At 66.8% G+C, this 57,671-nt stretch carries 52 protein-coding genes (2 of these 52 running past the window's edge); 20 read left to right on the forward strand and 32 right to left on the reverse strand.

Annotation, left to right across the window (positions count from 1 at the left end; all coding sequences use genetic code 11):
* Positions 1-1,012, forward strand: the 3' portion of a protein-coding gene (locus tag LMA02_RS34090; protein WP_228910275.1) for a DNA topoisomerase IB. It extends 65 nt beyond the left edge of the window; the window shows 1,012 of its 1,077 coding nt (coding positions 66-1,077); its start codon lies beyond the left edge, outside the window; its stop codon occupies positions 1,010-1,012.
* 21 nt (positions 1,013-1,033) lie between these two features.
* Here LMA02_RS34090 and LMA02_RS34095 read toward each other — a convergent pair whose 3' ends face one another.
* On the reverse strand, positions 1,034-1,342 hold the full coding sequence (locus tag LMA02_RS34095; protein WP_011661066.1) for an H-NS histone family protein: 309 nt from the start codon (positions 1,340-1,342) through the stop codon (positions 1,034-1,036).
* A gap of 118 nt (positions 1,343-1,460) precedes the next feature.
* Positions 1,461-1,694 carry a flagellar transcriptional regulator FlhD gene (locus LMA02_RS34100; RefSeq protein WP_228910276.1) on the reverse strand — a complete coding sequence of 78 codons (234 nt, stop codon included), beginning with the start codon at positions 1,692-1,694 and terminating at the stop codon, positions 1,461-1,463.
* Positions 1,695-2,053: 359 nt separating this feature from the next.
* Here LMA02_RS34100 and galU point away from each other — a divergent pair, with 359 nt between their 5' ends.
* The 4 genes from galU to LMA02_RS34120 all read left to right on the forward strand — a co-directional run bounded on the left by galU (position 2,054) and on the right by LMA02_RS34120 (position 6,198).
* Positions 2,054-2,938: a UTP--glucose-1-phosphate uridylyltransferase GalU gene (gene galU, locus LMA02_RS34105; protein WP_228910277.1), complete on the forward strand. Its 885-nt coding sequence runs from the start codon at positions 2,054-2,056 to the stop codon at positions 2,936-2,938.
* 25 nt (positions 2,939-2,963) lie between these two features.
* Positions 2,964-3,551, forward strand: a complete 588-nt coding sequence (locus LMA02_RS34110; RefSeq protein ID WP_228910278.1) for a phosphatase PAP2 family protein — start codon at positions 2,964-2,966, stop codon at positions 3,549-3,551.
* Between the two features lie 254 nt (positions 3,552-3,805).
* Entirely contained in the window at positions 3,806-4,999 is a 1,194-nt protein-coding gene (locus LMA02_RS34115; RefSeq protein ID WP_228910279.1) for a hypothetical protein, read from the forward strand.
* Between the two features lie 62 nt (positions 5,000-5,061).
* Positions 5,062-6,198, forward strand: coding sequence for a sialidase family protein (locus tag LMA02_RS34120; RefSeq protein ID WP_416378705.1), 1,137 nt, complete (start codon positions 5,062-5,064; stop codon positions 6,196-6,198).
* A gap of 71 nt (positions 6,199-6,269) precedes the next feature.
* Here LMA02_RS34120 and LMA02_RS34125 read toward each other — a convergent pair whose 3' ends face one another.
* Genes LMA02_RS34125 through kdsA form a run of 4 tightly spaced genes read right to left on the reverse strand, consistent with a single transcriptional unit; the run spans position 6,270 to position 9,372 of the window.
* Positions 6,270-7,202, reverse strand: a complete 933-nt coding sequence (locus tag LMA02_RS34125) for a KpsF/GutQ family sugar-phosphate isomerase (RefSeq protein ID WP_228910281.1) — start codon at positions 7,200-7,202, stop codon at positions 6,270-6,272.
* Entirely contained in the window at positions 7,183-7,986 is an 804-nt protein-coding gene (gene kdsB, locus LMA02_RS34130; protein WP_228910282.1) for a 3-deoxy-manno-octulosonate cytidylyltransferase, read from the reverse strand. The genes LMA02_RS34125 and kdsB overlap by 20 nt, the downstream gene beginning before the upstream one ends.
* Positions 7,970-8,521: a KdsC family phosphatase gene (locus LMA02_RS34135; protein WP_416378704.1), complete on the reverse strand. Its 552-nt coding sequence runs from the start codon at positions 8,519-8,521 to the stop codon at positions 7,970-7,972. The genes kdsB and LMA02_RS34135 overlap by 17 nt, the downstream gene beginning before the upstream one ends.
* Before the next feature lie 5 nt (positions 8,522-8,526).
* Positions 8,527-9,372: a 3-deoxy-8-phosphooctulonate synthase gene (gene kdsA / locus LMA02_RS34140; protein WP_228910283.1), complete on the reverse strand. Its 846-nt coding sequence runs from the start codon at positions 9,370-9,372 to the stop codon at positions 8,527-8,529.
* Between the two features lie 119 nt (positions 9,373-9,491).
* Here kdsA and LMA02_RS34145 point away from each other — a divergent pair, with 119 nt between their 5' ends.
* On the forward strand, positions 9,492-10,544 hold the full coding sequence (locus LMA02_RS34145) for an RNA-guided endonuclease InsQ/TnpB family protein (protein WP_228910284.1): 1,053 nt from the start codon (positions 9,492-9,494) through the stop codon (positions 10,542-10,544).
* A gap of 110 nt (positions 10,545-10,654) precedes the next feature.
* Here the strand turns inward: LMA02_RS34145 and LMA02_RS34150 are convergent, their stop codons facing one another.
* The 12 genes from LMA02_RS34150 to pqqD all read right to left on the reverse strand — a co-directional run bounded on the left by LMA02_RS34150 (position 10,655) and on the right by pqqD (position 25,393).
* Positions 10,655-11,737, reverse strand: coding sequence for a glycosyltransferase family 4 protein (locus LMA02_RS34150; protein ID WP_228910285.1), 1,083 nt, complete (start codon positions 11,735-11,737; stop codon positions 10,655-10,657).
* 54 nt (positions 11,738-11,791) lie between these two features.
* Complete coding sequence (locus tag LMA02_RS34155; protein ID WP_228910286.1) at positions 11,792-12,784, reverse strand: glycosyltransferase; 993 nt, start codon at positions 12,782-12,784, stop codon at positions 11,792-11,794.
* Positions 12,781-13,311 carry a serine O-acetyltransferase gene (locus tag LMA02_RS34160; RefSeq protein ID WP_175700300.1) on the reverse strand — a complete coding sequence of 177 codons (531 nt, stop codon included), beginning with the start codon at positions 13,309-13,311 and terminating at the stop codon, positions 12,781-12,783. The genes LMA02_RS34155 and LMA02_RS34160 overlap by 4 nt, the downstream gene beginning before the upstream one ends.
* Position 13,312: 1 nt before the next feature.
* Entirely contained in the window at positions 13,313-14,512 is a 1,200-nt protein-coding gene (locus tag LMA02_RS34165; protein WP_228910287.1) for a capsular biosynthesis protein, read from the reverse strand.
* A 28-nt stretch (positions 14,513-14,540) separates the two neighbouring features.
* Positions 14,541-15,773, reverse strand: a complete 1,233-nt coding sequence (locus tag LMA02_RS34170; protein WP_228910288.1) for an oligosaccharide flippase family protein — start codon at positions 15,771-15,773, stop codon at positions 14,541-14,543.
* Between the two features lie 66 nt (positions 15,774-15,839).
* Positions 15,840-18,077 carry a polysaccharide biosynthesis tyrosine autokinase gene (locus tag LMA02_RS34175; RefSeq protein ID WP_228910289.1) on the reverse strand — a complete coding sequence of 746 codons (2,238 nt, stop codon included), beginning with the start codon at positions 18,075-18,077 and terminating at the stop codon, positions 15,840-15,842.
* Between the two features lie 53 nt (positions 18,078-18,130).
* Positions 18,131-18,565 carry a low molecular weight protein-tyrosine-phosphatase gene (locus LMA02_RS34180; protein ID WP_228910290.1) on the reverse strand — a complete coding sequence of 145 codons (435 nt, stop codon included), beginning with the start codon at positions 18,563-18,565 and terminating at the stop codon, positions 18,131-18,133.
* Positions 18,562-19,737 carry a polysaccharide biosynthesis/export family protein gene (locus LMA02_RS34185; protein WP_228910291.1) on the reverse strand — a complete coding sequence of 392 codons (1,176 nt, stop codon included), beginning with the start codon at positions 19,735-19,737 and terminating at the stop codon, positions 18,562-18,564. Before LMA02_RS34185 ends, LMA02_RS34180 begins: the two co-directional genes overlap by 4 nt.
* 187 nt (positions 19,738-19,924) lie before the next feature.
* The gene (locus tag LMA02_RS34190) at positions 19,925-21,001 is read right to left on the reverse strand and encodes a sugar transferase (RefSeq protein WP_228910292.1); all 1,077 of its coding nucleotides are present in this window, start codon (positions 20,999-21,001) and stop codon (positions 19,925-19,927) included.
* Between the two features lie 842 nt (positions 21,002-21,843).
* Complete coding sequence (locus LMA02_RS34195) at positions 21,844-22,794, reverse strand: helix-turn-helix domain-containing protein (protein WP_228910293.1); 951 nt, start codon at positions 22,792-22,794, stop codon at positions 21,844-21,846.
* Positions 22,795-23,985: 1,191 nt separating this feature from the next.
* Complete coding sequence (gene pqqE / locus LMA02_RS34200) at positions 23,986-25,110, reverse strand: pyrroloquinoline quinone biosynthesis protein PqqE (RefSeq protein ID WP_228910294.1); 1,125 nt, start codon at positions 25,108-25,110, stop codon at positions 23,986-23,988.
* Between the two features lies 1 nt (position 25,111).
* Positions 25,112-25,393 (reverse strand): pyrroloquinoline quinone biosynthesis peptide chaperone PqqD, encoded by a 282-nt coding sequence (gene pqqD / locus LMA02_RS34205; RefSeq protein WP_006751646.1) that lies wholly within the window; start codon positions 25,391-25,393, stop codon positions 25,112-25,114.
* 119 nt (positions 25,394-25,512) lie between these two features.
* On the opposite strand from pqqD, the gene LMA02_RS34210 reads away from it, so the two are divergent.
* Complete coding sequence (locus LMA02_RS34210; protein ID WP_228910295.1) at positions 25,513-26,565, forward strand: RNA-guided endonuclease InsQ/TnpB family protein; 1,053 nt, start codon at positions 25,513-25,515, stop codon at positions 26,563-26,565.
* 13 nt (positions 26,566-26,578) lie between these two features.
* On the opposite strand, the gene pqqC is transcribed toward LMA02_RS34210, so the two are convergent.
* Positions 26,579-27,298 carry a pyrroloquinoline-quinone synthase PqqC gene (gene pqqC / locus LMA02_RS34215; protein ID WP_228910296.1) on the reverse strand — a complete coding sequence of 240 codons (720 nt, stop codon included), beginning with the start codon at positions 27,296-27,298 and terminating at the stop codon, positions 26,579-26,581.
* A 119-nt stretch (positions 27,299-27,417) separates the two neighbouring features.
* Between pqqC and LMA02_RS34220 the strand changes: the two genes are divergently transcribed.
* Positions 27,418-28,470 carry an RNA-guided endonuclease InsQ/TnpB family protein gene (locus LMA02_RS34220; RefSeq protein ID WP_228910297.1) on the forward strand — a complete coding sequence of 351 codons (1,053 nt, stop codon included), beginning with the start codon at positions 27,418-27,420 and terminating at the stop codon, positions 28,468-28,470.
* Between the two features lie 19 nt (positions 28,471-28,489).
* On the opposite strand, the gene pqqB is transcribed toward LMA02_RS34220, so the two are convergent.
* The 3 genes from pqqB to LMA02_RS34235 all read right to left on the reverse strand — a co-directional run bounded on the left by pqqB (position 28,490) and on the right by LMA02_RS34235 (position 31,845).
* On the reverse strand, positions 28,490-29,413 hold the full coding sequence (gene pqqB / locus LMA02_RS34225; RefSeq protein WP_228910298.1) for a pyrroloquinoline quinone biosynthesis protein PqqB: 924 nt from the start codon (positions 29,411-29,413) through the stop codon (positions 28,490-28,492).
* A gap of 64 nt (positions 29,414-29,477) precedes the next feature.
* Positions 29,478-29,552 (reverse strand): pyrroloquinoline quinone precursor peptide PqqA, encoded by a 75-nt coding sequence (gene pqqA, locus LMA02_RS34230; RefSeq protein ID WP_006410019.1) that lies wholly within the window; start codon positions 29,550-29,552, stop codon positions 29,478-29,480.
* Between the two features lie 292 nt (positions 29,553-29,844).
* Entirely contained in the window at positions 29,845-31,845 is a 2,001-nt protein-coding gene (locus tag LMA02_RS34235) for a sigma-54-dependent Fis family transcriptional regulator (protein WP_228910299.1), read from the reverse strand.
* Positions 31,846-31,976: 131 nt separating this feature from the next.
* On the opposite strand from LMA02_RS34235, the gene LMA02_RS34240 reads away from it, so the two are divergent.
* Together LMA02_RS34240 and LMA02_RS34245 are read left to right on the forward strand one after the other, a co-directional pair.
* The gene (locus tag LMA02_RS34240) at positions 31,977-32,162 is read left to right on the forward strand and encodes a hypothetical protein (RefSeq protein WP_228910300.1); all 186 of its coding nucleotides are present in this window, start codon (positions 31,977-31,979) and stop codon (positions 32,160-32,162) included.
* A 26-nt stretch (positions 32,163-32,188) separates the two neighbouring features.
* Positions 32,189-33,193: an alpha/beta fold hydrolase gene (locus LMA02_RS34245; RefSeq protein ID WP_228910301.1), complete on the forward strand. Its 1,005-nt coding sequence runs from the start codon at positions 32,189-32,191 to the stop codon at positions 33,191-33,193.
* Here the strand turns inward: LMA02_RS34245 and LMA02_RS34250 are convergent.
* A complete protein-coding gene (locus LMA02_RS34250) occupies positions 33,178-35,478 on the reverse strand; it encodes a TonB-dependent receptor (RefSeq protein ID WP_228910302.1) in 2,301 nt (766 codons plus the stop codon). The two genes, LMA02_RS34245 and LMA02_RS34250, sit on opposite strands and share 16 nt — an antisense overlap.
* Positions 35,479-35,814: 336 nt before the next feature.
* Between LMA02_RS34250 and LMA02_RS34255 the strand changes: the two genes are divergently transcribed.
* From LMA02_RS34255 to proP, 8 genes are all read left to right on the forward strand, one after another.
* Complete coding sequence (locus tag LMA02_RS34255) at positions 35,815-36,183, forward strand: hypothetical protein (RefSeq protein WP_228910303.1); 369 nt, start codon at positions 35,815-35,817, stop codon at positions 36,181-36,183.
* Positions 36,184-36,197: 14 nt separating this feature from the next.
* Complete coding sequence (locus LMA02_RS34260; protein WP_228910304.1) at positions 36,198-37,925, forward strand: methanol/ethanol family PQQ-dependent dehydrogenase; 1,728 nt, start codon at positions 36,198-36,200, stop codon at positions 37,923-37,925.
* 75 nt (positions 37,926-38,000) lie between these two features.
* Positions 38,001-39,266, forward strand: a complete 1,266-nt coding sequence (locus tag LMA02_RS34265; RefSeq protein ID WP_228910305.1) for a c-type cytochrome — start codon at positions 38,001-38,003, stop codon at positions 39,264-39,266.
* A 75-nt stretch (positions 39,267-39,341) separates the two neighbouring features.
* Positions 39,342-39,659 (forward strand): high-potential iron-sulfur protein, encoded by a 318-nt coding sequence (locus LMA02_RS34270; RefSeq protein ID WP_228910306.1) that lies wholly within the window; start codon positions 39,342-39,344, stop codon positions 39,657-39,659.
* 16 nt (positions 39,660-39,675) lie between these two features.
* A complete protein-coding gene (locus LMA02_RS34275; RefSeq protein ID WP_228910939.1) occupies positions 39,676-41,541 on the forward strand; it encodes a sigma-70 family RNA polymerase sigma factor in 1,866 nt (621 codons plus the stop codon).
* 244 nt (positions 41,542-41,785) lie between these two features.
* Entirely contained in the window at positions 41,786-43,780 is a 1,995-nt protein-coding gene (gene acs / locus LMA02_RS34280) for an acetate--CoA ligase (protein WP_228910307.1), read from the forward strand.
* A gap of 227 nt (positions 43,781-44,007) precedes the next feature.
* Positions 44,008-45,075: a porin gene (locus LMA02_RS34285; protein ID WP_228910308.1), complete on the forward strand. Its 1,068-nt coding sequence runs from the start codon at positions 44,008-44,010 to the stop codon at positions 45,073-45,075.
* A 515-nt stretch (positions 45,076-45,590) separates the two neighbouring features.
* Positions 45,591-47,060, forward strand: a complete 1,470-nt coding sequence (proP, locus tag LMA02_RS34290; RefSeq protein ID WP_228910309.1) for a glycine betaine/L-proline transporter ProP — start codon at positions 45,591-45,593, stop codon at positions 47,058-47,060.
* 82 nt (positions 47,061-47,142) lie between these two features.
* Here proP and LMA02_RS34295 read toward each other — a convergent pair whose 3' ends face one another.
* The 8 genes from LMA02_RS34295 to LMA02_RS34330 form a co-directional block, all read right to left on the reverse strand.
* Positions 47,143-47,967 (reverse strand): alpha/beta fold hydrolase, encoded by an 825-nt coding sequence (locus tag LMA02_RS34295; RefSeq protein WP_228910310.1) that lies wholly within the window; start codon positions 47,965-47,967, stop codon positions 47,143-47,145.
* Complete coding sequence (locus LMA02_RS34300) at positions 47,955-48,155, reverse strand: hypothetical protein (protein WP_228910311.1); 201 nt, start codon at positions 48,153-48,155, stop codon at positions 47,955-47,957. The genes LMA02_RS34295 and LMA02_RS34300 overlap by 13 nt, the downstream gene beginning before the upstream one ends.
* A 14-nt stretch (positions 48,156-48,169) precedes the next feature.
* On the reverse strand, positions 48,170-48,322 hold the full coding sequence (locus LMA02_RS34305) for a hypothetical protein (RefSeq protein WP_228910312.1): 153 nt from the start codon (positions 48,320-48,322) through the stop codon (positions 48,170-48,172).
* A 19-nt stretch (positions 48,323-48,341) separates the two neighbouring features.
* The gene (locus LMA02_RS34310; RefSeq protein WP_228910313.1) at positions 48,342-49,901 is read right to left on the reverse strand and encodes a methyl-accepting chemotaxis protein; all 1,560 of its coding nucleotides are present in this window, start codon (positions 49,899-49,901) and stop codon (positions 48,342-48,344) included.
* Positions 49,902-50,040: 139 nt separating this feature from the next.
* A complete protein-coding gene (locus tag LMA02_RS34315) occupies positions 50,041-51,132 on the reverse strand; it encodes a lactonase family protein (protein ID WP_228910314.1) in 1,092 nt (363 codons plus the stop codon).
* Positions 51,133-51,230: 98 nt separating this feature from the next.
* Positions 51,231-52,583, reverse strand: coding sequence for a TRAP transporter large permease (locus LMA02_RS34320; protein WP_011661000.1), 1,353 nt, complete (start codon positions 52,581-52,583; stop codon positions 51,231-51,233).
* Between the two features lie 4 nt (positions 52,584-52,587).
* Positions 52,588-53,166, reverse strand: coding sequence for a TRAP transporter small permease (locus LMA02_RS34325; protein ID WP_228910315.1), 579 nt, complete (start codon positions 53,164-53,166; stop codon positions 52,588-52,590).
* Positions 53,163-54,149: a TRAP transporter substrate-binding protein gene (locus LMA02_RS34330; protein WP_228910316.1), complete on the reverse strand. Its 987-nt coding sequence runs from the start codon at positions 54,147-54,149 to the stop codon at positions 53,163-53,165. Before LMA02_RS34330 ends, LMA02_RS34325 begins: the two co-directional genes overlap by 4 nt.
* Positions 54,150-54,600: 451 nt before the next feature.
* On the opposite strand from LMA02_RS34330, the gene LMA02_RS34335 reads away from it, so the two are divergent.
* On the forward strand, positions 54,601-56,751 hold the full coding sequence (locus LMA02_RS34335) for a glycoside hydrolase family 28 protein (RefSeq protein ID WP_228910317.1): 2,151 nt from the start codon (positions 54,601-54,603) through the stop codon (positions 56,749-56,751).
* A 173-nt stretch (positions 56,752-56,924) separates the two neighbouring features.
* Positions 56,925-57,119 carry a hypothetical protein gene (locus tag LMA02_RS34340; protein ID WP_228910318.1) on the forward strand — a complete coding sequence of 65 codons (195 nt, stop codon included), beginning with the start codon at positions 56,925-56,927 and terminating at the stop codon, positions 57,117-57,119.
* 118 nt (positions 57,120-57,237) lie between these two features.
* Here the strand turns inward: LMA02_RS34340 and LMA02_RS34345 are convergent, their stop codons facing one another.
* On the reverse strand, positions 57,238-57,671 hold the 3' portion of the coding sequence (locus LMA02_RS34345; RefSeq protein WP_228910319.1) for a GntR family transcriptional regulator. The gene runs 247 nt beyond the window's last position; the window shows 434 of its 681 coding nt (coding positions 248-681); its start codon lies off the right edge, out of view; it ends in the stop codon at positions 57,238-57,240.

Raw genomic sequence — 57,671 nt, forward strand, 5'->3', positions numbered from 1 at the left:
GCCGCTGCGCCACGTCGACGACCGCCGCCCCGGCTACACGCGCCGGCGGCTGCGCAATGGTTTCGCGTACTACACGAAGGACGGTGGACGGATTCGCGACGCCGACGAAATCGCCCGCATCAACGCGCTCGCGATTCCGCCCGCGTACACCGACGTGTGGATCTGCATGGACCCGCGCGGCCATTTGCAGGCGACCGGCCGCGATGCGCGCGGACGCAAGCAATATCGCTATCACCCGCTGTGGCGCGAGACGCGCGACGCGAACAAGTACGCGCGGATGGCGGCGTTCGCCCGCGCGCTGCCGCGCATCCGTGCGCGGGTCGACCGCGATCTCGCGCTACCCGGGATGCCGCGCGACAAGATCGTCGCGACGATCGTGCGGCTGCTCGACACGACGCTCGCGCGGATCGGCAACGCCGAGTATGCGCGCGAGAACGCGTCGTACGGGCTGACGACGCTGCGCAAGCGCCACGTGACGATCCGGCCGGGACAGGTACGCCTGCGCTTTACGGGCAAGAGCGGCATCGAGCACGACGTGACCGTCGAGGACCCGCGCATCGGCCGGATCGTGCGGCACTGCGCGGAGCTGCCGGGGCACGAGTTGTTCCAGTATCTGGACGACGACGGCGTGCGCCATTCCGTCGGCTCGTCCGACGTAAACGACTATCTGCGCGACGCCGCGGGCGCGGAGTTCACCGCGAAGGATTACCGGACGTGGGCGGGCAGCGTGCAAGCGCTTGCGCTGTTGAGGCGCATCCCGCATCAGGGCGTCACGCATGCACGCAAGCAGATCGTCGAAACGGTGCGGACCGTCGCCGACATCTTGCGCAACACGCCGGCCGTGTGCCGGCGCTGCTACATCCACCCGGTGGTGCTCGATACGTTCGAGGCCGGGTTGCTCGCGACGCTGGAGGTGCGCCGCACGCCGAGAGGGCTGCGCGCGGACGAAGCGGCGTTCGCGGCGTTGCTCGAGCAGGCCGCGCGCCGCGATCGACGACGGACGAGTCGATGAGCCAGCCGTTACCCGCTCACATCAACCGGCATTGCGCTCGATCAGGAACCGCTCGCGACGGCCGCCTTTGATCCAGCGCGGCTCGCGACCGCGTCCACTCCACGTCGCGCCGGTTTTCGGATCGCGATACCGGGGCGCCGATCCGCTCGTGCGCGGCGTCGCTTTTGCGGTGCCGCCGTGGCGGCCGAAGATCTGTCCGGCGGTCAGGCCGTATTCGGCGACCCGGCTGCGAATCTCCTCGATGACGGCGTCGAGTTCGGCGAGTCGTGCTTCCTCGACGCGCCTCATCAATTCATCGGCTTGCGCCTTCAGTTCGCGATAACCGGACATGCGATTCCTCCCTATTGATATGACGTTATAAAAGACCGAATGAGCGCGGGATTGCTGCGATGCAATCCACTTGAAGGCCGTGAGACGAACGCTCATTCGGGAAAACCGGAAAAACGGATCACGCGCGGCCCGGCGCGTTTTCGATGCGGAATTCACACACCAGTTCGCCGCCGGCCGCGAGTTCATCGATCTGATCCAGCGTCAATGCGTCGATCGATGCGGCAATTTCATCCGAAATTCCCAATTGCCGCTTGCCCTGCTCGTAGTCGCTACGCAGCATGCGCTGCGCCAGCACGAGATACGCACGATTGAATTCCGCGATTGCATCGAAGATATCGCCCTGTTCCGTCATGACCGCTCCCGAGCCGACGGCGGTTGGTGCGTGCCGCGCGTGCGGCGCCGTGACCGGCCGTCCAGTAATGAATGCCTGAATCTATGTCATGCGATCGGCGTCATGCCGACAATTCCTAGATGGCATCCGACATTCTTGAAATCGGCGCGTGCAATTCGCGATTCGTAATTCGTCGCTGTCGGATTCAGCCTAGATTCGGTCACCCCCCGAAACCGGAACGCCCATACGATTTTTCGGACGGCGCGCGAATTCGTTTGCGCGAACGATACGGCACCGGCGAACGATGATTGCATGTACGTGTCGCCGCCTTTCCTCGGCATCGTTGATGCCAGATCCTGAATGGATGGAATCCGATAACCATGTTGAAAGTGACGAAAGCCGTATTTCCGGTTGCCGGTCTCGGCACACGGTTTCTGCCCGCGACCAAAGCGAGCCCGAAAGAAATGCTGCCGGTCGTGGACAAGCCGCTGATTCAATATGCGGTCGAGGAGGCGATCGACGCCGGCATCACCGAAATGATTTTCGTGACCGGCCGCAGCAAGCGCGCGATCGAGGATCACTTCGACAAGTCCTACGAGATCGAAGCGGAGCTCGAAGCGCGCGGCAAGGAGAAGCTGCTGTCGCTGGTTCGCAGCATCAAGCCGAGCCATGTCGACTGCTTCTACGTGCGCCAGGCCGAAGCACTGGGGCTCGGCCATGCCGTGCTGTGCGCGGAGAAGCTGGTCGGCAACCAGCCGTTCGCGGTGATGCTCGCCGACGACCTGCTCGACGGTCCGACGCCCGTGCTGCGCCAGATGATCGACGTGTTCGATCACTATCACGCGTCGGTGATCGGCGTGGAGGAAATCGCGCCCGACGCATCGAAGTCGTACGGTGTGATCGACGGCAAGCGCTGGGAGGACAACCTGTTCAAGCTGTCCGGGATCGTCGAGAAGCCGGAGCCGGCGAAGGCGCCGTCGAATTTCGGCGTGGTGGGCCGCTACGTGCTGAAACCGAAGGTGTTCGAACATCTGCGCGCGCTGCGGCCCGGCGCCGGCGGCGAACTGCAGTTGACGGACGCGATCCAGTCGCTGCTCGCGGACGAGCAGGTGCTCGCCCATCGCTACGAAGGCATGCGCTTCGATTGCGGCAGCAAGCTCGGGTATTTGAAGGCGACGGTCGAGTTCGCGCTGCGGCATCCGGAAGTAGCCGCGGATTTCGAAAGCTATCTGGCCACGCGCATGTCGGCGCTGCTGGTCGCCTGACCGGGCGGCCGTCACGAACCCGGTCATGTGGACCGCCGTCAGCGATCTCGGCGACGCGGCGCTGACGTTGCCGCTGGCCGTCGTGTGCATCGTCTGGCTCACGCGCTCGACGGCCGGCCGGCATCTCGCGGCGTCATGGGCGCTGATGCTCGCGGCCGGCATGGCGCTCGTCGGCGCCACCAAGATGCTGTATGCCGGCTGCGGGATCCAGATCCGTGCGATCGATTTCCGCGTGATCAGCGGACACACGATGCTCGCGTCGGCGGTCTGGCCGATGGCATGCGTGCTTGCGCTGGGCTGCGGCGTGCCGCTGCGGGCGAGGACGTCGCTGTCGCTCGGGCTTGCGCTCGGCGCGCTGATCGGCGTCGCACGCGTGTTCGACGACGCGCACACGCCGTCGGAAGTCGTCATCGGCTGGCTCGTCGGCTCGGCGGTCGCGCTGGCGTTCGTGTGGCGGCATGGCGCGCCACGTGTCGACGCGCGGTATCGTGCGCTCGTCGCCGGCTCGCTCTTGGCCGTGTCGGCCGTAGCGTATGGTCGTCACGCACCGATTCAGGCGGCGATCGAGATGTATTCGCCGTTTTTGTGCGGGCGGTTCGCGCTGCAGCCGTGACAGCTGCCGACCCCGCCGAAAAAAGACAGAATCCCGCGCCAATCGGACAACCCTGCTCGCCCGGCCGCCCAACCCGCTATGCTTGATCGCCGGAATCGCTTCGTCCCGCATGACGGACGCGTGTTCCGCGTGCGAACCGCCGCGCAAGCCGGCCCTGCCCGACAGGCGGCTTGCCCGCGTCGCACCGCATCTCGCCGCGCGACGCCGGAACGGCCGGCACGCGGCGAATCCGGAATCTCCGATCGGGCGCACGCATGTCGACCTTGCTCTTTTCAGCCAGCGTACTGTTCTTCTCTCTCAACGCGTTCAGCGTGCGTGCGACCTTCGCCGCGTACTTCCTGCTGTGCGCGCTCGCCTTTCTGCGCGCACCGACGCTGATGAACCGGCAGCGGCACCTGTTTCCGGTGTGCGCGTACTGGCTGATCAGCACCTGTCTCGCGTTCATCCTGTCCGCGTTCGGCGATTTCTACGTGAACTTCTTCATCAAGTTCGTGCTGATCCAGACGTATATCGCGCTGTGCTACTGGATGTTTGCCGGCGGCGTGCTCACACGCGAATCGCTCGACACCGCATGCAAGACGCTCATCTACGTCCACGCCGCGTTCTTCACGTTCCAGCTCGTCTATTACCTCGGGACCGGCACCTTCGTCGACTTCGACAGCTACGTGCGCGAAGCCGACTCCGAAGCGCTCTACGCGACCAAGGCGCTGTCCGACAGCCTGATCTCGATCCGCGCGCTGGGCCTGTATTCCGAACCGTCGTTCTATGCGATGACGGTCGTCCCGAGCGCCGTGGTCCTGCTGCTGTCGCAGCGGCGCATCACGCTCGCGCCCGTCGTCGGGTTCGCCACCGCGCTGCTCAGTTTCTCGGTCGCGTCGATGGCGGTCTGTGCGGCTCTGTGCGGGCTGCACGTGCTCACCGGGCGCGGGCGGCTGCGGACCCGGATCGCCGTCATCGTCGTCGCGCTCGCCTGCATGCCGTGGCTCTACAGCGTGTACGACCAGCGAGTGAACCAGTCGGTCGACTACGATGCGGTCGGCAGCCGCACGCTCGTGCTGACCGAGCTGTCCGAACGCGACGCGGTCGCGGGCGTGTTCGGCGGCGGCCTGTTCTGGGACGAGCGCAACAACGTCGGGAAAACACACCTGCGCGGCTATCAGGTGCGGGACAGCTCGTTCTACATCTACCTCGTGTTCGCCGCGGGCGTCGCCGGCTTCGTCGTGTTTTTCGGTACGCTCGCCATGCTGTTCCGCCGCAAGGGCCGGCGCAAGTATCTGCTCTATCTGCTGCCGATCCTGCTGTTCAAGTATCACGTGCTCTATGGCATGCTCTGGCTCACCATCCTGCTGTTCGTCGTGCTGGCCGACCAGGACGCGCCGTACCGGCGCACGGTCGCCCGTCCCCTCCCCAACATGGCCGGCGGCAAGCCGCTCGCGCACCTGACATGACCTCACACCGACATGCGCCGACGTTACGCGCGCTGAAACGGTCGCTCATCGCAGCGCTCTGCATGGGCTGCGCGTCGATGGTCGCCCACGCGGAAGCCGTCCCCGCGCCGCCCGGCGAGGTGATTGCGCACAGCCGGGCCGCCACGCGCGTGTACCTCGGCTCGCCGTCGCTCGCCGTGCTGCCGAACGGCGACTATGTCGCGAGCTTCGACACGTTCGGCGCCGCGTCGGCGCAGAACCGGGTGTTCGTGTTCACGTCGCACGACAAGGGTGCGACCTGGTCCAGGCTCGGCGACGTGCCCGACCAGTACTGGTCGTCGCTGTTCGTGCTGAACGGCGCGCTATACCTGATGGGCACCAACCGCTCGATGGGCACGCCGTCGATTCGCCGGTCCGACGACGGCGGCGCGTCGTGGACCACGCCGGTCGACGCGTCCACGGGGCAGTTGCCCTATCCGGGGCGCTTCATCACCGGGCCGGTGCCGGTCCTCGTCGATCGCGGACGCGTGTGGCGCGCCTATGAAAGCGTCGAGGACGACGACCTGCGCGCGCTGGTGATGTCCGCGCCCGTCGATCGCGACCTGCTCGATGCACGCAACTGGCGCGTGTCCACGCATCTGCCGTCGGACAAGCGCTGGCTCGACGGCAATTTCCAGTCCTGGGAAGAAGGCAACGTGGTCGCCAAACCAGGCGCAGCGCCCGCCGTCATGCTGCGCGTGAACGCAGCGAACGGCCCCGAGAAAGCGGCGCTGGTGACGACGAGCGACGACGGCCGCACGCTGTCGTTCGACCCGGCGCGCGATTTCGTCGACCTGCCTGGCGCCGGCAAGAAGTTCACGATTCGCTTCGACCCGCAGTCGAATCAATACTGGACGATCACCAACGCGGTGCCGAAAGGCATCGGGCGGACGAACCTCGAGCGCGTGCGCAATACGCTGGTGCTGCTGTCGTCGCCCGATCTGCGGCAGTGGGCCGCGCGGCGCGTCCTGCTGCAACACGCCGACACGAAACGGCACGGCTTCCAGTACGTCGACTGGCAATTCGACGGCAGCGACCTCATCGCGGTGCTGCGCGTCGCGTTCGACGACCCGGAAGGCGGGGCTGCAAGCCAGCACGACTCGAATTTCATCACGTTCCTGCGCGTGCGGCGGTTCCGCCAGGATGCCTCGTCCAGTGCACTGACGCAAAGCCTGCAATAGCGCGCGCCGGTATCGGCCGCGCCTCCCGCGCCTCCCGCCCGTCGAGCGACGCGGCGGGAGAGGCCGGCGCCTTACTTCTTGAACACACCGACGACATCACCGCCGTCGACCACCAGCAACGCGCCGATCCGCTGCTGCTGCATCAGCAGCAACGCATCCTCGACGCGAGTGCCGGGCCGCACCGTCGACGGCTCGATCGACATCATGTCGGCCGCCGTGCGCCGCAATACGCCATCGCCATGCCGCTCGATCGCGCGGCGGATGTCGCCATCGGTCACGATGCCCCATCCGGCGAGGCGCTTCACGATCGCGAGCCCGAGCCGCCCGCGCGTCATCGCATCGAGCACGTCGAGCGTCGACGTGTCCTCCGTCACGAACGGCAGGTTCCGGCGCGTCATTTCGTCGTCGACCGTGGACAGCAGCCGGCGGCCGAGCGAGCCGCCCGGATGGAAGCGCGCGAAGTGTTCCGGCTGGAAACCGCGCGCCCGCATCAGCGTGACCGCCAGCGCATCGCCCATCGCGAGCGTCGCCGTCGTCGACGCGGTCGGCGCGAGCTGCAGTGGGCACGCCTCGCGTTCGACACCGATGTCGAGATGGACCCGCGCGGCGTGCGCGAGCGTCGATGCAGGATTGCCGGTCAGCGCGATCAGGTCGTTGCCGTTGCTGCGCAGGAACGGAATCAGCTTGATCACCTCGTCCGTTTCTCCTGAATTCGAAATCGCGAGAAACGCGTCGTCCGGCGTCACCATGCCGAGATCGCCGTGATAGGCCTCGCCCGGATGCATGAAGAAAGCGGGCGTGCCCGTGCTCGACAGCGTCGCGGCGATCTTCCTGCCGACGATACCGGACTTGCCCATGCCGCACACGACGACGCGGCCGCTCGACGCGAGGATGATCTCGACCGCTTCCTCGAAATTCGCGTCGAGCCGTGCGGCCACGCCGGCCAATGCCCGCGACTCGATCTCGAAGACCTGCCGGGCGGATTCAATATGGTTCTGTCGCATCGTGAGTTTGTCGTTTGAGAAGGGAGACGACACGGGCGACGTCGTCCGGCGTATCGATGCCGGCAGGCGGCGCGTCGGGCCAGCGCATCACGTCGATCGGCATGCCGAGCCAGAGCGCGCGCAACTGCTCGAGCTTCTCCAGCTGCTCGAGTTCGCACGGCGCCGCGCTCGCCAGCGCCTGCAAGGTCGCGTTCGCGTAGCCGTAGAGACCGATGTGCCGCAGGAACAGGCCGTTCGAACCGGTTGCGTCCGCCGGCCGCCCGTCGCGGCAGAACGGAATCGCCGCGCGCGAGAAGTACAGCGCACGTCCACGGTGATCGACGACGACCTTGACGATGGCCGGCTCGTCGAGCAGCGCGACTTCGTCGATCGGACAGGCGACCGTCGCTACACCGAGGTCCGGCGCCGCGCCGCAAAAGCCTGCGAATGCCTGCAGCAGCGCCGTCGGCACGAGCGGTTCGTCGCCCTGCACGTTGAGCACCGCATCCGCGCCGGGCCAGCCGGACACGCGCGCGACTTCCGCCGCGCGATCGGTGCCGGACGCATGACCGGTATCGGTCATCGCGAAGCGGATCCCGCGAGCGTCGAGTACCTCGGCAATGCGCGCATCGTCGATCGCGACGACGATGTCGGCATCGGGCAGCGCGCGGCGCACGCGCGCATGCACGCGGACGATCATCGGCTCGCCGTCCAGATCGACGAGCGGCTTGCCCGGCAGTCGGGTCGACCCGTACCGGGCCGGAATCACGACGCGCACCGTCCGCCCGTCATTGAACGATGTCATGACCGCTCCATCGTTCGAGCAACGGCCGGTACGCGTCGTCAAGCGACAGCCCCGCCTCGGTCAGCAGATGCTCGGCCACCTCGCGCGCGACGCCGCGGCCGCCGGCCGTGCGCGCGACATGGTCGACGCGCGCGCGGACGAGCCGATGCGCATCGGCCGGCGCATACGACACGCCGACGCGTTCGATGACGGCCAGATCGTTCACGTCGTCGCCGACATACGCGATCTCGTGATCGTCGACCTGTTGTCGCGCCTTGATATCCGCGTAGCCGGCGCCCTTGTCGTCGCAGCCGGTCACGAGCACGTCGATGCCGAGCTGCTTCGCCCGCCACGCGAGCGCGCCGCTGTGCTTGCCCGACAGGATGCCGGCGCGGATGCCATGCGCGCGCAGCAGCGCGACCGCGACGCCGTCGTGCGCGTGAAAGCTCTTCATGAACTCGCCTTCCGTCGTCACATGCAGCAAGCCGTCGGTCAGCACGCCGTCGACATCGAACAGCACCAGCCGCACGGGGCCGCGATACATCGCGCCGCTCACCGCGCTCACCGGATATCGAGCGGCGCGAGCCGCTTGACCAGGTCGTCCACCGCCTTCACCTGCTGCAGGAACGGCTCGAGCAGCGCGAGCGGCAGTGCGCTCGGGCCATCGCAGCGCGCGCGGTCGGGATCCGGGTGCGCTTCGAGGAACAGCCCGGCCAGCCCGACCGCCATCCCGGCGCGCGCGAGATCGAGCACCTGGCGCCGCCGGCCGCCGGACGCGGCGCCGTGCGGATCGCGCATCTGCAGGCTGTGCGTGACGTCGAAGATCACCGGGCAGTCGCCCGTCGCGTCGCGCATCTGGCGAAAGCCCAGCATGTCGACGACGAGATTGTCATAGCCGAACGACGAGCCGCGCTCGCACAGGATCACCTTGTCGTTGCCGGCCTCGCGGCACTTCGACACGACGTGCTCGATCTGCGTCGGGCTCATGAACTGCGGCTTCTTGATGTTGACCGCGTTGCCGGTCTGCGCGATCGCGACCACGAGATCCGTCTGGCGCGCCAGGAATGCCGGCACCTGCAGCACGTCGACGACCTTCGAGACCGGCTCGGCCTGCCACACTTCATGCACGTCGGTGATCACGGGCACGCCGAACCGGCGTTTGACCTCGTCGAAGATGCGAAGCCCTTCGTCGAATCCCACGCCGCGATACGAGTGGATCGACGAACGATTGGCCTTGTCGAACGAGGCTTTGAACACCAGCGGAATGCCGAGACGGCGCGTGACCTCGACGAACGTGTTGCAGACGTCGAGCGTGAAGTCGAGACTCTCGAGCACGTTGAGGCCGCCGAACAGGACGAACGGCAAGTCGTTGCCGACGGTGACGTCCGGCGTAATGGTTACATTCATCAGAATTTGCTCCGAGAAACCCCGCCATTTCCCCCAAGGGGACTTCCTTCGGGGCGGATGGCGGGAAGGAAAGCAGTGCGGTTGACAGGCAGCTTCTTCCACGGGTTAGGATCACCGGCATGATTCTTGTCTACCGCTACCGGGTGAAGTCGCTCAACGGACTGCTCAACAAGCAGAGCCGTGCGGTGAACTACGTCTGGAACTTCTGCAATGACACGCAGAAGCACGCGCTCAAGTGGAGCAAGAAGTGGCCGACGGGATTCGATCTGAACGTGCTGACGACGGGGAGCAGCAAGGCGCTCGGCATCCACTCCGGCACGATCAACGCGACGTGCGAGCAATACGCGAAGTCGCGCAGTCAGCACCGTCGGCCCTACCTGCGCTATCGCGGCAGGAAATCGCTGGGCTGGGTGCCGCTGAAGGGGCGTGACCTGAAGCGCGAAGGCGATGCGTTTCGTTTTGCCGGCAACACCTTCCGCGTGTTCAACAGCCGGGCGCTTCCCGAAGGCAAGATCAAGGATGGGACCAACTTTGCGCAGGATGCGCGCGGCAACTGGTTTCTCAACATCGTGATCGAGATGCCCGATGTTCAGGCCCGCCCGGTCCGTTCCGGTGTTGGCATCGATCTCGGCCTGAAAGACTTCGCCACACTTTCGACGGGCGAGAAGCTGCCCAATGACCGATTCGGCCGACGCGCGGCGGAGAAACTGGCGAAAGCTCAACGGGCGCGCAAGCACAAGCGACATATCGCGAAGCTGCACGCCAAAGTGGCGAATGCCCGTGCCGATTTCCAGCACAAGCTCGCGCTCGATCTGGTGCGGCGTTTCGATTACCTCGCGGTCGGCAACGTGTCGGCCGCGAAGCTCGCCAGAACCAGGATGGCGAAGAGCGTCTACGACGCATCCTGGTCGTCCTTCCGAAACAAGCTCCGTTACAAGGCGATGGCGCACGGGGCCACGTTCGAGGAAGTCGACGAAAGCGGTTCTACCCAGTCCTGTTCGTCGTGCGGGTCGAAAGACAGCACGACGCGGCCGAAAGGTATCGCGGGACTGCGAATGAGAGAGTGGGCCTGCGATGGCTGTGGTGTCGAGCATGATCGTGATATCAACGCTGCCGTGAACATTCTCCGATGCGGACGTGCATCGCCAGGTGTGGGAATCACCTGCCTTTAGGCGGGTGAGGACGTCAAACAGTTCTCCTCCAAATTGGGGCGGCAGTGTGCGCGATGCGCCGCGGCGGATGCCGCGCGATCGCGCCCGTCGGTCGCAGCCGGATGCTGTCGTCAGCGGGCCACCCATGCAGCATAGAGCGGCGCGAGCTCTCCGAACAAGCGCTCCTCGCCGAAGCGCTGCCGCGCCTCGCGGCTCGCGCGCCGGGCCAGTTCCCGGCGTAGCGTGTCGTCGCCGGCGAGGCGCTCGAGCCACGCGATCGCGTCGGACGCCGTCGCGTAGATCACGCCGGTCTGCAGATGGCGCACGACGTCCACGTTGCCGGCGCAGTCGGACACGATCACGGGCCGGCCGGCCAGCATCGCCTCGATGACCGACACCGGCATGCCTTCCCACGACGACGTCGACAGGTACACGTCCGCGCGTTCGAGCCGCCGCGCGACCTCGTCGTGCGGCAGCCACCCTGTGACCTCGACACCGGCCTCGGCCAGCCGCGCCTTTTCTGCTGCGTCGCCGTCGCCGATCCACACGAAGCGGGTGCCGCGCGCGCGCATGCCATGCGCGATCCGCGCGAACAACTCGGGATTCTTTTGCGCGCGGATACCACCGACGGTCACCACGCATGGTGGGCCGTCCGCCGGCCGCTCGGCGTCGCCCGAACGCACGGCCGACCGGGTGTCGCTCACTGCGTTCTCGACCACCACCACCGGCTGGCGAAGCCATGCGCGGATCGCACGGCCTTCGCTTTCCGAGCATGCAACGTAAAGGCATTTCCGGACGCACGCGATCCACTCGAGGCCGACGAACGCCACGCGCTTCGCACCCGAGATATCGCGACGCATGAAGGAAATACAGTGCGGGCTATAGAAGAACGCCGCCTTCGGCAACGCGAACAGCGTCGACAGCCGCCCGAGAAAGCCGGCGAACGACGAATGCAGGTGCACGACGTCCGGGCCGATCTCGTTGAGCGTCGCGCGCAGCCGGCCCGCTATCCGCAACAGGCCCGCGCCTTTCATCTGGACGTGACGCAGCGACACGCGCGTGTCGAACATCGCGGCAAGACCGGGCGGCGTATCCGGCCGCACCGAGTAGATGACATGGACGTCGTGGCCTTCGCGCGCCAGGCGGTTCGCAATCAGGCACACCATCGACAACGTACCGGTCGCGCTGGATTCGACTATGTGGACGATCTTCATCGGGATCCGTTCCATGAGGAATGAGCCGTCGCGCACCGACGGCGAATGACGTCGTCAGACACCCGGCCCGCGCCCCGCGACCGCATCGATATACGCGAGCACGCCCGAGCGCTCGATCACGCGCCCCCATTCGAGGGACTTCATCGCCGCCGGGTCGGGACGCATCGCACGGATCTGCGACAGCGGAAACAGTTCGTCGAAGATCGTTGCACCGGTGACGTGACACTGGATGCCGAGTTCGTGCGCGGTGCGCACGTTCGACGGCGCGTCGTTGCATACGATCTTCTTCCCGAGCGACGCGTATTCGAGCAGCTTCGTCGGCGTCTGGAAGCAATGCGGCCGGTGATACGGGAAGAAGCACACCGCGTATTCGCTGTCGCGAACGATCCGCAGCGCTTCGGGCTGCGGCACGCGTCCGACGAAGCGGATGCCCGGCGTATCGGCGAACGCCGCGCGAATCTCGGGCTCCGGGTTGCCGACGAGCACGAGCGTGTCCGTTTCGTCGCGCCGCGCGTCGCGGTAGGCGGCCAGCACCTTGTGAAAGCCGCGTTCGCGGCTCATCTCGCCGATATAGCAGAATCGTCCGGACGGCGTCTGCGCGGCACCGGCATGCGCGCCGGCATGGACGCCGCCCCGCGCGGCGCCATCGGCGTTCGCGTCGGCCGGTTCGAAGATCCAGTCCGGCACGCCCATCGGCAGCAGCAACGCGCGCACGCCATCGCGGAACGCCATCGCGTCGCGCATCCGCTCGTTCTGGAAGATCCGCAAGTCGGGCCGGACGTTCAGCACGCGCTTCACGCGGTCCTTCACGGCCGCGAGCCGGCCGACCGACAGCGATCGATAGTCGTGAATCACGAACCGCGCCGGCGGCAGCGCGCGATAGAAACCCATGATGCACCACAGGATGCAGGCGTCCCGATCGGGAAACCGCGCATACGCATCGAGATCGCCGTCGAACACCTCGAACCCGTGCGTTCTCAGCCGGCGGCCGTAGGCGGCGATCTCCGGATAGTTCGCCTTGCCGGGATGCAGAATGAACACTTTCATGTCGGTTCCTGTCCGTTGTCGAGAATGCGCGCCGGAATGCCGACGGCCACGCGGCCGTCGGGCACGTCGCGCAGCACCACCGCCCCGGCGCCGATGCGCGCGCGGTCGCCGATGCGAACCGCGCCGAGCACGACGCTGTGCACGCCGAACTCGACGTGGTCGCCGATCGTCGGCACGCCGCCGATCGTGCCGTCCTTCCGGATGGTGTTGCCGATGGTTACGCCGTGCCGCAGCGTGCAGTAATCGCCGATCACCGCGTAGCCGTTGATCACGAGGCCCGTGCCGTGATAAATCGCGAGCCCCTTGCCGATCTTCGTCTTCACCGGAATCTCGATGCCCATCAACCAGTCGCACAGCACGATGTAGAGCACGATGAGCGGCGCGCCGGCCAGCAGCGTGAACCGGCTCCGGCATGCGAGGTAATGCACGACGCGATAGAAGATCACCACGCCGCGCGTCTTCACGAACGCATTGCGGCGGCAGTCCTCGGCGATCGCTTCGGCGGTCTGTCGCAACGTGACGGCCATGTCAGTGACGCCTCGCGAACACGCGCCGCGCCGCATCGGCGGGAATGCGCGCGGCGCCGAAATAGTCGATGCCGTCGACCAGGAACGAATGGATGTATTTCAGCAGCCGCTCGCGGTCGAATTCCTTGTAGAAGCAGCGGCCGAGCGACACCACACGCTTGCCGTACAGCATCGCCTCGAGCCCGACCGTCGAATTGATCGTGACGACCGCATACGCGTGCCGGAGCAGCTCCGTGGTCGGCGACGTGACGATCTCGAAGTGATAGGTCTCCTGCAGGCGCACGATCGCATCGATCTCGGCCGCATCGGTCTCGGCCGGATGCAGCTTCACGAACAGGTCGGCGCTCTCGTTCGCCGCGAACTCGAACGCATGGCGGATCGCGTCGAGATTGCCGACGTCCGAATGCAGCTTGATCTGCGTATCGCCGGACACCTGCAGCGGCAGGAACACATAGCGACAGGTCGCCAGCGTGTCGGCCGACATGCAGGTGGCCTGTCGCGGCGCGGGCATCCCGTTGCGCGCGCGCACGCTCGCCAGGCGCCGGCGGGCGACGCCGCCGCTAACCGCCTTCAGCAGGTAGTTGGTCGCGGACGTCGCCTTGCGCGCGAACGACGTCCTGGCCTGCGGCAGCGGCATCTGCTTGTAGCGTTCGTAGGCCGACAGCCAGCGCGCATGCGTGTCCTCGTCGGGCAGCGGCAGCCGATCGATGACCTCGGGGTGGCGGCTGATCGTCGACAGCGCATTGACGCCCAGCGAATCGACGAACAGCTTGCCCGGCAGGTTCGAGATCTCGATGAAGCGGGTCGCCACGCCGTTCACCGCGCAGGCTTGCCGCACCGCGCGACACACCAGCTGCTGCCCGTTCCACATCACGCACTGCTCGACCCGCAGGCCGCGCAGGACTTCCGACGCGATCTGGAAGATCGCCGCCGACTCGCGCTTCGCCCGGGCCTCGGTCATCTGCCCGTTCAGCACCTCGATCGACAGGTGGTACGGCGTGCGGTCGACCGGCTGGTCCTCGGACACGTCGATCGGCTTCAGCCGGTTCAGGTACACCGACCGGTAGCCGTTCAGCAGCAGGCCGAGATGCGCGACCGGCTCGCTCGTCAGGAACGCGAACGCGTACTCGTGCCGGACCGCGTTCACCAGGCGGGTGGCGAAGTAGTAGCGCTCGAGGGAATCGATGACTATCAGGATCATGGTGTGCTCGTTCGTCGTATCGGCGATCTCACGCCAGCGCCCCGGATCGGGACAGATTCGTGTCGAGGACCCGGTACGTCAGCGCGATGCCGGCCGCCATCAGCGCCGCGCCGGTCAGCGAAAAGACCTGCACGCTCGTCGGGGCCGACAGGTTCATCAGTCGCGCGATGCCCAGCGCACCGGCAAGACAGACGCCACAGGTCAGCTGAAACAGGAAATCGATGCGCTGCGCGCGGGTCGCGAGGAAGATCTGCGACAGCGGCACGTAGAGCAGCTGCAGCGCGAACAGCGGCATCAGGCTGTGATAGAACGCGACTGAGCCGCGCCAGCTTTCGCCGAAGAACAGGTTGACGAGCGGCGCGAACAGCAGCAGCCCGCCTGCCATGTACACGGCCGCGAGGCCCGCGAGCGCGCGCGCGTAGGTCCGGTACACGCGCCGCACCGTCGTGCCCGCATCCGGTCGCGCCATCGCGCCGATCGCGTCGCGGCGAAACACGCCGCCGACGCTCTGCGCGATCAGCGAAACCGGAAAGAACCCGAGCCGGTAAGCCGCGGCGAAGTAGCCGGCGCTCTGCGCGTCGAACCAGTGCGGAATCGCGATCGACAGCGCGTAGGTCAGCACCGACGCGCACAGCGTCGACGGCAGGATGTACAGCGCGAAACGGCGATTCCTGACGAAGAATGCGCGGGACAGCTTGAACGAATACCCGCCCCGATAGCCGGAGAACAGGATCGCCGCGGCCATCACGGTCGAGACCCCGGCGCTCACCCATGCGTACAGCGCGAACACGTCGACCTGGCCGCACGCGGGGCATGCGAGCGACAGCACGAGGCCTGCGAGGAAGGCACCGTTGACCACCACGCGCGACAGTGCAATCCATCCGTAGCGCCTGAGACTGTTCAGATACGATCCGGCGGCCAGCTGCACGAACGATGCCAGCGCATAGACGGCGACAAGATAAAGATCCGCGCGGCCGGCGACGGCGATCAGGATGCCAAACGCGGCGGCGACGACCAGGCTCAGCGCCGTCACGTTGACGAACGCGTTGAACGACTCGCCCGGCGCGTCGTCGACGCACGCGAGTTCGTAGCGGAACGCGAGCAGCGTGCCGGCGAAGGTCGCCAGCGCGAGCAGGTAGTTGAAGTGGCCGAGCGACGCCGGTCCGAAGCGCCGTCCGATCACGAAGATGCAGACGAACAGCGCGATCTGGCCGACCACGACGCCGGCGAGCGAAACGATCGAATCCCGCGGATTGATCATCTCGCCTCCGTGCGCCGCGCGCGACCGGATGTGCGGGCCGGGCCGCCGGCGGTGGCGCTGCGCGCATCACGCATCTTGCGCCCCGTATTCGTAGGCGACATAGCGGTAACCGCCGTACTTCGACCCGTACCCGTACTGCCCGAGCCGCGGATTGACACCGTTGAAGATCACGCCGTTCAGGCGGACGCCGTTCTGCGCGAAGCGCTTCGCGGATTCGCCGATCTCGCCGAGCTTCGTCTTGCCTGCCATCGTGACGAGCAGCGCGGTGCCGGCGACCGCGCCGAGAATGCCGGTATCGGGCACCGCGAGCACCGGCGCCGAGTCGATCACGACGATGTCGTAGCGCGACGACAGATCGCCGACGAGCGTCGCGAGATTGCGGTTCAGCAGCAGTTCCGCGGGATTCTTCGGCATCGTGCCGGTCGAGATGAAGTCGAGACCGTCGACCACCTCGCGGTGAATCACGTCCTCCACGCGCGCGCTGCCGGCGATCAGCTCGGTGAAGCCGCGGCCGCGCGGAAAGCCGAGATAGTCGTGCAGCCGGCCCTTGCGAATGTCGCCGTCGATCAGCAGCACGCGCTTGCCGGCGCTCGCCATCACGACTGCGAGGTTCGACGAGAGGAAGGTCTTGCCGACACCCGGCGCCGGACCCGCGATCAGCACGACGTTGTTCTTCGCCTCGAGCATCGCGAACTGCAGCGCGGTGCGCAGGCTGCGCAGGCACTCGACGGCCGGCTCGTTCGGGAAGTCGATCGACAGGATCGACCTGTGGCCGCTCTTGCGCGCGGCCTCCTCGGCCAGGTCGCGCTGATGGTCGCTGATCGGGACCGTCGCGTACACCGCGAGGCCGAGACGGCGCTCGATCTCGTTGTGATCCGAGATCCCGTGGAACAGCATCGAGCGGACGATCGCGGTGCCGCATCCGGCGAGCAGCCCGAGCAGCAGCGACGCCAGCGCGACCAGCACCTTCTTCGGCCGCACCGCCACTTCCGGCACCGCCGCCGTATCGACGAGACGCACGTTGCCGACCTTGCCGGCCTGCACGAGCTGCAGCTGCTGCATGTTGTTCAGCAGCGCCGTGTAGAGGTCCGTGTTAACCTTCACGTCGAGCATCATCCGCACGGTTTCCTGCTGCAGGTCGGGCAGGCGCCGGATCTGCTGCTCGGCGGTGCTGCGATAACCGTTCAGCGCGGCGATCTGCTCGTCGATCACGGCCACGCTCGGGTGCCGTTCGGTGAAGCGCGACATCAGCTCCTGCCGCTTCTGCTGCAGTTCGAGCAGGCGCGTCTTCGCGTCGGCGGTCTGCGCCAGCGCGAGTTTTGCTTCCTCGGTGAGGTCGACCGTGCCGTGCTCGTTGCGCAGCTTCGTCAGGCGCGCTTCGGAATCGGTCAGTTGCTGCTTGAGCTGCGGCAGCTGCGCGGTCAGGAATTCGAGCGACTGCGCGGCCTCAGCCGATTTCCGCTCGATGTTCTGCCGCACGTACTGGCGACCGATCTCGTTCATCGTGTCGCTGACCCATTTCGGATCGGTATCCTGAAGGCTGGCGACGACGACGTCCGATTGCTTCACGCGCTCCTGCACGTTGAGGCGGTCGCGGATGTCCTCGATCGTCTTCAGACGCGAGTTGCGCACCAGCACGAACGCGGCGCCGGGCTTCGCGGCGATCGACGCGACCTGCAGCGTGATCGGGCCGCGCGGCGAGCGGAACGTTTCGAGCCTGCCGACCGTGCCCTCGACCGCGGCGTCGAGATCGCCGCCTTCGAGCCGATAGCGCTTGCCGCCGAGGCTCGTCAGCGTGAACGCGTCGCCTTCGTTCTTGCGCGGCACGTCGAACCGCGGCACGTCGATGCGCTCTCGGCCCCAGGCGTAACCGCCGAAGCCGGCCAGGCCGGGATCGGACAGGCCGTCGCCGTGGCGCGCGATCCAGTCGCCGATCAACGGAAAGCGCTTCGGCGACGCATCGATGAACAGGTTGAGCTTGTCGACCGCGCGTTCGACGACCAGTCGCGACGCGAGGATCTGCTGTTCGGCGGCGGCCGACGACTTCACGTCGAACAGCGACGACACATCGCCCAGCAACGACTTGGCGGCCGACGTGTCGGGGCTGTCCTCGACCTGGACCATGATGTTTGCTTCGAACACGGGCTTGCCGAGAATCGCGTACGCGAGGCCGGCGGCCAGCACCACGCACGTGATGGCCGCGATCAGCCAGCGGCTTTCCAGCAGGATGTCGAGCACCGCGACGAAATCGGTCTCGCTGCCGTCTTCGGCGGTTTGCTGCGGCGGGGCGGAGGGTTGGGTCATGGCAACGATATGAGGCGTATTGGGTTCCAGTGGGGCATCGACCGACGGCCGCTTCAGACGATACGCAGGCGCTTCGACCACTCGGACACACCGAGTTCGATCAGGCGCGCGCAGCGTTCGAACACGAATCTGGGCTGGCGGTAAGGGTCGTGCACGTCGAAATCCGTGTACTCGCCGAGACGGAACACGCGTCCCCGCACGAACGGGAACTGGTTCTCGAGCGACGTGCGCTGGCGACGGTCCATCACGAGGATCAGGTCGGCGTCGGTGCACAGCGAGCGGCCGATCTGCTGCGCGCGATGCGTCGACACGTCGAACCCGCGCATGCGCATCACGTCCTGCGCGTACGGCGCGGCCGGCATGCCGACCAGCGCGTTCAGTCCGGCGGATGCGACGCGCCGCCCGGGCATGGCCTGACGCAGCATCGCTTCGGCCATCGGGCTGCGGCAGATGTTGCCCTCGCAGACGATCAGGATGGATTCCATCATTTGGTCGCAATCGCCGCGGTCAGGCCGGCGTTGATGGCCGGCAGCAACAGGCTGAGCACGCGGCTGAAGCGGACGAGCCCGTTGCCGTCGACATAGACGATGTCCTTCGGCTTCAACTGGAACTGATTCGCCAGCACCATCGCGACCGGCGAGCGCGCGTCGAGGTGATAGACCTGCGGCTGCTCGTCCTGCATCCCGCGCACCACATAGAGTTGCGCGGCATCGGCCGTGTTCGCGTTCAGGCTGCCGGCCTGCGCGATCGCCTCGCTCAGCGTCAGCCGGCCATTGCGCATCGGCAACGCCGTCACGGGCTTGTTGACCTCGCCCATCACGAACACACCGCTCTCGTCGCGCGGCAGCACACGCACGAGGTCGCCGTTGCGCAGCACCATCTTCGACGGATTGCGCCCCTGCTCGGCCATCTCGGTCAGGTCGATCCGGCGCTCGACGCCGTCGCGCACCAGCACGATGCGGCTCTGGTCGGCCGCCGCCGAAAAGCCGCCGGCCCGCCCGATCGCGTCATACAGCGTCATCGGGATGTCATTCACCGCTTGCGAGCCCGGCGTATGCACCTCGCCTTCGATATACACCTGCTTCGCGCGGAACGACGCGATGCGCACGGTGACCTGCGGATTCCTGAACGTCTTGTCGAGACGGCGCGTGAGCTGCGTCTGCACCTGCTCGGCCGTCAGTCCGGCGACCGCCAACCGGCCCGCATAGGGAAACTGCAGCGTGCCGTCCTGGTCGACGACGAAACCCGGCGGCGCATCCGCCGCGCGCGGCGCGGCCTGCGCCGGCGCACCGAGCGCCGCCGCGAGTTCGGGGTGGTCCCATACGGTGATCTGCAGCACGTCGCCGCGGCCGATGGTGTACGCGTCCGGCGACGCGACGACATCGCGGGCTTCGCCGCGCGTGTCGCGCTCGGTATCGCGCATGCGCCGGATCAGCGTCAGGTCGATGTTCGTGACCGGAACCGGCAACGCGGCACTGTCGGCCGGCGTGGCGCCGCTTTGCAGCGGAATCGACGCCGGCTGCTGCATGCGCATGCCCGGCGCGATGCCGCACGCGCCCAGCAATGCACACAGCGGCAGGATCATCACGAGCGGACCGACACGCGACGCTCGGCGCGGCGCGCACGCACGCGCCGACTCCATTTGACGCAACCTCTGCATTACAACCTCGCACTTTTTTAATTTGAAATTGCGCCGGTCGCCCCGCGTCGTGTCGACCGCGAGTACAGCACCCCTGTCGAGACCGGACATGCTTGCTGCCACTGCTTGCTGCTGGACACCGCCATGCCTGCCGCCGTCACGCGCCGCCGCCGCGCATCCTTCGCGGCATCCGGGCGCGTCGCAGCGGCTAATACGCACCCGAACCGCGCACCACCACGTTGATCGTCCGGAACAAGATGCCGATGTCGCGGCGCAGCGACCACTCGCGCACATAGGACACGTCGAGCGATACGCGCGTCGAATAGTCGGTGTCGTTGCGGCCGCTGACCTGCCACAGGCCGGTCATGCCGGGTTTCGCCATCAGGTAGTAGCGCACGTCGGCGCCGTAGCGTTCGAGTTCGGCCTCGACGATCGGGCGCGGCCCGACCAGGCTCATGTCGCCCTTCAGCACGTTCAGCAACTGCGGCAATTCGTCGAGACTCGTCTTGCGCAGCAAACGGCCGATCGGCGTGATGCGGACATCGTTCTTCAGCTTGAATTCGCGATCCCATTCCGCGCGGGCGTCGGCGTCGCGCTCCAGCAGGGCCTTGAGCACCGCATCGGCGTTCGTCACCATCGAGCGGAATTTCAGGCACTTGAACCGTCGGCCGTTGCGGCCGACCCGCTCGTGCCCGAAGATCGCCGGGCCGCCGTCGCGCCGCACGGTCCATGCAATGCCGAGCAATACCGGCGCGAGCACGACGAGCAGCATCGACGCGCCGACCAGGTCGAAGCTGCGCTTGACCATCCGCTTGACGCGCCCGACCGTCCGATGGCCGATCTCGCGCTGGCCGCGCAGGTCCGCATGCGCGATGGCCGCCGCACGCACCTGGTCGCCCGCACGCTCGATCATCCCGAAGATCGCAAGCGTCAGCGCGCGGAACGCGATCAGGCCAATCCCGCTCGCGAGCGTCCAGTACACGAACCACTCGCTCGACAGCACATGCGCACGATGCAGCACGTACAGCAGCGCGGTGCTCATGCCCTGCACGACGATCCAGGCCAGCACCGTGCGGCCCAGCACGTGCAGCGCCGAGCGCCTGCGCGCCGCCTCGTAAATGCCGCAGGCGGGAAATACCGACAACGCCAGCGCGGCGGCAAAGGCGACCAGCGCACCGTCGAACAGGGTGCCGCGCGCACCGCCGGTGGCACCGATCAACGCGGGAATGAACGCGCCCAGCACGATCAGTCCGATATCGGTCGCTCGATTGATCAACGAATTCATTGATATGAACTCCTAATTCATGATCCAACATCCGTTCGCGGTGCAGCGGCATGTCACGTCTGCCACGCGTGTCGCGCCGGGCGTCCATTCGATCTCGCCGCGGCAGCCTGCCGCGACTCCGACGCATCACGATCCGGCTGGATGCGATGCGCATTCCACGCGGCGCTCGTTGCAGATCCGTTGCCTCAACGTTTCCGCAGTGCATCATATTCGTGGCGACTCGCGCTTTTATCGCTTGCGTCCGAATCCGCCTTGTTGATGGCGGAACAAATCAAGGCCAATTCCGCGCGCGAATTATTCGATCCATTTCACGAATCAGGCAATGCATCCGCCGCGCACGAATAACGTGCGCGCACAACGATTCATGCTCGAATTTCGATCAGGATGACGACACGTCTTTACATGTCGATTCGCAATTCATCTCGCCTGACATTGCCGGCGCGGCGGACGGCGCACGCATCACCTGGCGCTGCCGCGACCTGCAAGCGAGCACCGGCCGGGTCGATCGGCCGGATGCTCGCTCAACGAATAAAAAGGCCTGCACAGTGCGCTCACGGCGACACGGCAGGCAAAATTCCGAGGAGTGCCGGGGTGCCGCCTCCTCGAAAGGCCAGTCGATAATTTAAACAGTGGAAAATGGTTTCGAGTGACCGGTGTCGGACCGCGCCACGATTGTGGCCGAATCCGCCTTCGTCGCATGGAGACCGGCTTATATCCGGCATCTTTCACACGCGAATAACAGCATTGTCACTCGGACGAAACATTAATATTCGGATATCGAATTTAATTCACGCAATGCCATTCCACCGAATGGCAGCGCACGGCGAATTGCAATCGCTCGTCTAGGACGGTGTGCCATTCATCCAGTCACCGAGGTCCGACGCGTACAGCATGTCGGTCGACGCGTCGCCGCCTTTGCGGGCGGCCGCCCGATATTCGGTCGGCGAAGTCTGCAAGTGCTGGCGAAACAGCTTCGCCATCCGGTCGCCGCTGCCGAGGCCCGTGCGTCGCGCGACCTTGTCCGCCGGAAGATCGGTTTCGATCAGCATGCGGCACGCCTTTTCGAGGCGGATCCTCAGCACGAACTCGGTAGGCGTGACGCCGATTTCATTCTTGAAGCGCCGCAGGAAATTGCGCTCGCTCATCGCGGCGGCCTGCGCCGCGTCGGCGATGGAGATCCGGTTCTCGCTGTTCACGCGCAGGTGATGCGCTGCCATCCGGATCAACGTGCTCGCGCGCGCGACCCGTGCGCCGAACAGCACGTCGGTCAGCTTGCGGTTCGCGCCGGACACCATGCACATCACGATTTCCTGCGCGATCTCGTAACCCATGTCCACGCGGACGATCGACAACGCATCGGAGAACGGCCCGTCGTCTTCGTCACCGGCCGGTTCATCGTCATCGCGTCCGGCGGACGACGCGCTGCTGCCGTCAACGTCCGGGGCGGCCTTCTCGACCTCTTTCTGCGACAGATGAATCTGCGTGAGCAACTTGCGGCCGCCGTGGCTGCCGCGAACGACGCGCGCGCGTTGGTGCGCATGCCTGAGCCACGCGATCAACTGCTCGTCGAGCGCGTCGATCCCGTCTTGGCCGCTCAACACGAACATCGCGTGTACCGTGCTGGCTTCGAGCGTGCGTGCCGCTTCCGTCCAGATGCCGACGCCCGACGACGAACGAACCGGGCCGCCATGCACGGAATACAAGCGCAACTCGTAACGGTCGGTGAAGGCGCCGTCGGCGCGTCCAAGTTGATTCGCGAGTTCGAAGACGGCGGCCAGCTTGCCTATCTGCATGATGGAGAAACCTTCGAGCAACAGTACGATTACGCTTGCTCGTTGATGCCCGTTGCCGGCGCCTCTACCACGATTCACGCTTAACCCCGTCGATGAATGATTCGACACTGTTTGCATCATTGCGGCCCTTTAACAATTTCTTACATTTCTCGTTTTCTGCGCCGCATCATAGGGGTGACCCTCACCCGCCGATTTCCCAGTGTCTGTTTTCGCCGTGTTGTTGTCGGAATCAATCAAGCCTATGGTGTGGCACTATTTATTGAGTTTCATCACGTCCGAGATAAATATCTTCATGAAGATTCGCGAACAATTGACGTGCATCAACCCTCCGCGATTTGAATCGGGATAACGGAGCCGGTCTATCTCCAGATGAATGAGGAGAAGCCGATATCGGTTGAATGCGTCATCCATTCCGGCTGGCACTGCCGGAATGGACGAAGGGACAGTATCGCGACGTCAATGCGCGTCCACTGCCGGGATTCGTTTCAATCGTGCATGGTCGGATACCGGTGTGAGTGAAGCCGGCCGGCAAATAGAGCACACGACCACACGCGCGGGCGTGCCGCCGAGGCCGGATCCGGGCTACACTCCGATCGATCGGGTATTGCGATGAAATGTCAGCGTCGAAGCCGGATGCACCGGCTTTAAACGTCATACAGGCGGCAGTCGACGGAATTGAGCGAGTTCGGTCGGGGAAGCGCTGAATGTGAATCGGCGATGCCTCTTTTGCATCGTACACGCTTCAATTTCGGACAAGCGCCTGATGCGGCAATTTTCATCGAACACGAATGGACATTACGCGAATGTGTCGCGTCGTTTCAACAATGAAATACCGGTGTCATCGTCGAATCTGCCGGGATAGCACCGCGCAAACGTTGTCGGTGAAACGGATTTACCCGTGAACCAATACAGGGAATTACGGGGAATTACTCGGGATTACTCGAGACTCGTGTGCCATGCGAATCCCCGTCATTTAGAGGATTTGTCGGCACCCACTCGTCGTATGAGATTTCGTCCGGCACGGACTCGAGCGGAATCGCATCCGGATCGAAACGTTTTCATGACCGTCGTGCGGCGGTCGAATGGGGAAATCGGTCTCGGGCGGCCACGCGCGGCGCGGCACACGAATGCGCCGCGCACATATCAAACGCGTGTCTGAATGACTGGCGTCAACGCGACGGAATGCAGCGCTCAGCGCCCGATCGAATTGGCAACACTGCGAAAGATCAGCGGACGCTCGTCCTGCCGCCCTGCCCGCCGCGCGAATTGCACGGCCTGCTCGACCTGGCCGTGATGCGCGGACTTCGCGCAGACCGGATCGGCCTCCGCCGGATCGCCCGCCAGCATGTATGCCTGGCACCGGCACCCGCCATGATCCGTATGGCGCTCGTCGCAGGTACGGCACGGGTCGCGCATCCAGCCGTCGCCGCGAAACGCGTTGAAGGCGTCGCTGTCGTACCAGATCTCCTTCAGCGACCGGTCGCGCACGTTCGGCAGCACGAGACCGGGCAACCCGCGCGCGGCGTGACACGGCAGCGCGGTGCCGTCCGGTGCGACGCCGAGGAATACCGAACCCCAGCCGTTCATGCAGGCCTTCGGCCGCTGCTCGAAGTAGTCGGGCACGACGAACAGGATCTTGCACCGTTCGCCGACGAGCTTGCGGTAACGGTTGACCGTGTCCTCGGCTTCGCGCAGCTGTTCGGCGGTCGGCATCAACTGGTCGCGATTCAGCATCGCCCAGCCGTAGTACTGCGTATTCGCGAGCTCGAGAAAATCCGCGCCGAGGTCGAGCGCCATCTCGATGATCTGGCCGACGTGCGGCAGGTTGTACCGGTGCAGCACGCAGTTCAGCACCATCGGATAGCCGTGCGCCTTGATCAACCGTCCGACGTCGCGCTTGAGGTCGAAGGTGCGCGTGCTGGTCAGGAAATCGTTCAGCTCGCGCGTCGAATCCTGCAGCGACAGCTGGATATGATCGAGCCCGGCCGCCTTGAGCCGGTCGATGCGCGCGGCATTCAGGCCCACGCCCGACGTGATCAGGTTGGTATAGAAACCCAGCGACCGCGCATGCTGGACCAGCACCTCCAGGTCGCCACGCTGCAGCGGCTCGCCGCCGGAAAAGCCGATCTGCGCGGCGCCGAGCGCGCGCGCGTCGCTGATCACCGTGCGCCATGCGTCGGTATCGAGTTCGGCACCGTGCGTCGCGAAATCGACCGGGTTGTAGCAGAACGCGCAGTGCAGCGGACAGCGGTACGTGAGCTCGGCGAGCAGCCACAGCGGCGGGGATGGCTGGGTCGGTGCAGGTGTCGTGTCCATGTCAGTCGAGCCAGCCGCGCAGTCGCGCATGATCGAGGAAGCGGTACACGTCGGACGCGAGGTCCGACGTGCTGAACAGCCGCTCGAGTTCGTCGATGATGTCGTCGAGCTCGCGCGTGCCGTCGCAGCGCGCAAGGATCTCGCCCGCGCTCGGATTGAGCCGGACCATGCCTTCCGGATAGAGGAGCACGTACGCATCCTGGGCCGCCTCCCACTGCAGGCGGTACATGCCCCTCAGCGAGGGGCGCAGCGGCACGCCGCTGACGGCGTCGTTGGAGTTCATCAGAATTTGCTCCGAGAAACCCCGCCATTTCCCCCAAGGGGACTTCCTTCGGGGCGGATGGCGGGAAGGAAAGGCGTGCTGTTGACAGGCAGCTTCTTCCACGGGTTAGGATCACCGGCATGATTCTTGTCTACCGCTACCGCGTGAAGTCGCTCAACGGACTGCTCAACAAGCAGAGCCGTGCGGTGAACTACGTCTGGAACTTCTGCAATGACACGCAGAAGCACGCGCTCAAGTGGAGCAAGAAGTGGCCGACGGGTTTTGAACTGAACGTGTTGACCACCGGCAGTAGCAAGGAACTCGGCATCCACTCCGGCACTGTCAATGCAACGTGTGAGCAGTACGCGAAGTCGCGCAGCAAGAACCGTCGGCCCTACCTGCGCTATCGCGGCAGGAAATCGCTGGGCTGGGTGCCGCTGAAGGGGCGTGACCTGAAGCGCGAGGGTGACGCGTTCCGATTCGCCGGCAATACCTTTCGCGTGTTCAGTAGCCGGCCGCTTCCTGAAGGCAAGATCAAGGACGGGACCAACTTTGCGCAGGATGCCCGTGGCAACTGGTTTCTCAACATCGCGATTGAGATGCCCGATGTTCAGGCCCGCCCGATCCGCTCCGGTGTCGGCATCGATCTCGGCCTGAAAGACTTCGCCACACTTTCGACCGGCGAGAGGTTGCCCAATGATCGGTTCGGCCGGCAAGCGGCGGAAAAGCTCGCGAAAGCGCAACGGGTGCGAAAGCACAAGCGGCATATCGCGAAGCTGCACGCCAAGGTCGCGAATGTCCGTGCCGATTTCCAGCATAAGCTCGCGCTCGATCTGGTGCGGCGTTTCGATTACATCGCGATCGGCAACGTGTCTGCCGTCAAACTTGCCAGAACCAGGATGGCGAAGAGCGTCTACGACGCGCCCTGGTCGTCCTTCCGAAACAAGCTCCGCTACAAAGCGATCGCGCACGGAGCCACGTTCGAGGAAGTCGACGAAAGCGGTTCTACCCAGTCCTGTTCGGCGTGCGGATCGAAAGACAGCACGACGCGGCCGAAAGGTATCGCGGGACTGCGAATGAGAGAGTGGGCCTGTAGTGACTGTGGTGTCGAGCATGATCGTGATATCAACGCTGCGCTGAACATTCTCCGATGCGGACGTGCATCGCCAGGTGTGGGAATTACCTGCCTTTAGGCGGGTGAGGACGTCAAGCGGGGTACGCCTTTTCAATCGCGTCGAGAATCGACCACAGCACATCGAGCTTGAACGACAGGATGTCGAGCGCGCGCCGTTGCGCGTCCGGTGTCGTGAAATGGTTCAGCGTCACCGCGAGCCCGTGCTCGACGTCGCGCTGCGCGAGCGGCACGCGGCTGCGGAAATACTGCAGCCCGTCCGCCTCGATCCACGGATAGTGGGACGGCCAGCCCGCGAGCCGGTCGAGGTGGATCTGCGGCGCGAACATCTCGGTCAGCGACGAGCACACGGCTTCCTGCCACGGCGCATGCCGCGCGAAATTGACGTACGCGTCGACCGCGAACCGCACGCCGGGCAGCACGTGCGCGAGCGACCACAGTTCCGCGCGCTCGATGCCGACCGCTTCGCCGAGCCGCGCCCATGCCTCGATCCCGCCTTCCTGGCCGCCGTGACCATCGTGATCGAGAATCCGCTCGACCCACAGCCGGCGCGTATCGCGGTCCGAGCAATTGGACAGGATCGCCGCGTCCTTCAGCGGAATGCTGATCTGGTAGTAGAAGCGGTTCGCGACCCAGCCGCGAATCTGCTCAGGCGAGCACGCGCCGGCATTCAGGCGCCGGTTGAACGGATGATGGATGTGGTAGCGCGCTTCGAGCGCGCGCAGGCGCGCCTCGAACTCCTGCGCACGCCAGGGCGTCGCGTGCAGCGCCGCGGCGGGAATCGGTGCGTTCATCAGAATTTGCTCCGAGAAACCCCGCCATTTCCCCCAAGGGGACTTCCTTCGGGGCGGATGGCGGGAAGGAAAGGAGTGCTGTTGACAGGCAGCTTCTTCCACGGGTTAGGATCACCGGCATGATTCTTGTCTACCGCTACCGCGTGAAGTCGCTCAACGGACTGCTCAACAAGCAGAGCCGTGCGGTGAACTACGTCTGGAACTTCTGCAATGACACGCAGAAGCACGCGCTCAAGTGGAGCAAGAAATGGCCGACGGGATTCGATCTGAACGTGCTGACGACGGGGAGCAGCAAGGCGCTCGGCATCCACTCCGGCACGGTCAACGCGACGTGCGAGCAATATGCGAAGTCGCGCAGTCAGCGCCGTCGACCCTACCTGCGCTATCGCGGCAGGAAATCGCTGGGCTGGGTGCCGCTGAAGGGGCGTGACCTGAAGCGCGAGGGTGACGCATTCCGTTTCGCCGGCAACACGTTTCGGGTATTCCACAGCCGGGCGCTTCCCGAAGGCAAGATCAAGGATGGGACCACCTTTGCGCAGGATGCACGTGGCAACTGGTTTCTCAACATCGTGATCGAGATGCCCGATGTTCAGGCCCGCCCGGTCCGTTCCGGTGTTGGCATCGATCTCGGCCTGAAAGACTTCGCCACACTCTCGACCGGCGAAAAGCTGCCCAATGACCGATTCGGCCGACGCGCGGCGGAGAAACTGGCGAAAGCTCAACGGGCGCGCAAGCACAAGCGACATATCGCGAAGCTGCACGCCAAAGTGGCGAATGCCCGTGCCGATTTCCAGCACAAGCTCGCGCTCGATCTGGTGCGGCGTTTCGATTACCTCGCGGTCGGCAACGTGTCGGCCGCGAAGCTCGCCAGAACCAGGATGGCGAAGAGCGTCTACGACGCATCCTGGTCGTCCTTCCGAAACAAGCTCCGTTACAAGGCGATGGCGCACGGGGCCACGTTCGAGGAAGTCGACGAAAGCGGTTCTACCCAGTCCTGTTCGTCGTGCGGGTCGAAAGACAGCACGACGCGGCCGAAAGGTATCGCGGGACTGCGAATAAGAGAATGGGCCTGCAGTGACTGTGGTGTCGAGCATGATCGTGATATCAACGCTGCGCTGAACATTCTCCGATGCGGACGTGCATCGCCAGGTGTGGGAATCACCTGCCTTTAGGCGGGTGAGGACGTCAAGGTCAGATCTCGAATTGCATGCCGTCGTGGGCGACCTCGATGCCGTGCTCGCGCAACTGCGCACGCTGCGCTGAACCGGGGTCGAGAATCGGATTCGTGTTGTTGATGTGCGTGAGGACCTTGCGCGTATGCGCCGGCAACGGCCGAAGCCGGTCGATCATCCCCGGCTGCGCCGCGTCGCCGCACTGCGCGAGATGCCCCATGTCGGCCGCGTGCTTCGACGACAGGCCGAGGTCGATCATTTCCGTGCCGGTCCAGAACGTGCCGTCCACCAGCACGAGATCGGCGTCGCGCATCGCGGCGCGCACGTCGTCGTCGACGTCGGCGAGCCCCGGTGCGTAGAATGCCTGGCGGCCCGTGGCCACATCTTCGATCAGGAGTGCGATGTTGTCGCCAGGCACGCCTGCCGCACGCCGCGGCGAATAAGGCGGCGGCTTGCTGTCGACGGGCACGGCGGTGAAGCGGATGCCGCCGGCGCCGGGAATCGCGAACGGTTCGCCCGGCGCGATCGGGTGTACGTCGACGCCGCAGTAGTGGCCGAGCAGCGGCACGAGCGGCAGCCCCGTCGACAAATCGTCGAGTACGGGGGCGCTCGCGTACAGCGGCAACGGCGACGTGCGCTCGCGCAGCATCAGCAAGCCCGTCACGTGATCGATCTGCGCGTCGCACAGCACGACGGCGACGATCGCGCTGTCGCGGATCGCGCGGGCCGGCTGCAGGTCGGGATCGGCGCGCAGCTGCGCGAGGATGTCCGGCGACGCGTTCACCAGCACCCAGTCGATGCCGTCGCCGCTGACCGCGATCGACGATTGCGTGCGCGGCACGATGCCGTCGGTGCCGGCCCGCGCGCGACGGCAGTTGCCGCAGTTGCAGTTCCATTGCGGCAATCCGCCGCCGGCGCCCGAGCCGAGTATCTTGATCTTCATCTGCGTGTGCTCCCGGTGCCGCCCGCATCGTGTCCGTCGATGCGGGCGGCACTGCGCGCGTCGATCAGCGGTTGGCGATGTACATCGTGATTTCGAAACCGAAACGCAGGTCGGTATAAGCCGGCGTGGTCCACTGCATGATGTGTCTCCTTGTTGAGTGAGTGAGTCGATAACAACCGCATCGATCGAGCGGCCGATACCCATTCAGCAAGGAGCGTGCCGGGGCCGGATTTGTGTCGCGCAGCCGCGCGCGAGGACGTGCGGCAGCCGCCGGGTGGTCACGCCACCGGCATTATTTCTACTTCCATACATAGATATTTCATCAACCTTTCACCTAAGGCTCGCGGCATGCGTGTCCGGTTGAGCAGGTGTTGAATCCTTGAACACCGGGTGTTGCAACCTGACACACCCGTGGAACAGTCGCGCCGCCGTCAGCGCTCGTCGGGCTCCAGCGCATCGGGTCCGGCAGCCGGCATCTTGCGGTAGATCGTGTTGCGCGACACGCCGAGCGCCCGTGCAGCAGCAGACACGTTGCCGCCATGACGCGCGAGCGCGGCCGCAATCGCGGACGCGGCCACGTCCTGCAAGCGCGCATCGCAGGCCGCGAACGCAGGCGTTGGCGCGGCCTGCGGCTGGGTGCAGGCGCCTTGTGCCGCCGGCCCGTCGTCGGGCCGCACGTCGTCGAAGAAGTCGTCCGGCAAATGCTCGCAGCGGATCTCGCAGTCGTCGTCGACCATCGCGGCCGCCGTACGCAGCAGGTTCGCGAGCTGCCGGAAGTTGCCCGGCCACGCGCAGCGCTCGAACAGCGCCATCACGTCGGGCGCGACGCTCAGCGGCCGGCGCCCGGGCCCCGACAGCGTTTCCCGTTGCAGCATCTTCTGGACGACCACCGCGAGATCCGTGCGATCGCGCAGCGGCGGCAGGCGCACGACGAGGCCGTTGAGCCGGTAATACAGGTCCTCGCGAAAACGGTTCTGCGCAATCATGTCGCGCAGGTCGCGGTGCGTCGCGCAGATGATCGCGATGTCGACGCCGATCGCCTTCGTCGAGCCGAGCGGATTGACGATGCGCTCCTGCAGCACGCGCAGCAACCGCACCTGCAGCGGATACGGCATGTCGCCGATTTCATCGAGAAACAGCGTGCCGCCGTTCGCCTGCAGCAGCTTGCCGGTCGCGCCCTTGCGGCGTGCGCCGGTGAACGCCCCCTCCTCGTAGCCGAACAGCTCGGATTCGATCAGCGTCTCGGGAATCGATGCGCAGTTGACAGCGACGAACGGCCCGTCGCGGCGCGGCGAGTCGTTGTGGATCGCCTGCGCGAGCAGTTCCTTGCCGGTGCCGGTTTCGCCGGTGATCAGCACCGGAATGTCCTTGCCGATCACCTTGCGGACCTTCGCGATCACCGCCGCCACCTGCGGATCGCCGGTGTCGAGATAGCTGAGCCGCGACAGGTTCGCCGCGCCTTGCGCAGCCGGCGGCCGCGTGGCCGGCGCGGCGCCGTCGTGCACTTCGGCGGGCCGGCTGCCCTCGGCCCGCAACGCGCGCCGGAACTGCACGCGCGCGCAGACCACCGCGCCGTTGCCGAGGTTCAGCGACACGTGCGGCTCATTGCTTGCGCGCATCCGGTCGATCAGCTGCGCGCTCGTCACGTCGAACAGCGACGCGAGCGTATGCGCGCGCAGCGCGGCGAGCGGCATCCCGAGCTGGAACTGCGCGCTGCGGTTGGCCGACAGGAAACGGCCGTCCGCGGTAAACGCGACGATCCCTTCCATCAAGGTGCCGAGGAATTCGGGGCGACCGTGGAACGACACCTGCAGCGTCTCCTGGAAGGTCGTCGTGAACAGGTGGTTCTCGATCATCTGCACCGACATCTTCGCAAGCGCCATCGTGTGCTGGTGATAGCTGCGGTGATCGCCCGTCACGTCGAGCACGCCGATCGCGTCGCCGTACGGATCGAGGATCGGCACGCTCGAGCAGGTCAGGAAATGGTTCGCGGCCAGGAAGTGCTGGTCGCCGTGCACGACCATCGGGCACAGCTCCGCGAGCGCGGTGCCGATCGCGTTGGTGCCCTGCCGGTTCTCCGCCCAGTTCGCGCCGGGACGCAGCGCGACCCGTTCCGCGCGCCGCAGGAAATCGTCGTCGCCGATCGAATGCAGGATCAACCCTTCCGCATCGGTCAGCACGATCATGCTTTGCGTATTGACGATCTGCTCGTGCAGCGTCTCCATCACCGGCATCGCATGCACGCACAGCACGCGGTTCTGCTCGCGCTTGAGCGCCAGCGCGGCGCCGGACAGCAAGTCGTAGTCAGGACGTGCCGTCGCCTGCAGACCGAACGTCTCGGACCGCTCATGGGACTTCTGGATCGTCGGCGTCGGCCAGCCGGGCGCAGGCGTGGCCCGTGCGTTGGCCGTCGGATGAACGTCATCGCGCATTGTCTCCTCCGGGGATCCTTCCGGTCGGTGCCGGACTGTTTGTCCTGAATCAAGCAAACTTCGGGCCACGCTGCCTACGATGCTCCAGCCGAGCGTCGTGTATCGCGGCCTCAGCGCCCAATGAAAGCAAGATGCAAGCAACCGCCCGGCGCTCGCGACGCAAGCGGCGCGACGACAGCCGACGTGAGATCCATCGCGAATTCACCCGTCGCCGTTACCGGTCGATTCCGATCGTCGTTGCTGGCGCGATTCTGGCTTTGACGTCGGTCAAGCTGCGGCCGGTTTGGGCTTCCCCGCCGCATCGGCCATTACCCTGACTCCGACGCCTGAACGCCTCGACGACATGACGCACCGACCACACAGACCGCGCCGCGCTACTTCCGGCTCCCCGCCCGCCCTGTCCCGCGACGCATGCCGGATCGCGTGGACGGAAGCCGGCAATCCGCTCGGCCAGCCCGTCGTCGTGCTGCACGGCGGCCCCGGCAGCGGCAGCCGGCCCGCAGCGGTGCTGCATATGTTCGATCTGACGCGGGCGCGCGTCGTGCTGGTCGACCAGCGCGGCGCGGGTGCGTCGACGCCGCGCGGCGGCCTGCGTCACAACAATACGATGCGCCTGATCGGCGACCTCGACGCGCTGCGCGCGCAGTTGGGCATCGCACGCTGGGGTGTCGTCGGCGGATCGTGGGGCGCGGCGCTCGCGCTCGCATACGCGGGACGGCATCCGTCGCGCGTGACCGGCGTCGTGCTGCGCGGGTTGTTCCTCACGTCGACGCGCGAAGTGTGCGGCCTGTTCGTCGGCGCGCGTGCGCGGGCACCGCGGGCATGGCAGCGCCTGACCGCCGCCGCCGGCACCACGCGTGCCGATCGCCTGATCGGCTGCTGCGCGCGGCGTCTGCAGCCGGGCGCCGGGGCGGCGCGGCAACGCGCGGTCGCGCTCGCGTGGAGCGCATATGAAGACGCGATCCTGACCGGGCGGCCGGCACGCGGTGCGCGCCCGACCCAACGCACCGTCGACCGGCTGATCGACAAATACCGGATCCAGGCGCATTACCTGCAACGTGCGTGCTGGCTCGGCGAGCGCCGGCTGCTCGCGCTGGCGCGACAGGCCACACAGGCCGGCGTGCCGCTGCACGCCGTGCACGGCACGCGCGACCGCGTGTGCCCGGTCGACAACGTCGACCGTCTCGCGCGCGCGGTGCCGGCCGCCATCGTCGAGCGCGTGCGGGCCGGGCATCTCGCGAGCGACGCCGCGCTCGCGCATGGCGTCGCGCGCGCGGTGCGCGCGATGCTGACCGCCGCCGCCGACGCACCGCCGCATGCCGGATCGCCCGCTCAGTCCCACGCATAGCGCGCGCCGACCCACGCGCCGCGCGGCGCACCCGGCCCGACGAACAACTCGTTGACCGGATTGAGCCCGTCGAACGCGTGATTCGGGCCGTTGAAGAAGTTCCGCCCGAGCATCCCGAAGCTCGCGTAGCGCTTGTCGAGCAGGTTGGTGACCGACACGAACAGTTGCAGCTGCTTCGTGACCTGCCAGGTCGTGTCGAGGTCGATCAGGAAGTAGCCGGGGACCTTGCCGCTCGCGTCCTGGTTGTTCTCGTCGCCGCGCGCGAACACGCCGCTGCGGTACGTGATGTGGGTGCCGACGTTCCACTTCGGTGTCGCCGCATAGTCGAGCCGCAGCTTCACGGTGCTCGACGCAATGCCGGGAATGCGGTCGCCGGAGCGGACGACGATGTTGCCGTGCGCATCGGCGCTCGAATTGCTCGCGCTGCTTTCGGTCCACGTCGAACGGTAGCGGGCGTCGACATAGCTGTAGCCGACGCCGATCCCGACCGGCCCCAGCCGCGTATGGCCCGCGAGTTCGAAGCCTTGCCGGCGCGTCTTGCCGACATTCTGGAAATAGCCGAGCGTGCTCGCGCCGCCGTTGCTGCTGATGAACTGGATGTCGTCGTCGAGCGTCGTGTCGTAGACGGCCGCGCTCCACGTCGTCGCGTCGCCGGCCCGGCCGCGCGCGCCCAGCTCAAGCGTCTTCGCGATCACGGGCTTGAGCGCCGGATCGGCGAGGAAATCGTTCGGCAGCGAGCACGGCGCGGCCGGATCGGCGCACGCGAGCTCGATCGCGGTCGGCGAGCGCATCCCTTCGTTGTACGTCGCATACGCGGTGAACCCCGGCACCGGATTCCACGTGACGCCGACGGCCGGATTGAACCGCGAGAACGTGTGACGCGCGGTGAGCAACGGCTGCCGGCCACTCACGTCCTCGATCGCCGAGCGCGACCCGTTGTAGCGCCCGGCCAGCGTCAGCGACCATTGCTGCGTGAGCGCCAGCGTGTCGTCGAAGTAGACGCCGTAGTTCGCGTTGCGCGTCTTCGCGCGCGTCGTCTGCATGAAGTCGCCGATGCCGAGCGTCGCGCGCGTGTCCGTGAACGCCGCATCCTGCGACGACTGGTCGAAACCCGAGTTCGCGAGATCGGCGGACACGCCCACGACGAACTGGTTGTCCATGCCGGCGAGCTTGCCGAGCAGCGTCAGCTGCAGGTTCGCGCCGTAGCTGTCGGTCGTGATCACCGACCGGTCGTTGCTCGCCTGCACGGTGTCGGTCTGGCCGGCGGCGTCGACGCTGCCGAAATCGTCGTTCACGTTGCTGCTGGTATTGGCGTTGCGGTAGTGGCGGTAATAGACGTTGCCGCTGAGCTGCACCTGGTCGTTGAACGAATGATCGCCCGACACTGTGACGTACGCGGCGCGGTTGCGATTCAGGTCGGGATAGGTATAGGCCTGCGCGCGATTGTCGAGAAACGAGCGCGGAATCGTCTGCGTGCCTTGCAGCGCGTTGTCCGCCCCGCCGGCCGAGACCGACAGCGTCGTATCGGCGTCCGTGTAGCGCAGCTTGCCGAATCCCTGCCGCACGCGGCTCGCGTTGTGATCGGCCCAGCCGTTGTCGTTCGTGACGTTACCCGTCACGTAGTAGTCGAGGTGGCTGCCGATGCGTCCGCCCTGCTCGATCTGCACGGTCTTGCGTCCCCACGACCCGACCGACACCTGCACGGCGCCGCCCGGGCTCGTGCTGCCGTTCTTCGTCGTGATCGCGAGCGCGCCGCCCAGCGTGTTGAGCCCGTAGGTCGGATTCGAGCCGGGGATCAGCTGCATCGTGTCGATCGCCGCTTGCGGGATGAGATCCCAGTTCACGACGTCACCGAACGGCTCGTTGACGCGCACGCCGTCGACGAACACCGACAAGCCCTGCGGCGTGCCGACGACCGGCGACGCCGTGAAGCCTCGGTAGGTCACGTCCGCCTGGTACGGGTTGCCCTGTGCTTCGTCGACGTCGATGCTCGAGACGTTCTTCTCCAGATAGTCGGTCAATACGCTGTCGTGCTGACGCGCGATGTCGTCGCCGCGAATCGTCTGGACGTTGGCCGGCACGCGCGACAGCGGCGTGCCGATCCCGAGCAGCGGTGTCGTACCGACGACGACGATCGGCGCGAGCATCGGCGCATCAGTGTTGCCAGTCGGCTCGACCTGCGCGCATGCAGGCGTCAACCAGCCGCCGAGCATGCTGCCGACGCACAGCATGACGCCCGCGCGCCGGGCGACGAAGCGGCGCGTCGACGCATCGGTTTCCTTCATCTCCATGTCTCCTCTTTCTGTCTATTTATGTCGTTATCCATAACGATGCGTGGACGGCAATCGACGCTGCTTTAATCAACCGGAACTGCGGCCGGCATCAGTACGGTCATTGCGCTGTGTCACCGCACGCGATCGTTTGAGGTCGACAGCGGCAAGAAGCATGCCGACGCACGCACGGCCCCGCCGGCGCGATGCGACCGCCGCCATGCAGCGTCGCGCGGCGCGTCCCTGTTGCAGTTCGTGTCACCGCTGTCGCACCTGTCTCTATCTGGATCAGTGACGCGGCAGCGCTGGCCGTCACACGCCAAGGGCGAACGGCCCGTGGCTGCCGATTGCATGCGCCCCGTCACCGAGCACGATCGGGTCTCCCCTTCGACGCCGATCACCGATCATGCGCTGCGCGTGCACGCCTCCAAAGAGCGCACCGAACGAACACGCGCCATCGCACGCGATGCGCCGCGCACCGCCATCGACGCACTGTCATGTTTCGCAACACTCCGCCCGCGGCTGTCCCCGAACGCAACACCCGCGGATCACCCGCACTGCGTCGCACGCGTCGCCGCCGCGCGCGCAATCGGCCGCTGCGCGTTGCGCGGCAAGGCGCTCACCGCAGTGGCATGCGATTTGCATGATTGGCTGCGCACTGGACCCGGATCCCAACCCTGCCGGCCCGGCCACGCGTTGGCCGCGGTGCGACCACAATGACTCAGGAGACAACCATGAAAAAACTCTCGGCTTCGACGCGCCGACTGGCAACGATCGGCATCGCGGCAGCCGTCGCCATCGTCTTGAATCCCGGCCTCGTGGACGCCGCCGCGGACTATCCGGCCGTCACGTACCAGCGGCTCACGGACGCGCAACGCGATCCGGGCTGGCTCACCTACTACCGCACGTACAACGGCCAGTCGCATTCGCCGCTCAAGCAGATCGACACGTCGAACGTGAAGCAGCTCACGCAGGCGTGGAGCTACAAGTTTCCGGCCGAGTTGAAGCAGGGTTTCGAAGCCACGCCGATCGTCAACGGCCGCTACCTGTTCGTGACCACGCCGAAGGACAACGTGTACGCGTTCGACGCGGCCACCGGCGCGCAGCTGTGGAAATACGAGCCGAAGCTCGGCGCGGAATCGTTCAAGACGGCCTGCTGCGACGTCGTGAACCGCGGCGTCGCGCTGTACGGCAAGAACGTCTACGTCGCGATGCTGAGCGGCGAAGTGGCCGCGCTCGATGCGCAGACCGGCGCGCTCGTGTGGAAGAAGCAGATGTTCGAGCCGGGGCTCGGCTACGCGTTCTCGCTCGCGCCGCTCGCGATCGACGGCGCGATCGTCGTCGGCAGCTCGGGCGGCGAATACGGCGCGCGCGGCTTCATCGCCGCGCTCAGCCCGACCGACGGCGCACTGCTGTGGAAGCGCTTCACGATCCCCGGCCAGGGCGAGAAGCACGCCGATACCTGGCCCGACGGCATGCAGGCGCACGGCGGCGCACCGGCCTGGCTGACCGGCACCTACGACGCGGCGACGCGCACGCTGTACTGGGGCGTCGGCAATCCGGGGCCGTGGCTCGCGGACCTGCGCCCGGGCGACAACCTGTACTCCGATTCGCTGCTCGCGCTGGACCCGAAGAACGGCGACCTCAAGTGGCACTACCAGTACACGAAGCACGACACCTGGGACTACGACGGCGTCAACACGCCGGTGCTCGCGACGATCAAGTACAAGGGCAAGGAACACGACGCAATCATCCACGCGGACCGCAACGGCTACTTCCACGCGATCGATCGCGACACCGGCAAGCTGATCTATGCGGAGCCGTTCGTGAAGGCGACCTCGGTCACCGGCTACACGGAAGACGGCGCGCCGATCCAGGATCCCGCGAAGTATCCGAAGGTCGGCACGACGATCGACACGTGCCCGAGCTTCCTCGGCGGCAAGAACTGGTGGTCGGTGTCGTACGACCCGCAACGCCATCTTGCGATCGTGCCGGCGCTGCATGCGTGCATGAGCCTGTCGGGCAAGTCGGTCAACTACATGGAAGGGCTGCCGTATCTCGGCGAAGGCTTCGAGATCAAGCCCGAGCCGGGCAGCGAAGGCTACGGCGAACTCCAGGCGATCGACGTGAACACCGGCAAGAAGGTATGGAGCCACTGGAGCAAGCTGCCGTGGAACGGCGGCGTCGCGACGACCGCGAGCGGCCTCGCGTTCAGCGGCTCGCTCGACGGCCACCTGTACGCATTCGACGTGTCGACCGGCAAGGTGCTGTGGGAAAGCCCGAAGCTTGCGAGCGGGATCATCGCGCAGCCTTCGGTGTTTGAAGTCGATGGTAAGGAATACGTAGCGGTACTCGCCGGCTACGGCGGCGCGAACCCGATCTGGGGCGGGCCGATGGCCAAGGCGGCGGACGACGTGCCGCGCGGCGGCACGCTGTACGTATTCGCCCTCGACCGCGGCTGATCTCCACCCGGCCGACCGTATTGCGCCCGCGCCGCCGGCGCGGGTGCCTCCCCCGTTTCCAACCGAGCGACGATCATGAACCTTCCACTTTCCCGCCTCGCCGTGGCCTGCGCGCTCGCGGCAGGCACGGTGCTGCTCCCGGTGCCGTCCACGGCCGCGACGCCGGTGCGCGTCTGCTCGCTGCCCGGCACGCCGACGGCCGCGCTCGACAAGGCCGTCGCCCGCGACGTGTTCCGCACGGCCGGCATCGCCGCCACCTTCTCCGCGCACGACGCGGGCGGCAGCGACGACGACGGCGTGTCCGCGCACGAGCTCGCCGGCATCCTCGAACGCGATTGCGACGTGCTCGCCGGCTTCCCGCGCTCGGCGATCGCCGACGCATCCGATACGAAGCTGCTGTTCTCGCAGGGCTACCTGCGCTCGGGCTACGTGAGCGTCACGCGCCGCGACGCCGGCACCCCGACGGCCGGCCGCGAAATCGTCGCGGCCACCTACGCGAGCCCCGCGCAGCTGATCGCGGTCCAGCAGAAGGACGCGCGCTTCGATCTCGAGAACACGTCCGAGCAAACCGTCGACGCGGTCGCCCGCGGCCGCGCGCATCGCGCGATCGTCTGGTATCCGGCGGTCGTCGCGTATCAGGCCGCGCATCCGAAGCAGGCGTTCCGCATCGGCGCAACGTCGTCGCCGTATGCTGAGTGGCAGCTCACGTTCGCGTTCGCACCGCGCTCGGCCGCGCTGCAGCAGCGTATCGACGCGGCCCTCACGCACATGAAGAACAACGGCCGGCTGGCCGCGCTGACCCGCAAGTGGGCGCTACCCGGCAGCGCACTCGAAGCGCACGAGTCGCGCACGCCAACGCGCTTCCTCGACGGCGCGACGGCAGCCGGCGGCCGTCACCCGGGCGGCCTCCTGCGGGCGCGCAACGTGACTGCCGGCGGCGGCTTCATCCGCGTCGCCGCAGGCACCGGCGACCCCGCACCCACATTCGACGCCACACAAGCCGCGCACGGCAAGGAACTCTACGGCAATGCATGTGCGAAATGCCACGGCGCCGACCTCGAAGGCAACACCGCGCCCGCGTTGAGCGGCACGTCGTTCGCACCGCTGTCGCATTCGCACCTGACGATCGGCGGCGTGTTCGGCTACATGGCGACCAACATGCCGGCCGACCAGCCCGGCAAACTCAAGGACGACGAATACGCCGACCTGATGGCCTTCCTGCTCGCGTCGAACGGCTATATCGCCAGCAAGAACAAGCTGACGGCCAATGCCGCACGCGCGTCGACCGCGCCGCTCATCGCCGGCCCGGCTGCACACAAGGACGCGAACGCAAGCCAGTAACACCGGGCAAGCGGCTTCGCCACGCGATGCGGGCCGCGCCCGTCCCCACGATTTCATCTCGACCAGGACACGACCGTGACGTACCCGACCTCCCGCAGAATCTTCATCGTCAATACCCTCGGCCTGTGCGCCGCGCTCGCCGCCGGGCGCACGGCATGTGCGGCGCCGCCGCTCGTCGATGAGAACGACGCCGCCGCGAAGACGCTCGGCTATCGCGCACATGCGTCCGCCGTCGACGCCGCGCAGTTCCCGAAATACCAGGCCGGCCAGCGCTGCTCGAACTGCCGCTTCTACAAGGGCGAGGCGGCCGATGCGAGCGGCACGTGCCCGATGTTCGGCGGCAAGTCGGTCGCGGCGGACGGCTGGTGCAACGTGTATGCGAAGCGCGCGTGACGCGTCGCGCGACGGGATGCCGGCGCGGCACACACCGGCGCCCACGGCCGGCCGCGACGACGGCGCAGCGCCGCACGCCGTCGCGCATCTCCACGCGCTGATCGCGACCGGCCTGTCGCGCGGCTTCGTCACGCGCGGCGACATCATCGACGCGCTGCCCGACGATGATGCGAACGACAGCGGCGTCGATACGGTGGCGGCGGTGCTCGGCGAACTCGGCATCGCGGTGTGCGACAGCCCCGCTACCGCGAGCGGCTGGACACTCGAGCGCTACTTTCGGCCCGCGCCGCCCGCGCGCGCGTGGGCCGACGGCGCCGGCACGCTCGCCGCGGCCGACCTGCTCGCGCCGCGCACGACCGATCCGGTCCGGCTGTACCTGCGCGAGATGGGCACGACGCCGCTCCTCACGCGCGACGAGGAATTCGCGTACGCGCGGCGGATCGAGCGCGGCCGCGCCGCATCTGCCGCAGTGCTGTGCGGCGACCCCGATGCGCTCGACGCGCTCGTGTCGATCCGCGTCGAGATCGCGCAATGCCGGGCCGCCGCCTCGACCTATGTGATCTTTCTCGACGACGGCCCGCGCGACGACACGACGGCCGATCACGCCGAGGCGGACGCGTCGCCCACCGCCGCCGGCGAACCCGCGCGCGACGACGATACGGAGGCCGATGCGCAGACCGAGGATTCGGCCTGGCGCAACGCGGTCGTGGCGCGGCTCGCACGCATCGACGCACTTGCGCACGGCATGCGCGCGGCGCTCGCGTCCGGCGGCAGCGCTTGCGCCGCATATCGCTCGCACGTACGTGACGCCGCGGCACTGCTCCGCACCTTGGGCTTGTCTGCCCGCGCGCTCGAGCGAATGAGCGAGCCGTTGCGCGGCCGCGCACGCCGGCACCGCGCGTTGCGGGGCCGGCTGGAGCGGATGCTGGCCGACGTCGGCGTCCCGCCGTCGTTCGCGCAGGCGGCCGACGACGATCACGCCGGCTGGCTCGCGTCATGCATCGCGGTCCACCCGGCCTGCGCGCCGACGCTGACGAGACGGGCGGCCGAGTTCGTCGATGCACGCGACGCGATCGCGCGCGCTGCCCGCGCATCGGAACTGCCGCCCGGCGCGACCGCGTCGCTCGATGCACGGCTCGGCGCGATCGAACGCGCGATGCAGCCGGCGAGGACGGGTTTGTTCGATGCGAACCTGCGACTCGTCGTGTCGATTGCGAAGCGCTATCCGGATCGCGGCCTGCCGTTCGCCGACCTGATCCAGGAAGGCAACATCGGACTGTTGAAGGCCATCGAGCGCTACGACTACCGGCGCGGCTTCCGGTTCTCGACTTACGCGACCTGGTGGATCCGGCAGGCGATCACGCATGCGCTCGCCGACCTCGGCCGCACGATCCGCGTGCCGACGCATACGGTCGACGCGCTGAACAAGCTGTCGCGGCTCGCGCGCGAGCATCGGCAGCGCGCGGGCACCGCGGCGACGCCGGCCGAACTGGCCGTCCACATGGGCGAGCCGGTCGACAAGGTGCGCGACCTGATGGCCATCGTGAAGGAACCGGTCTCGGCCGACGTGCCGGTCTCGCCGGAAGGCGACATGACGTTCGCCGACGTCGCGCCGGACACGTCGACGCCTTCTCCCGAAGACGCGGCCGGCGCCACGCAGTTGCGCCGCACGATCGCCGCGGTGATCGATCGGCTGCCGCCGCGCGAGGCGATGGTCCTCAAGCTGCGCTATGGGCTGCACACGGACGAAGGCTGCTCGCTGCGCGACATCGGCCGCCAGTTGAACCTGTCCGCCGAACGCGTGCGGCAGATCGAGGCGTCGGCGCTCGCCCGCCTTCGTGCGTCCGACACGCTCGGCCTGCTCCGGTCGTTCATCGCGTAGCACGTGGCGGCATCGCGGGCGGCGCTCACCGCACGCCGTGTTGACGTCTGCAACACGTCTGCTGCATTTCGACGCAAGCGGCAAGCCGACAGGTACACCGACCGTCCTCTTTTTCATTGCTTTGCAGTGCAGATCGATCGACGGGAACAGCATGACAGAGCGCACACACGCCGCTCCGTTCGAATATCCAAGCGATTGGCATGCAAGTTGCGTTTCAACCCTCAGGCCACACACTACGATTTCCATGGAGAACACCTTGACCGCCCTCGTATCGATCCTTCAGGAACGCCGAATCTTCGAACCGACGGCCGACACGCGCGAGCGCGCAACCCTTTCCGGCATGCCGGCCTACCAGGCGCTGGCCGCCGAAGCCGAGCGCGATTACGAGGGCTTCTGGGCGCGTCTTGCCCGCGAAGGCCTCAGCTGGCACAAGCCGTTCACGAAGGTGCTCGACGAGAGCGACGCACCGTTCTACAAGTGGTTCGACGACGGCGAACTCAACGCGTCGTACAACTGCCTCGACCGTCACGTCGAAGCCGGCAACGGCGAGCGCGTCGCGGTGATCTTCGAGGCCGACGACGGCACCGTCACGCGCGTCACCTACGCCGCTCTCCTCGCACGCGTGTCGCGCTTCGCGAATGCGCTGAAGAAACGCGGGATCGCGAAGGGCGACCGCGTCGTCATCTACATGCCGATGTCGATCGAAGGCATCGTCGCGATGCAGGCCTGCGCGCGCATCGGCGCGACCCACTCGGTCGTGTTCGGCGGCTTCTCCGCGAAATCGCTGAACGAGCGGCTCGTCGACGTCGGCGCGGTCGCGCTGATCACCGCCGACGAGCAGGCGCGCGGCGGCAAGACGCTGCCGCTCAAGAGCATCGCCGACGAGGCCATCGCGATGGGCGGCTGCGAAGCGGTGAAGAGCGTGGTCGTCTATCGCCGCACCGGCGGCAAGGTCGACTGGCACGCCGGGCGCGACCTGTGGATGCACGAACTCGCGGACGCCGAGTCCGACGCGTGCCCGCCGGAATGGGTCGGTGCCGAGCATCCGTTGTTCATCCTGTATACGTCGGGCTCGACCGGCAAGCCGAAGGGCGTGCAGCACAGCACGGGCGGCTACCTGCTGTGGGCCGCGCAGACGATGAAGTGGACCTTCGACTGGAAGCCGACCGACGTGTTCTGGTGCACGGCCGACATCGGCTGGGTCACGGGCCACACGTACATCACGTACGGCCCGCTCGCGTGCGGCGGCACGCAGGTCGTGTTCGAGGGCGTGCCGACCTATCCGGACGCCGGGCGCTTCTGGAAGATGATCGGCGATCACAAGGTCACCGTGTTCTACACCGCGCCGACCGCGATCCGTTCGCTGATCAAGGCCGCCGAAGCCGACGACAAGGTGCATCCGAAGAGCTATGACCTGTCGAGCCTGCGCATCATCGGCACCGTCGGCGAGCCGATCAATCCGGAAGCGTGGATGTGGTACCACAAGCACGTCGGCCAGGAGCGCTGCCCGATCGTCGACACGTGGTGGCAAACCGAAACCGGCGGCCACATGATCACGCCGCTGCCGGGCGCGACGCCGACGGTGCCGGGTTCGTGCACGCTGCCGCTGCCGGGCATCATGGCCGCGGTGGTCGACGAGACCGGCCAGGACGTGCCGAACGGGCAAGGCGGGATCCTGGTCGTCAAGCGGCCGTGGCCGGCGATGATCCGCACGATCTGGGGCGACCCGGAGCGGTTCAGGAAGAGCTACTACCCGGAGGAACTCGGCGGCCGGCTGTACCTGGCCGGCGATGGCACGGTGCGCGACAAGGACACCGGCTACTTCACGATCATGGGCCGCATCGACGACGTGCTGAACGTGTCGGGCCACCGGCTCGGCACGATGGAGATCGAGTCGGCGCTGGTCTCGCATGAGCTGGTGGCGGAAGCGGCGGTGGTCGGCCGTCCGGACGACACGACGGGCGAGGCGGTGGTCGCGTTCGTGGTGCTGAAGCGTTCGCGTCCGGAGGGCGAGGAAGCGGCGGCGCTCGCGAAGACGCTGCGCGACTGGGTCGGCAAGCAGATCGGGCCGATCGCGAAGCCGAAGGACATCCGCTTCGGCGACAACCTGCCGAAGACGCGCTCGGGCAAGATCATGCGGCGCCTGCTGCGCTCGCTCGCGAAGGGCGAGGCGATCACGCAGGACACGTCCACGCTCGAGAACCCGGCGATCCTCGACCAGCTCGGCCAGTCGCTCTGAATCACGGGGCCGGCACCGGCCGGCCCCACCCGACTTCCTCGACGCACGCGCGTTCCGGCGCCCATCCGGCCATGAACGCGTCGCGCGCGGCCGACACCCTGCCGCGCACGTGCGTCCCGTCGCGCCCCACCCTGCGTGCGCGGCCTGCACGACGGACCCGCCATGCGCGGCGTGCGTCACATCCCCTGTTCGATGCATGGACGTACAACAACACTGGAGACATCCCAATGAAAAACAGAATCGTGATCGGTTGCGCCGCGCTGGCGGGCGCGATGGCCAGTAGCAGCGCCTTCGCGCAAAGCAGCGTGACGCTGTACGGCAACCTCGACGCCGCATTGCTGTACACGAGCAAGACGCTCGATGCCGCCACCGGCGCGAACGCAGGTCATCAGTTCGCGATGACCGACACCGGCATGACGCCGACGACCTTCGGGATGACCGGCACCGAGGATCTCGGCGGCGGCCTCAAGGCGAAATTCCAGCTCGAAAGCGGCTTTGCCGTCACCAACGGCGCGTTCGCCCATTCGAACGGCAACTTCTTCGGCCGCCAGGCGTGGGTCGGGCTCGACGGCGACTTCGGCACGCTCAAGGCCGGCGTGCAGTACTCGCCGTTCCTGCTCGCGATCTTCGATTCGGATCCGCGCAACTTCTCGCACTTCGGCAGCGGGCTGATCAACTACGTCGACAACGTGCTCGTGACGGGCCTGTTCAACCCGAACGCCGTGTCGTATACGAGCCCGACGATCGCCGGCCTCACCGGCAGCGCGATGTTCGCGTTCGGCGGCAAGGCCGGCGACTTCCAGGCCGGACGCCAGTATTCGGCGAGCGTCAAATACGAGCATGACGGCTTCATGATCAACGCCGCGTTCTACGACGGCAACGACGGCACCAACCCGACGCCAACGCCGAGCACCGTCGCGTTCGTCGGCCGCACGATCGGCGCCGCGTACCGGTTCGGCCCGGTCACCGCGAAGGCGTCATTCGCGAGCTACAAGGTCGGCGGATCGTTCAGCAACAACGTGTACGGCGGCGGCCTCGACTACCAGGCGACGCCGGCGGTCGACCTGAACGGCGGCGTCTGGTTCACCAGCGACCGCAACGACACGGCCAATCACTCGCTGCTCGCGGCTGTCGGCACGACCTACAGCCTGTCGAAGGCCACCGCGCTGTACGCACAAGTCGCGGTGGTCAACAACCACGGCGCCATGAACACCGGGCTCGGGATCAACAACGCGCTTTACGCGGTCACCGGGACGACCGTCGGCGCGAACCTCGGGATTCGCCACCTGTTCTGATGCGCGGAGGCGGCGGTTGCCTTTGCCGAATCGCCGCCTTTCTGCATTCGCAGTCCGAAGCATCTTGCGCCGGATCCGGCGCGCGACGGCGCTTCCGGATTCGGCGCGGCTTCCATCGCGGGCGAATCCGTGCACGATGTATCGGCCGCGGCGGCCGCATCATGCCCGCACGATCCGCGACGCGCCGCGTCTTTCGCGTCGCGGCCCCGGTATAGACCGCCATCGGCGCATCCCGGACGGCCGGACCCTTGCGGGGCGCCGGCACGCCGAGTTGGCCGCCTGCGCCATCCGTGTCGTTTACGACCGGTTTCCGGGCGCATGACCGATAGTCCAGTTTCCCCGTTTCTCTACACTGCTTCACACCGACACACACTTGCCGGGTGTCCCGTGGCGCGCGCCGCGCCCTCGACATCACGGCGATCCAGAGACAATCGCCTTCGTCCCCGACGGTCCCGCGCCCGCCCCGCCGCGCGCGCCTGCTCGACCCGCCGCGAAGGCCCTTCCAGGAGCGTTCATTGAGTTCATCGCAAGCGCACCCCGCGAAAGCCCGGTCTTCGCGCAAGGCCCTGAAGCTGGACGACATCACGATCGTCGACCCGGCCGTCCTGAAACGTGCGGTCGGGGCCATGGCGTTCGGCAACGCAATGGAATGGTTCGACTTCGGCGTCTACAGCTATATCGCCGTCACGCTCGGCAAGGTGTTCTTCCCGTCGAGCAGCCCGTCCGCGCAGCTGCTCGCGACCTTCGGCACGTTCGCGGCCGCGTTCCTCGTGCGCCCGCTCGGCGGCATGGTGTTCGGCCCGCTCGGCGACCGCATCGGCCGCCAGCGCGTGCTCGCCGCCACGATGATCATGATGGCCGTTGGCACCTTCGCGATCGGCCTGATTCCCAGCTATGCGTCGATCGGCATCATGGCGCCCGTGCTGCTGCTCGTCGCCCGCCTCGTGCAGGGCTTCTCGACCGGCGGCGAATACGGCGGCGCCGCCACCTTCATCGCCGAGTTCGCGACCGACAGGCGCCGCGGCTTCATGGGCAGCTTCCTCGAGTTCGGCACGCTGATCGGCTACACGCTCGGCGCGGCCACCGTCGCGGTGCTGACGGCCACGCTGTCGCAGGAAGCGCTGTTGTCGTGGGGCTGGCGCGTGCCGTTCTTCATCGCCGGTCCGCTCGGCCTCGTCGGCCTGTATGTGCGGCTCAAGCTCGAGGAAACGCCCGCGTTCAAGAAGGAAGCCGAATCACGCGAAGCGGACGAACGCTCGCGTCCGAAGCAGTCGTTCGGCACGCTGCTCGTCGAACAGTGGAGGTCGCTGCTCCAGTGCGTCGGCCTCGTGCTGATCTTCAACGTGACCGATTACATGGCGCTGTCGTACCTGCCGAACTACCTGTCGGCAACGCTGCACTTCAACGAGACGCACGGCCTCTTCATGGTGCTGCTCGTGATGGTGCTGATGATGCCGATGACGCTCTACGCGGGCCATCTGTCGGACCGCGTCGGCCGCAAGCCGGTGATGATGGCCGGCTGCGTGGGCCTGCTCGTGCTGTCGGTGCCGGCGCTGCTGCTGATCCGCACGGGCGGGATGCTGCCCGTGTTCGGCGGGATGCTGATCTACGGCACGCTGCTGTCGACTTTCACCGGCGTGATGCCGTCCGCGCTGCCCGCGCTGTTCCCGACGCGGATCCGCTACGGCGCGCTCGCGATCGGCTTCAACGTGTCGGTGTCGCTGTTCGGCGGCACGACGCCGCTCGTCACCGCATGGCTCGTCGATCGCACCGGCGACCTGATGATGCCGGCCTACTACCTGATGGGTGCGTCGTTCATCGGCATCGTGTCGGTGCTCGCGCTGCGCGAAACCGCGCGACGGCCGCTGCCCGGCTCTGCGCCGTGCGTCGCGAGTCGTGCGGAGGCGCAGGACCTGATTCGCCGCGGCGCCGACGAAGGCCGTGTGCGCGACCGCAAGTTCACGCCGATCGGCGAACGCGCGTAACACGCGTAACACGCCGGGCCGCATCACGCAGGCCGCATCACGCGACGCCGCGCGGCAGCCGCCGGCGTCGCGCGCATGACGGTCAGGCCGTCGCGAGTTGCTGCTCGTCGAACCAGTCGAGCAGCATCCGCGTGACGAACGCGGGATTCTCCAGGTTCGAGATATGGCCGGCGTCCGGCACCAGCGCGTGGCGGCAGCCGATCACGCTCGCCATCTTCACCGTCTCGGACGGCGGGCGCGCCATGTCGCCCGCGCCGCACATCAGCAGCGTGCGTTCGGCGTCCAGGTCGGCGAGCGCGGCGAGCGTATCGGGCCGCCCGAAGATCAGCCGACCGAGCGGGGCGATCGATTCCCGCAGCCGGTCGGCCGGCAGCTTCGCGAGCGCCGCGCGAAACGCGCTCGGCACCGGGTCGGCCAGGTTCACGTCCGGCCGGAAGAACAGCGGCACGATCGCGTCGAGCAGCGGCGGCACGATGCTGCCCGCGGCGGCGATCGCATCGAGCATCGCGAAGTAGCGCAGCCGCGTCGCCTCGGGTTCGGCCTCCAGCGACGCATCCATCAGCACGAGCGAGCGCACGCGCCGCGGTTCGCGCAATGCGAGACGCGCCCCCCACATGCCGCCGACGCTGAGCCCGACGACCGCGCACGCGTCGATCTCCAGCGCATCGAGCAACGCGCTCGCGTGTGCGGCGAGATCGTCGAGCGTCTGCGTGTCGTCGGGCAGCGGACCCGACGCGCCATGCCCCCACAGGTCCGGCACGATCACGCGATACCGGCGCGACAACGCGTCGATCTGCGGCGCCCACATCGCCGCGTCCCACAGATAGCTATGCCCGAGCAGCACCGGAAAGCCGGTACCGTGATCCTGGTAATGCAGGGTGCTGTGTTGAATGGTCACTGCGGGCATCGCGCCTCCGGGTTCATGTACGTATGGACGATCGACGGCGGCCCGCATCCGGGCGCCTTGGTCAGCGGCGTATTGCGACGCACGCGAAGCCGCGAATCATCGCACAGGTAGCGGCGTTTGCGGATGACGAGTAACGCGTGTGGCGGCAACGACTCGCCGCGCGACGCGAGCGCGGAGTCGTCATCCATGCGGCGCGCGGACGCTAGCCGACGCGATACAGCGGCAGCACGTTGCTGCCCGCGTTGTCCGGGGGCGCCTGGGGCGGAACGCTGGCTTCGTCGAGCAGCCAGTTGGTGAGCACCGCGACGAGCACGAGCGGCACGCCCCACCCCCCTTCACGCGCCGATCCGCACACGGCCGCTCCGGTCAGGCATTCACCGCGCCCGCGCAATCCGGAACACCGACATCGCGGCCTGCATCGAACCGGCCTGCTGCTCGAGCGCGCTCGCGGCGGCACTGGCCTGCTCGACCAGCGCCGCGTTCTGCTGCGTCATCTGGTCCATCTGCGTGACCGCCTGGCCGACCTGGTCGATCCCCGCGCTCTGCTCGACGGTGGCCGTCGTGATCTCGGTCATGATCGTCGCAACGCGCCGCACCGACGACACGATCTCGTCCATCGCGCGCCCGGCCTGCGACACGAGCGCATTGCCGTCGCGCACGTCATCGATCGACGCGCCGATCAGCTGCCGGATCTCGCGCGCGGCGCTCGCGCTGCGCTGGGCCAGCGTACGCACCTCGCCCGCGACGACCGCGAAGCCGCGCCCGTGCTCGCCCGCGCGCGCCGATTCGACCGCCGCGTTGAGCGCGAGGATGTTGGTCTGGAACGCGATGCCGTCGATCATCCCCGTGATCTCCGCGATCTTCTGCGAGCTCGTGTTGATCACGCCCATCATGTCGACCGCGCGGCCGACCAGTTCGCCGCCGTGCTGGGCGAGGTCCGCCGCGCTCGCGGCGAGCGTGCTCGCCTGCTGCGCGTTGTCCGCGTTCTGGCGTACCGTCGACGTCAGCTGCTCCATGCTCGCGGCCGTTTCCTCCAGCGACGCGGACTGCTGTTCAGTGCGGCTCGACAGGTCGAGGTTGCCCGCGGCGATCTCGCGCGCGGCCGTGTGAATCGCGTCGCTGCTGTCGCGCATGCCGGTAACGGTCGTCGCGAGGCCGGTCTGCATCCGCTTCATCGCCGCGAACAACTGGCCGATTTCGTTGCGGCCGGCATCGGGCACGTTCACGGTCAGGTCGTTCGACGCAATCCGGTCGAGCAGCGCGGCCGCGTTCGCGAGCGGCCGCGACACGATCGCGCGCAGCGCGAAGTGCGTCGCGGCGATCAGCGCGAGCGCCAGCGCGACACCGAGGCCGACCATCGCGACGATGCGCGTGTACGCGGCGTTGTCGTCGTCGATCGTGTCTTCCGCCAGCTGGTTGGCCGTGCGCTGGAATTTCTCGACGTTCGCCGAATACACCTGGCCGGCGAGCGTGATTTCCTTATCGTTGATCTCGGCATACGCGGCGGTATCGCCGTTGCGCAGCGCGTCGCTCGCGCGGGCGAGGACGCTCGCGAGATGCGTCGACGATTCGACCAGCGCCTGCTTCAGGTCGGCACCGAGGCTGCCGATCGGCGCGGTGTCCTTGAACGCCAGCGTTTCCTTCGCCGACAGATCGAACGTGCGCTGCGCGCTTTGCAATGCCGAGTCGCGCTGCGCCGGGTCGTTGTGTTCCTTCAATGCCGAATACGCGCGCACGAGCGCCGAGCGGGTACGCGTGCTGTCCTTGTACGCATCGTTGACGAGCGACGTCTGCGTTGCGATGGCGTGCAGGCGTTTCGCGTTCGTGTTCGCGCTGCCGAGCGCAACAACCCCGACGATGCCGCCGACGATGATCATCGCTGCAAACGTGGCCAGCACGGCGAGCAAACTGTTTTTTACCTTCAGATCGCGCATGGTGAATCGACTCTCGAAGTTATCCCTAGTCGGTTAACGACAGCGGCTGGTTCAACTTGAGTCGATCGAGCGCAATGTCGATACGCGGCCCATGCATCGCAGGCAGGCGCGCATCGCGCTTCGCGCTTCGTCGCGCGGATCAGTTCGTCCCGTCGTACGTGACGATCTCGACCCAGTTCGCACCCTTGCCGACCGGATACTTGCCGATCGCGTCGAGGTGGCCGGTGTGCCGGTCGATCCGGTACACCGCGAGCGTCGGCGACAGTTGCCCGGCCGCGAGCAGATACGTGCCCGACGGATCGATCGCGAAGCCGCGCGGCTGCCGCTCCGTCGCGAACGTACCGATTCGCGCGAGCCGGCCCGACGCCGCATCGACACGGTACGCCGCGAGCGTGCTCGACGTGCGCTCCGACGCGTAGAGGAATGTGCCGTCCGGCGTCAGATGCAGATCCGCGCCCCACGGTTTGTCGCCATGAAAATCCGGCGGCAGGATCGACACCGTCTGGATCGGCCGCGCATCGGCGCCGCCATGCGACAGCGCAAGCACGTGCAGCTTGCCGTCGAGCTCGTCGATCAGGTATGCGAACCGCCCGTTCGACGAAAACACGAAATGGCGCGGGCCCGACTTCTCCGGCAGCCGGTAGGCGGGCTCGGCCGTGTCGGTCAGCGTACCGGTCGACGCATCGAACGGCAGGCGCAGCCATGCATCGGCGCCGAGCACCGACGCGAACGCGTAGCGGCCGTCCGGCGACTGGCGGATCGCATGCGCCATCGGGCCGGTCTTCACTGTCTGCTGCACGTCGCCGGCCACGCCGTTCTCGGCGATCCGATTGACCGCAAGCAGGTTGCCGCCGTACGACGCCGAGAACAGGTAGTGGCCCGACGCATCGGTCGACACATACGCCATGCTGTCCGCGAGCGGCGCGCGGCCCAGCTCGATCAGCCGCCCGTCGAGCGGATTGATCGCGAAGCTGACGACGCGATACGGCGTCGAGCGCAGCGCCGCGTACAGCCGGTGATGATCGGGCGACAACGCCATCGGCATCACGGTGCCGTCGACCGGCACGGTTTCGATCGCGCGCAGCGCGCCGGTCGACGTGTCGACGCCGAACACCGAGATGTCGCGGCTGTCGCCGTTCGATACGTACGCATACGTCGCGGCATGCGCGAGCGATGCGGCCAGCGCGAATGCGGCGGCCGCGACGGCGCGCCATGCTGTCTTCTGGTTCATGGGGATACGCTATACGTGATACGTGAAGAAACCGTTGACGTGATTGCGGCGCCGGACCCCCTCGGTCGTCCGGCGCCGCGACAGGCAAGGCCAGGCGGTCAGAACACCGCGTGGCCGCTGATCAGGCTCGGCAGCCAGGTCGAGAAGAACGGCATATACGTGACGATGTTGATCGCACTGAAGATCGCGAGGTAGTACGGCCACGCCATCTTCGTCGTCTCGCCGATCGACACGTTGCCGATCGCGCAGCCGACGAACTGCACCGAGCCGATCGGCGGGTGCACGAGGCCGAGCGAGCAGTTCAGCAGCAGCATGATTCCGAACTGCACCGGCCCGACGCCGCACGCCATCGCGATCGGCAGGAACAGCGGCGTAGTGATCAGGATGTGCGCGGCCATGTCGACGAACGTACCGAGGAACACCTGGATGATGTTGATGTACAGCAGCATCAGCCACGGCGCGGCGGTCGACTGCTTCAGCAGCCCCTCGATCGCATCCGGAATCTCCAGGTACGACATCTGGAAGCGCAGCATGTTCGACACGGCGATCAGCAGCAGCACGACGCCCGTCGTGCGCGCCGCATGCGACAGCGCACGGCGCAGCTTCGCGACGGTCAGCGTGCGGTACACGATCGCGGTCAGCACGAGCGAATACACGACGGCGATCGCGGCCGCTTCGGTCGCGGTGGCAATCCCCTTCGCCACACACACGAGGATGATCGCGATCACCATCAGGCCCGGCACCGCGCCGACGAAGCTGCGCAGCACCGCATACCAGCCCGGGAACGACGGCAGCGCGGACGAGCCGTCTTCACGGCGCGGATAGCCGTGACGCACGGCCTGCCAGTACGCGGCGACGAGCACGAAGCCCATCACCCACAACACCGGCAGCAGCCCGGAGAACAGCAGGTCGCCGATCGACACGCCGCTCACCTGCTGGCCGTGCAGCATCCCGGTGATCCCCTGCGCGGCGAACGCGTAGATGATCATGTTGGTCGAGGTCGGCATCAGCGCGCCGGCGAGCGACGCGTGGGTCGTCACGTTGACCGCGTAAGCCGCGCTGTAGCCTTCGCGCTTCATCAGCGGAATCACCACGCCGCCCATCGCCGACGTATCGGCGGTCGGCGAGCCCGACACGCCGCCGAACAACGTGCATGCGACCACGTTGGCCATCCCGAGGCCGCCGCGGAAATGGCCGACGGTCGCCTGCGCGAAGCGCAGGATCCGGTCCGCGATGCCGCCATGCAGCATCAGCTCGCCGGAGAAGATGAAGAACGGCACCGCGAGGAACGAGAACGCGTTCATCCCCGAGATCATCGACTGCATCGCGGTCGCGATCGGCAGCCCTTCGACCAGGTAGGTCAGCACGCAGGAAATGCCGAGCGCGAACGAGACGGGCACGCCAAGCACGAGGAAAATCAGAAAACTGACGGACAGGATCGCGAGTTCCATGGCGTTATTGTCCCGACGAAGAACGACGAAGCGCGAGCAGGTGCTCGAGCGAGAAGAGGACGATCGCGATCGCCGCGGGAATCGTGATCAGGTAGCGCACGCCTTCGGGCAGCCCGATGATCGGGATGCGGTCGCCCATCGTCTCGGCGGCCATGCTGCCGCAGCCGGCCATGATCGCGATCGCGAACGCGATCAGGCTCAGGTGCTGGATCGCGATCACCACGGTGCGCGGGCCCGGCGACAGGCGCCGCACGAGCGAGTCGAGGCCGATATGGCCGCCGTCGCGCACCTTCATCGCCGCGCCGAACATCGCGATCACGATCACCAGCAGCAGCGCGATCGGCTCGACGAAATCGGGCGCGTTCTCGAACACGTAGCGCATCACCACCGCGTAGAACACCAGCAGCGTGAGCGCCGCGAGACACAGCGACGCGATCACGGCCAGCGCGCGGAACAGCAGGTCGTTCGCGCAGCGCAACAGCGGCGCGGCCGCGCGCGGCCGGCCCGGCGCCGCACCGTCCGCGGCGGCCGCGTCCGGCGAGCCCACCGCCGCCGCGCCATTCAGGGAAGTGCGACGGGTCACTTGGTTGCCTCGATCTCGTCGACGATCTGCTTCATCTGCGGCGTCTTCTCGTACTTCGTCCACAGCGGCTGCATCGCCTTCACGAAGGCCGCGCGGTCGACCTGCGCGGCCGGCAGGATCTTTGCGCCGCCCTTCGCCACCGCCTGCTGCGCCGATGCCTCACGCGCGGTCCATAGCTTCTGGTAGTACGGCACCGAATCGGCCGCGGCCTTCCTGATCGCGGCCTGCTCCTGCGGCGACAGCGTGTCCCAGATCTTCTTCGAGAACACCAGTACTTCCGGCGTCATCGCGTGCTGCGTCTCCGAGTAGTCGGGCGCCACCTCGAAGTGCTTGGTTTCCTCGTACGACGGCAGGTTGTTTTCCGCCGCGTCGACCAGGCCCGTCTTCAGGCCCGTGTACACCTCGGCGAACGGCATCGGCGTCGGCGTGCCGCCCATCGCCCTGATCTCGTCGACCATCAGGTCGGATGGTTGCACGCGCACCTTCAGCCCCTTCATGTCCGCCGGCGTGCGCACCGGACGCTTCGCGTAGATCGAGCGCGCGCCGCTCTCGTAGAACGTCAGCGCGATCATCCCCTTCGCCGAGAACGCGTCGAGGATCTTCTGGCCGGCCGGGCCGTACATCGCCTTGCGGAAATGGTCGACGTCGCGGAACAGGAACGGGAACGACGGGATCAGCGACTCCGGCACGATCTCGTTGAACGACGCGCCGTTCACGCGCGCCATGTCGATCGCGCCGATCCGCACCTGGTCGACCGTGTCCTTTTCGGAGCCGAGCGCGCTGTTGCCGAACACCTTGATCGAGTCCTTGCCGCCCGTCAGCTTCGACAGCTCGTCGCCCATGTACTTGACCGCCATGTTGGTCGGGAAGCTGTCGCCGTGCACGTCCGCCGAGCGGAAGACACGGGCCTGCGCGGACATCGCGAAGCCAGCCATCAGCGCGACGGCCAGTGCGGTACGGGAGCGGGGGAATCGGTGCGTCATCGTCAGTCTCCTTGTTGGTTGTAGCTCGCAATTTGGCGGCGATCCGGGCGGCTTGCGCATAGGTCGTTGGACGGCCTTCGCTGAATCGCAGTCATACGTTGTATGACGTGTCGGAGCGAATGTACGTCGGTTAATCGTTTAACTCACTTGGTGCATACCCCTATAAGTGCCTCTGTAGCGGGTTGACGGCCGGATAAAGGAAAAAGCCTTCTCTGTTTAGCTGGAGGCTAGCGAAACGTTTTCCGGAAATGTGCGCGTATTTGAATCGGCGCGAGATTGTGTCGTTTTCCCGATACCGAAGGCCGTCTTTCCTTTCCCTTCCCTGCGTTATAGGATGACTGATCACAATGCAGCCACTGCCCGCGCCGCCACGAGCCCGCGCCCCGCCTCGGCTGACCCGATACCAACCCGGCAGCGTCCGCGGACACTGCCTCACCAGGAGACATCCGTCATGACACACCGACTTTCCGGGTCGAGCGCCCGCCCGCGCGTGCTCGCCCTGTTCGCGGCGCTCGTCGCGACCGCCGCCGCGCTGAGCGCGTGCGGCGGCGACGACGCAACCGCCAGCGGCGCGGCCGCGACCACGCCGCCCGCCGCCAGCGTGTTCCAGGTCGGCACGACCACCGTCGACGCCGCGCTGCCCGCCGAGCCGACCCTGCCCGCCGACACGCAGGTGTGCAGCACGCTGGAAGCCGCCAATACGCTCGTGAGCCGCCCCGACGGCTCGCTGCCGCCGGAGGCCGATCCGTCGATCGCGGGTGTCGGCAAGGCCGTGTCGACCGCGACGGCGAACCCCGACCAGGCGCGCATCCAGGCTGCGCTCGACGCGTGCGGCGCCGCCGTCGACGCCGAAGTCGGCGCGACGATCGCGGCCGCCGACGCATCGGCCACCGCCGCGCAGAAGACGGCGGCCATGCCGAACGTGAACATCGCAGGCGCGTCCGGCGAGGAGCTGGCCAAGCCGAAGTACCGGGCAAGCAAGTTCGCGGTGCGGCTCGTCGTCAACCGGACGGGCGCCGGCAACAGCTTCATCAGCGGGCCGCTGACGCTGCCGTCCGGCGTCACGCTGTGGATCGACAAGGGGGTGACGCTGTACGCGTCGCGCGACGTGAAGGCGTATGCGCCCAACGTCGCCGGACCGTATTGCGGCAATACCGCGGTCAGCGCGACGAAGGCCGGCAGCTCGTCGAACTGCCTCGCGCTGATCACCGGCACGAACCTCGTGAATTCGGCTGTGGTCGGCGACGGCCGGATCGACGGGCGCGGCTACGCGGAACTCGTGACGTCCGACGCGAAATACCCGCTGATGAAGGTCGACCTCACCTGCTCGAACACCTACGCCGCGTACAAGAGCGGCACCGTCGCGCCGGACGGCACCGCGTGCGACGACGGCGGCACCGTCGTCGATTCGAAGTCGACCGTGCGCAACATGACGTGGTGGGATCTCGCGTATCTCGGCAACATGGTGCAGAACGGCACGACAGGCTTCGGCTCGCAGTCGAACTTCCGGCTGATGGTGTTCAACTACGCGAAGAACCTGACGCTGTACCGCATCACGCTGAACAACAGCCCGAATTTCCACGTGGTGCCGAGCGGTGTGGACGGGCTGACGATCTGGAGCGTGAAGGTGCAGACGCCGACGCTCGCCGCGTTCGCGAACCCAGCCGGCAACGGCAACCCGCTATACAACGGGCAGACCTTCAACGCCGACAACGTGAAGAACACCGACGCGTTCGATCCGGGTTCCGCATCGAAGCCGACCTCGACGACGCTGTCGACCGGCAGCACGACGACGTCGACCGGTGCGATTTCGTTCGACGGCTACCTGAAGAACTTCGTGTTCGCGTTCAACTACGTGAGCACCGGCGACGACGACATCGCGCTGAAGGGCAGCAACAATCCGTCGCCCGCCGGCTCCGGGTTGTTCGGCATCGACGGCAATCGCGACGTGCGCTCGGATCGCAAATGGGGCGTCGTGATCGCGCACAACCACATCTACTGGGGGCACGGGATCTCGGTCGGCAGCGAGACCAACGGCGGCGTGACGAACGTTCAGGTGTACGACAATTCGTTCTGGGATTCGGAGGAAGGATTGAGAATCAAGTCCGACTACGCGCGCGGCGGCGAAGTGAGCAACATCCACTATTCGAACATCTGCATCCGCGATGCGAAGAACGCGCTGCTGTTCACGCCGTACTACAGCACCAAGGCCGTGCCGGCCGGCGGGCCACTGTATCCGAACTTCCACGACATCTCGATCGCCAACGTCGTGATCATGGGTACGGCCGGCGTGAAGCTGCAGGGGTTCGAAGCGAATACCGGCGGCTACGGCGAGCCGGCGTTCCCGCTCGTGATGTCGCTGACCGACGTGGTGGCCGACACGCCCGACGGGATCTCGACCATCGCATCCGACGCGAACCTCACGCTGCATAACGTGAACCTGCCGGTGTTCGCGTCAACTGCGAACCGCGTCGTCGTGAACGGCGAGGCCACCCGCAACGCGCGTCCGGGTAACGTGCTCGACTGCAGCAAGGCGTTCGTCGACTTCCCCGGCATCGATCAGTCGAACCCGTTCGGCTCGACATGGGCGCCGTCGTTGTAACGACGACGCGATGACGTCGGTTCTCCGTCGTCATGCGGGGCGTCGCGTCATCGTTGCCGGTGGCCTGTCATGCGCGCTTCGGCACGCGGGCCGGCCATGGCGCGCGTGCCGTCGCAGCGGGCACGCACGATGCGTGCTCGTCGCGACATCGGAAACGCAAACGGAGGGGTGCGATGCAGACGACCAGAACGTCGGCGGGGCAGAGTCAAGATCCGCCGTTGAATCCGGGCGACGAAGGGCCGCCCGATGCGCCCGCGGTCGGCGAGGATCTGTGCGGAGTATGCCGCGGCACCGGCATGGTCGAAGGGCAGAAATGCGCGGTATGCGGCGGGACCGGCAAGGTGTTGCAGGGAATCGGGGGCGGCTAAGCGAACGTGAGGGGTGCAAGCGGGATTCGGCGATGCCCGGACGGACCGCGCATCGCATGCGACCCCGCTTCAGCGCCGGAGGCTAGTTCGGCATGTCAGCCACGGCGCCCCGCTGATCTCAACGACCTAGCCGCCGGTCGCGCAGGAACGCATTCAACTCGCCGCCTGCATGCTCGATGTGACGCTTGAGCAGTGACGCCGCCGCGCGCGCATCGCCCTTGCGGCACAACGCGACGAGTTCGGCGTGTTCGGATTCGGCCACGTCGCGCGCGGCCTCGGATAGCGACAGTTGCACGCGCGTGTAACGGTCGGTCTGTTGCAGCAGCGACGCGACGATCGCCGTGGTCTTCGGCTGGTCGGCGCGGGACAGCAGCAGCTGATGCAGTTCGGTGTTCAGTTCGCCCCAGCGTCCGGACTGGCTCGCATGCAGCACTTCGCTGTATTCCGCGAGGATCGCGTCGAGCCGCGCGAAATCGTCGGTGGTGAGCTTCGGAATCGATTTTTTCAGCAGCACGGGTTCCAGCAGCGCGCGCAATTCGAAGAGTTCGGTGA

It is taken from the genome of Burkholderia sp. B21-005, assembly GCF_020843965.1.
Taxonomy (GTDB): Bacteria; Pseudomonadota; Gammaproteobacteria; order Burkholderiales; family Burkholderiaceae; genus Burkholderia; species Burkholderia ambifaria.

Bases quoted from the DNA above. Each gene is read 5' to 3' on its own strand.
- LMA02_RS34095 (WP_011661066.1), bottom strand. From the start codon at position 1,342: ATGTCCGGTTATCGCGAACTGAAGGCGCAAGCCGATGAATTGATGAGG.
- LMA02_RS34100 (WP_228910276.1), bottom strand. From the start codon at position 1,694: ATGACGGAACAGGGCGATATCTTCGATGCAATCGCGGAATTCAATCGT.
- galU (WP_228910277.1), top strand. From the start codon at position 2,054: ATGTTGAAAGTGACGAAAGCCGTATTTCCGGTTGCCGGTCTCGGCACA.
- LMA02_RS34110 (WP_228910278.1), top strand. From the start codon at position 2,964: ATGTGGACCGCCGTCAGCGATCTCGGCGACGCGGCGCTGACGTTGCCG.
- LMA02_RS34115 (WP_228910279.1), top strand. From the start codon at position 3,806: ATGTCGACCTTGCTCTTTTCAGCCAGCGTACTGTTCTTCTCTCTCAAC.
- LMA02_RS34120 (WP_416378705.1), top strand. From the start codon at position 5,062: ATGGGCTGCGCGTCGATGGTCGCCCACGCGGAAGCCGTCCCCGCGCCG.
- LMA02_RS34125 (WP_228910281.1), bottom strand. From the start codon at position 7,202: ATGCGACAGAACCATATTGAATCCGCCCGGCAGGTCTTCGAGATCGAG.
- kdsB (WP_228910282.1), bottom strand. From the start codon at position 7,986: ATGACATCGTTCAATGACGGGCGGACGGTGCGCGTCGTGATTCCGGCC.
- kdsA (WP_228910283.1), bottom strand. From the start codon at position 9,372: ATGAATGTAACCATTACGCCGGACGTCACCGTCGGCAACGACTTGCCG.
- LMA02_RS34145 (WP_228910284.1), top strand. From the start codon at position 9,492: ATGATTCTTGTCTACCGCTACCGGGTGAAGTCGCTCAACGGACTGCTC.
- LMA02_RS34150 (WP_228910285.1), bottom strand. From the start codon at position 11,737: ATGAAGATCGTCCACATAGTCGAATCCAGCGCGACCGGTACGTTGTCG.
- LMA02_RS34155 (WP_228910286.1), bottom strand. From the start codon at position 12,784: ATGAAAGTGTTCATTCTGCATCCCGGCAAGGCGAACTATCCGGAGATC.
- LMA02_RS34160 (WP_175700300.1), bottom strand. From the start codon at position 13,311: ATGGCCGTCACGTTGCGACAGACCGCCGAAGCGATCGCCGAGGACTGC.
- LMA02_RS34165 (WP_228910287.1), bottom strand. From the start codon at position 14,512: ATGATCCTGATAGTCATCGATTCCCTCGAGCGCTACTACTTCGCCACC.
- LMA02_RS34170 (WP_228910288.1), bottom strand. From the start codon at position 15,773: ATGATCAATCCGCGGGATTCGATCGTTTCGCTCGCCGGCGTCGTGGTC.
- LMA02_RS34175 (WP_228910289.1), bottom strand. From the start codon at position 18,077: ATGACCCAACCCTCCGCCCCGCCGCAGCAAACCGCCGAAGACGGCAGC.
- LMA02_RS34180 (WP_228910290.1), bottom strand. From the start codon at position 18,565: ATGATGGAATCCATCCTGATCGTCTGCGAGGGCAACATCTGCCGCAGC.
- LMA02_RS34185 (WP_228910291.1), bottom strand. From the start codon at position 19,737: ATGCAGAGGTTGCGTCAAATGGAGTCGGCGCGTGCGTGCGCGCCGCGC.
- LMA02_RS34190 (WP_228910292.1), bottom strand. From the start codon at position 21,001: ATGAATTCGTTGATCAATCGAGCGACCGATATCGGACTGATCGTGCTG.
- LMA02_RS34195 (WP_228910293.1), bottom strand. From the start codon at position 22,794: ATGCAGATAGGCAAGCTGGCCGCCGTCTTCGAACTCGCGAATCAACTT.
- pqqE (WP_228910294.1), bottom strand. From the start codon at position 25,110: ATGGACACGACACCTGCACCGACCCAGCCATCCCCGCCGCTGTGGCTG.
- pqqD (WP_006751646.1), bottom strand. From the start codon at position 25,393: ATGAACTCCAACGACGCCGTCAGCGGCGTGCCGCTGCGCCCCTCGCTG.
- LMA02_RS34210 (WP_228910295.1), top strand. From the start codon at position 25,513: ATGATTCTTGTCTACCGCTACCGCGTGAAGTCGCTCAACGGACTGCTC.
- pqqC (WP_228910296.1), bottom strand. From the start codon at position 27,298: ATGAACGCACCGATTCCCGCCGCGGCGCTGCACGCGACGCCCTGGCGT.
- LMA02_RS34220 (WP_228910297.1), top strand. From the start codon at position 27,418: ATGATTCTTGTCTACCGCTACCGCGTGAAGTCGCTCAACGGACTGCTC.
- pqqB (WP_228910298.1), bottom strand. From the start codon at position 29,413: ATGAAGATCAAGATACTCGGCTCGGGCGCCGGCGGCGGATTGCCGCAA.
- LMA02_RS34235 (WP_228910299.1), bottom strand. From the start codon at position 31,845: ATGCGCGATGACGTTCATCCGACGGCCAACGCACGGGCCACGCCTGCG.
- LMA02_RS34240 (WP_228910300.1), top strand. From the start codon at position 31,977: ATGCAAGCAACCGCCCGGCGCTCGCGACGCAAGCGGCGCGACGACAGC.
- LMA02_RS34245 (WP_228910301.1), top strand. From the start codon at position 32,189: ATGACGCACCGACCACACAGACCGCGCCGCGCTACTTCCGGCTCCCCG.
- LMA02_RS34250 (WP_228910302.1), bottom strand. From the start codon at position 35,478: ATGAAGGAAACCGATGCGTCGACGCGCCGCTTCGTCGCCCGGCGCGCG.
- LMA02_RS34255 (WP_228910303.1), top strand. From the start codon at position 35,815: ATGCGCCCCGTCACCGAGCACGATCGGGTCTCCCCTTCGACGCCGATC.
- LMA02_RS34260 (WP_228910304.1), top strand. From the start codon at position 36,198: ATGAAAAAACTCTCGGCTTCGACGCGCCGACTGGCAACGATCGGCATC.
- LMA02_RS34265 (WP_228910305.1), top strand. From the start codon at position 38,001: ATGAACCTTCCACTTTCCCGCCTCGCCGTGGCCTGCGCGCTCGCGGCA.
- LMA02_RS34275 (WP_228910939.1), top strand. From the start codon at position 39,676: ATGCCGGCGCGGCACACACCGGCGCCCACGGCCGGCCGCGACGACGGC.
- acs (WP_228910307.1), top strand. From the start codon at position 41,786: ATGGAGAACACCTTGACCGCCCTCGTATCGATCCTTCAGGAACGCCGA.
- LMA02_RS34285 (WP_228910308.1), top strand. From the start codon at position 44,008: ATGAAAAACAGAATCGTGATCGGTTGCGCCGCGCTGGCGGGCGCGATG.
- LMA02_RS34295 (WP_228910310.1), bottom strand. From the start codon at position 47,967: ATGCCCGCAGTGACCATTCAACACAGCACCCTGCATTACCAGGATCAC.
- LMA02_RS34300 (WP_228910311.1), bottom strand. From the start codon at position 48,155: ATGGATGACGACTCCGCGCTCGCGTCGCGCGGCGAGTCGTTGCCGCCA.
- LMA02_RS34310 (WP_228910313.1), bottom strand. From the start codon at position 49,901: ATGCGCGATCTGAAGGTAAAAAACAGTTTGCTCGCCGTGCTGGCCACG.
- LMA02_RS34315 (WP_228910314.1), bottom strand. From the start codon at position 51,132: ATGAACCAGAAGACAGCATGGCGCGCCGTCGCGGCCGCCGCATTCGCG.
- LMA02_RS34320 (WP_011661000.1), bottom strand. From the start codon at position 52,583: ATGGAACTCGCGATCCTGTCCGTCAGTTTTCTGATTTTCCTCGTGCTT.
- LMA02_RS34330 (WP_228910316.1), bottom strand. From the start codon at position 54,149: ATGACGCACCGATTCCCCCGCTCCCGTACCGCACTGGCCGTCGCGCTG.
- LMA02_RS34335 (WP_228910317.1), top strand. From the start codon at position 54,601: ATGACACACCGACTTTCCGGGTCGAGCGCCCGCCCGCGCGTGCTCGCC.
- LMA02_RS34340 (WP_228910318.1), top strand. From the start codon at position 56,925: ATGCAGACGACCAGAACGTCGGCGGGGCAGAGTCAAGATCCGCCGTTG.